Genomic DNA, 57,671 nt, shown 5'->3' on the forward strand with positions numbered 1-57,671 from the left:
CATAAGCAAACTCGCACTTTTTAGCAGAGATAAGCAAACTCGCACTTTTTATCAGACATAAGCAAACTCGTATCAAATATGCGGCTAATAATTAACCTGCTACTGCCTTTGTTGCGTATAACTTTAAAAAAAGTTCAATAATTATCGTAATAAGTGTAAATCCGTCAGTTAATTGATGAATTTTTTTGCTACAATTGTCTGGCAAGTAATGTGAGTGAGTTCAACAGCACCATGTGCAGTTAATCTGCTTCCTTTTAGTGAGGTTGATCTTGGTCAGTATATTGTTTTTGTAAAAGTCATATCATAAAACGGCTCTATGCTCGAGCTAACTTAGTCAATTAGTTGATAAAGTCGGGATTATTCGAGCATGAGGCTGTTAATAACCTTGTTTTAATCAAGGGTTTTAATTATGATCGCTTCTATTTTAAAATTTCGAAAAATTAACCTGCTGTAACTGATGTTCTCAATATAGCAAGTGTTGAGAATCATAGTGGAGATAAGTGGATGAGCAATGCGCCTGTAGACAATGGCCGACGTCGCTTTTTAACCATAGCTACCTCTGTTGTAGGTGGTGTTGGTGCGGCTGGGGCTGCTGTTCCTTTTATTGCGTCTTGGAATCCAAGTGAGCGAGCTAAATCTGCGGGTGCGCCTGTAGAAGTAGATATCAGCAAACTTGAGCCGGGACAATTAATACGTGTCGAGTGGCGTGGTAAACCTGTATGGGTTGTATCACGGACCCCTAAAATGCTTGAGCAGATGAAAGAACACGAAGGTCAACTTCGTGATCCGCAATCGCAAGAGCCACAACAATTAGAATCATCAACAAATGATTACCGTTCATTACGCCCTGAGATATTTCTCGCGGTAGGTATTTGTACGCATTTAGGGTGTTCACCTGGCTTTTTCCAAGGTAATTTTGGTGAAAAGGTTGAGGGAACAGATGATGGTTTCTACTGTCCATGTCACGGTTCTAAATTTGATATGGCTGGCCGTGTATTTAAATCGGTACCTGCCCCGTTAAACTTAGAAATACCACCTTACACATTTCTTGATGAAACCACTATATTAGTGGGCGAAGAAAAAGGGGTAGCCTAATGTTCGGTAAAATTATTGGTTGGATAGACGACCGTATCCCAATGACACGTGTTTGGAACATGCATATTGCACAGTATCCAGCACCGAAAAACTTTAACTTCTGGTATTTCTTTGGCTCATTGGCCATGTTAGTACTAGTAAACCAAATTCTTACCGGGATTTGGTTAACGATGAACTTTGTTCCGTCTTCTGAGGGCGCATTCGCTTCAGTAGAATACATCATGCGTGATGTAGAATACGGCTGGTTACTACGTTATTTGCACTCAACAGGTGCATCAGCGTTTTTCATCGTTGTATATATGCATATGTTCCGTGGCATGATCTACGGTTCTTACCAAAAACCACGTGAATTACTGTGGTTATTCGGTATGTTTATCTTCTTAGCGTTAATGGCTGAAGCATTCATGGGTTACTTATTACCATGGGGTCAAATGTCATTCTGGGGTGCACAGGTAATCATTTCACTATTCGGGGCTATTCCGGTTATTGGTGATGACTTAACACTTTGGATCCGTGGTGATTATGTAATATCAGGTGCAACGCTTAACCGCTTCTTTGCATTACATGTTATTGCTTTACCATTGGTTATCGTAATTTTAGTATTCTTACACATTGTGGCACTGCACGAAGTGGGTTCAAACAACCCTGACGGCGTTGAGATCAAGCGTAAGAAAGGCTCTGTTGCTGAAGAAGATAAGCCTAAATTTAAATTCCATGAGTATTACACTGACAAGAAAGATATTGTTGATGCGATTCCGTTCCATCCTTATTACACAGTAAAAGATATTGTGGGTGTGGTTGGTTTCTTAATCTTGTTCTGTTGGGTGGTGTTCTTTATGCCTGCGATGAATGGTTTCTTCCTTGAAGGACCAAACTTTGAAGCGGCAAATCCACTTAAAACACCAGCACATATTTTCCCAGTTTGGTACTTTACGCCATTCTATGCAATCTTACGTGCAATCCCAGATAAACTAATTGGTGTTGCTGCGATGGGTGCATCGATTGTAGTGCTGGCGTTATTACCTTGGCTTGACCGTGGTACGGTTAAATCGGTTCGCTACCGTTGTGGCTTCCATAAATGGAACATTGCAGGGTTTGTTGTTACTTTCGTACTACTTGGTTGGGTGGGTGCAACTCCACAAACTGACTTTAAAACGATTGTCTCGCAAATCTGTACTGTGACTTACTTTATGTTCTTCGTACTGTTGTTTGTATACAGTAAGAATGAAAAAACTAAGCCATTGCCTGAGAGGTTAACGAAATGATGAAAAAGCTTATTATCGGTTTATTTGCTTTATCAATAAACGTATTGCCGGCAATGGCGGCAGGTCCATCGGTTCCATTAATGGAAGCCGGTAATGACCTAACTGATCAGCCTTCGTTGCAACGTGGTGCAAAGTTGTTCATGAACTACTGTCTTGGTTGTCACCAAATGCAGTATCAGCGTTATGAGCGTACTTTCCGTGATATCGGTATTCCAACAGCCGTTGGCCTTGAACAGTTAATTTTTGACGGTTCAAAAGTTGGTAGCCATATCACTAACGCAATTACTAAAGATGATGCAGCAAAATGGTTTGGTGCGGCTCCGCCGGATCTAACTCTAATTGCACGTGTAAAATCTCCGGATTATATTTACACGTACTTAAAGTCATTTTATAAAGATGAATCTCGTCCGTTTGGGGTAAACAATATTGTTTTCCCACTGGTAGGTATGCCTCACGTTCTGCAAGAACTACAAGGTTTACCAACACCTATTACTGAAGAAGTCGAAGAACATGGTCACACTGTGACTAAAGTTATTGGTACTGAAACAGATGGAACAGGCGAAATGAGTGTAGACGAGTACGATCAAGCGGCTCGTGACTTAACTAACTTCCTTGAGTACGTGGGTGAACCTTCACGTCTTGAATCAGAAGCGTTAGGTATCAAGGTTATCGGATTCTTAGTTATCCTATTTATCTTGGCATTCATGCTGAAGAAAGAATACTGGAGAGATGTTCATTAATTTTGAACATATTTAAAGGTAATTTTGCAATAGGGGCTTAAGCCCCTTTTGCTGTTTTTGTTATTTAATGGAGGTAGGCATGGCCGTAGCTGCCAATAAGCGCCCTGTAATGACCCTTTTTTCTGGTGCTAACTGTATGTATAGCCATCAAGTACGCATTGTACTTGCTGAAAAAGGCGTAAGTGTAGATATTCATCTGGCTGAAAAGGACAACCTGCCAGAAGCACTTCATGAAATTAACCCTTACGGTACAGTGCCAACACTGATTGACCGTGAGCTTGGTTTATATCAGGCAAACATCATCATGGAATACCTTGATGAACGTTTTCCTCACCCTCCACTAATGCCTGTTTATCCGGTAATGCGTGGCCGCAGCCGTTTAATGATGCATCGCATCGACACAGATTGGTACAGCCTTGCTGCTAAAATTTATGCTAATGGTGCAGAGTCTGCACAAGCGCGTAAAGAACTAACAGAAGCTTTACTTGCTGTTTCAGCAATCTTTACTGAAGCTCCTTACTTTATGAGTGAAGAGTTTAGTTTAGTTGATTGTTACTTAGCACCATTACTATGGCGTTTACCAGAGCTTGGTATTGAGCTAACTGGTGCAGGTTCTAAAGAGATGAAAGAATATATGATCCGTTTATTTGAGCGTGAATCATTCCAAGCTTCTCTTACTGAAACTGAGCGCGAGATCCGTTTGTAATGACGCCTAATCGTCCTTATTTACTTCGTGCTTTCTTTGATTGGATTGTTGATAATCAGTGTACACCGCATTTAGTGGTTAATGCTGATTTTCCAGCCGTGCAAATACCAACACAGTTTGTTCAAGATGGACAAATTGTGTTGAATATTAGCCCATCAGCTGTCACACAATTCTCAATGGATAATCAGCAGTTAAGCTTTAGTGCCCGCTTTGGTGGTCAGCCAATGCAAGTATACGTGCCAATTGGTGCCGTGCTTGCGATCTATGCCCGCGAAAACGGTGAAGGCACTGTGTTTACTGCAGATGAGTTTTTAGAAGATGAAGACGAGTTTGCAGCTGAGTTAGAAAGTGTTGATATCGCAGATGAATTATTACCTGACGAGCCAGCTCCTTCTAAGCCTGAAAAGAAAAAAGGCTCACACTTACGTGTTATTAAGTAATATGTAATTGTTTGATAAAAACCGCTGATTAAGCGGTTTTTTTATGCGCGCAATAAGCACGCATATTAATGGTATGCAGGGAGCAAATACGTGGTTTAAATTTGTATTAGCAACGTTAATTTGACCACCTAATTAGATATTTTTATGAGGTTCTGCTGTAAAACAAGCAGCACTGTGAACTGATACATTATTTAACTTGAGCCTAAGTGGCATCACACGATATAAAATAATTATAAAGTAAAAATGCAACAACTAGCTTTAATTAAAAGTGTACCGATTAATTATTCAGCTTGCTCTTGTGTTTTCTATAATTCAGTATTATTTCCTAGTGCTTATTTTATTATTAGTATAATATTATGATAATTTCATAATCTTCCACAATCCTTTGTAATCTTTCACAATTCTTTATAATTCCAACAATTTTAATAATTAGGTATATACGATGCGTAGTAACCTGCCTGTTACGACTAAAGAAAAAACATTCAATAATAATATTAAGTTAATTACAGTAACAGATACTCAAGGCAACATTCTTGAATGTAATGAAGCTTTTATTGAAATCAGCGGGTTTAAAAAAGCAGAGTTAATAGGTCAGCCTCATAACATAGTAAGGCATCCTGATATGCCTTCAGAAGCATTTAAAACAATGTGGTCTTATCTAAAATTGGGTAAACCATGGATGGGGCTTGTAAAAAACCGCTGTAAAAATGGCGATTATTATTGGGTCGATGCTTATGTTACACCCATAACACAAGACAATAAGATTGTTGGCTATGAGTCAGTTCGTTCTTGTCCATCACGACAGGCGGTTGCTCGGGCTACGCAGCTTTATCGTGATATCAACAAAGGTAAAAGCCAGAAAATGCATTTACCAGTGTCTTTAGAAAATTTATTGCTAACTTTTTCAATTATTATTTGCGCAATATTATTTTTAGCTGGTTATGCAAGATTGTCCGAAGGTATTTTGTTTACATCAGTTGTTATTTTTGCCATTTGGGTTTCTATAGTTAAAAAGAAAACTCTCAATGCGCTTAATAATATGCTTTCTCACTCATTTTCGGATCCTCTTGCAGTCAAAAGCTATACCGATGATGCTGGTGATTTAGGAAAGCTTAAAGTTGCTATTTTAAGTCAACTTGCTCATTTAGGGACGATTATAACTCGTATCGAAAGTTCTGCGCTGGTTGTTGCTAAGGAATCTGAGAAAGGTGCTGAGCTGACTGATAAAACAAGAAGAGATATTGAAAGTCAGCAGTTAGAAACTATGCAAGTTGCTACAGCAATGAATGAAATGTCTACCGCTATTGCTGAAGTATCGAAACATGTGAGTGATACTGCATCACAAGCTGACAAAGCCAATGAGCTGACTTTAAAAGGCTCTGAAATAGCCAATATTACCCATAATTCTATTCAAAAACTGCAGCTTACGGTTGAGCAAATTAGTAGTTCAGTACGAGGTGTTTCAGAACAAACAGCACGAATAGCTAATGCGGCTCAAATAATTGAACAAATTGCTGATCAAACTAACCTACTAGCTTTGAATGCTGCAATTGAAGCCGCTCGTGCGGGTGAACAAGGCCGTGGTTTTGCTGTCGTAGCAGACGAAGTTAGAAGTCTAGCTCAGCGTACCCAAGAATCAACTAAAGAAATCTACGGTATTGTTAGCGAATTAACGCAGCGTGCAAGTGACGCGGTAGAAATAGCTGATGCAGGGGCTATTGATGCAAAAGATGGTCTTTCTCATGTTATTGAGAGCAGTAAAATGCTAAATGGTGTAACCGAGTCTGTAGGTCAAATTGCTTCTATGTCTACTCAAATGGCTGCAGCAGTTGAAGAGCAATCCCATGTTGCTGAAGATATCAATCGTCAAATTGTAAATATTTCTGCACTTGCAGATACGAGTACTGAAAGCTCCAACAAGTTATCAGAAACTATTATCTATCTTAATAAGATAGCTGATGAGCTGCATGAACTCGTTGTTCGCTTCAAACAATAAAGTAAAAAATTTATCAAAAGCCATTTCTTAATTATGTATGTTGATATTGATATGAAACTAATGAGTAAAAAACTTGGAGAAGTAAATGAGCGCACCTGATTACCCCGCTGATGAATCTGCTCGCTTAAATGCTTTAAAACACACAGGTTTACTTGATTCGCTTGCTGAGGAGCGATTTGATCGTATCACGCGATTAACTGCACATTTTTTTAATGTAAAAATATGCTTAGTTTCTTTGGTCGATAGTGACAGGCAGTGGTTTAAATCAAAGGTTGGATTGGATGTTTGTCAAACTGGGCGTGAAATCTCTTTTTGCGGGCATGCAATTTTACAGCCGGATGTTTTTGTTGTTACAGATACAATAAAAGATTCTCGTTTTTCGACAAATCAGCTAGTAACACATGAACCTCATATTCGTTTTTATGCAGGCGCACCAGTACGCGAGTCCAGCGGGCAACCAATAGGTACGTTATGCATTATTGATGTTGTGCCCCGTGATTTTTCAAGTGATGAAAAGCAAATGCTACGTGAATTCGCTGATATGGTGGAGCATGAAATTACTCGGCTAGACCAAGAGGTTTTTAAGCAACAATTACATTCTACTATGAAAAAAAAGGCATCAATTTTAGCTACGTTGCCAGATATGGTGTTTGTGATTGACCGAGAATACCGTTTTATATCATGTAATGAACACCCTGATTTACCGATACCTCAGCATGAAATTATTGGCCACACTATTAATGATCTAATGCCTAATGAGCTAGGCTGTCAACTTATAAGCAAAGTTGAACAGGCTTTTAATGCAGATGATGCTATTCATCAAAATAATACATTTACTACTAAGTCAAACCGGTCGTTTGAAGTTCGTTACAAAAAGATTGATAAAAATGAGGTATTACTCGTTATTCGTAATATCACAGAACAATTACTCGCAAGCGAAGAGTTACGACGCCTTTCAGAGGTTGTCAGACAAACAACAAACGGAGTTATAATCACCGATAAAAGTGGTTTAGTTGTTTGGATAAATGAAGCTTTTACTGCTATTTCGGGTTTCAAATTAGATGATATCTCAGGAAAAAAACCAGGTGAGTTGTTGCAAGGGCTAGATACAGATCCTGAGACAATAAATGAAATGAGACATGCTATTAGCGCAGTCAAGGGGTTTAACGTCGATGTGCTAAATTACTCCAAAAATAAAAAGCCTTATTGGATAAGAATAGCATGTAATCCACTGTTAGATAATGAGGGCAGGCATTCAGGTTATATTGCAATACAGACTGACATAACAAAAGAAAAGCTAGATGAACAGGTTATTCATAACAGTCAAAATTTACTTAAAACGGTTATTGATGCAAACAAGATTGGTACATGGCATTTAAATATTCAAACTAGCGAGTTACTCATTAATGACAATTGGGCTGATTTATTAGGTTATAAGCTTGCTGAGTTGCTTCCATTAAGTCGTTTTAGCTGGGAGAAGCTAACTCATCCTGATGACCTTCATTATTGTTTATTTCAACTTGAAAAACATGTTTCTGGTCAGCTCCCGAGCTATGAAGCTAACATGCGGATGAAGCACAAAAATGGTGATTGGATTTGGATCAATACCCGTGGAAAGATATCCTCTCGCACTGATGATGGTAAAGCAGAGTGGTTGCTAGGTACGCACTTTGATATTAATGATCAAATCAAAGCTGAAAGCTCTCTCGATGAAAAATCAAAACAAATGGTCGCCGTCGTAGAAAGTATGCTTGATGGTGTTATTACTATCGATAGTATGGGGGTAGTGCTCACATTTAACCAAGCCGCAAAGGAAATTTTTGGTTATAGTGATAATGAAGTTATAGGTAACAATATTAGCATGCTAATGGGTTCACCGCACTGCGAGCACCATAATCACTATTTAAAAAAATATATAAACAATGGGAATAGTGATATTACTGGGCGCATTCGAGAGCTTGATGCATTGCACAAAAACGGCGCTACCTTTCCTATTGAGCTAGGTGTTGTCGAGGTGAAAAATGCTGGTGAGATCAACTTTATTGGTATTATTCGCGACATTACTCAACGTAAAAAACGTGAACAGGAAATACATAAGCTAGCGTTTTATGATTCACTTACTATGTTACCAAACCGTCGTTTGTTACTTGATAGATTGCAAAATACTATTTCCCATTGTGCTCGAAGCTGCAATTTCGCTGCAGTCTTATTTTTAGATTTAGACAACTTTAAAAATTTAAACGACAGTGCTGGACATAATAAAGGGGATTTATTGTTATGTAAGGTGGCTAATCGATTAGTTAAAGCAATAAACCATGGGGATACTGTGTCTCGGCTCGGTGGTGATGAATTTGTTATTATTGCTGCTGATCTGGGGGATGATGAAAAAGAGGCTGCTAATCAAGCTGAATCGATTGCTCAAAAAATTATGACCCGCTTAGCGCAAGAGTTTAATCTTGATGGTTTAACATATAATAGTTCAGCAAGTATTGGTGTAACTATGTTTAATAAAGCAAACACATCAACAGAGGAGCTACTCAAGCAAGCAGACTTAGCTATGTATAAGGCAAAAGATGCTGGTCGTAATGGGGTGCAATTCTTTGACCCTCAGATGCAGATTGCTGTTAGCTCAAGACTTACTCTTATCGGTGACTTACACGAAGCGGTAAATCAACAGCAATTCACTTTGTTTTACCAAAAGCAGATTAACCAATACCAACAAGTTGTTGGTGTTGAAGCACTATTGCGTTGGGTTCATCCTATAAAAGGCATTATTTCACCTGCGGACTTTATTCCATTGGCAGAGGATACTGGGCTTATAGTGCCTATAGGTGAGTGGGTATTGCAACAAGCATGTGAAACATTAGCAAAATGGGCAAAAACTCCTGCTAAAGCTAGTTTTACCGTTGCAGTTAATATTAGTGTTGTACAGTTTAGTAAAAAAGACTTTGTTCAGGTAGTTCTCAAGGCACTTAATAGCTCAAAAGCTAATCCAGAGCGTCTAAAGTTAGAAATCACAGAATCTCTCTTAGCAAATAATATATCCGATGTTAAAGCTAAGATGCGAGAGCTAAAGCAGCATGGGATTACATTTTCAATTGATGACTTTGGTACGGGTTATTCGTCTTTGTCTTACCTAAAGAAACTGCCTTTGGATCAGTTGAAAATAGATCAGAGTTTTGTCCGTGATATTATTAATAGTCTTAATGATAAAGCGATTGCTCAGGCTGTTATAACACTAGCTAGTTCAATGGATTTAGAAGTAATAGCTGAAGGGGTTGAAACAGAAGCACAACGGTTATTATTACAGAGCATGGGCTGCAATGCCTATCAGGGTTATCTGTTTGGTAAACCATGTATATTTGAAGAAATACAATTTTAATATTTTATTGTAGCAATAATGCGACTTAAATAGAGGGCATCGCGTTGTGGGCTCTTTTAGTAAAACCAAGGGCAAGCGATTTTATACGATATTTATTTGTGACGAAGGCTGAGTTAAGTTTCAGCTACGGATGATTAAAATGGAGAGACCGTGTTAACCTAATGGCAAACACGGCTGAAAATTCTTTATCTTTATAAGTACTCAAATACCTTAATAACGCGTTCTACACCCGAAACATTACGTGCAACGCTTACAGCGGTGTTTGCTTCTGCATCTGATACTAAGCCCATTAAAAATACTTCGCCATTCTCAGTTACTACTTTGATGTTGTTGCTACTGATGTTGTCGGTGGTAAGTAATTGTGTTTTTACTTTCGACGTTAACCAAGAATCATGGGTCTGGGTGCTCATGCTAATGTTAGAGCCAATACGAATTTGGTTATGTATTTTGCGTATAGCAGGTAAGCCCTCAATCGTATGCTGAGCCTCGTCTTTCATTTCTTGAGTTGCAACCTGGCCTATTAACAATACAATGCCGTTAACGCTAATCACGCTGATGTTGGCATGATCAGCAAGGCGAGGTACATCGTTTATTGCGACCCCAGCTTTGATTTCGATATTACTATCATCGATTTGCGAACCAAGAGTACGACGATCGTTGGCTGCGGTAACGGCACCAGCGGTACCTGCAACAACTGCAGCAGCGCAGCCTTGTAATAATAGTACTGTACTAATAACAATTAGAGATTGTTTCAACATTAGCTTTCTTCCTGTGGGAATAGGGTCAAGTCGACGAGTTCACTCAAACAGTGAAGATTAACCAAGTGAGATTCTATGATGCGGCTCGGACGTTTTGACGGAACACGAATTTCGACATCATTGGCGCCGAGTAAACCTACTAGCTCACCGCCATCATCACCAACCATAACAATAACTTTCATATCTTTGGTGAGTGCGGCTTCGACTGCCGATATGATGTTTTTTTCGTTGCCATTAATTGCTAAGACCAATAGTAAATCGCCTTGTTGAGCAAACGCTCGTATTTGCCGCGCAAAAGTTTCTTGGTCGTCACTTTGGGTGCTTTGACCAAGATTGATATGTTCTTGTGACAGCGCGATTGCCGGTAAACAAGGACGTTCTGTTTCGTAGTAGTTGATCAATATACCGGCCATATGCTGAGCAAGCATATGACAGCTCGCAGTACCGCAACAAATCAATTTATTACCATTGATTAGGCTTTGCGCTATGGTAAATGCAGCGGCTTCTAGGGCGCTTGGGAGTACTTCGCCGGCGGCTATTTGCACCTGAATGCTTTCAGTAAAAATCTCTTTTATAGTATCTTGCATATTAAAATACGTTTTTTATCCAATTAAGTTGTTGCGATGTGCCGCCTGTTATTGCGACAAAGTCGATTCTTATTGCTTGATCACTAAGCTTTTTGGTTGCTAAATAATGGTAAATAGAGCGCTTTAAACGTTCTTGCTTTTGTTTACCTAAAGCGTGGATTGCTCCACCCTTAACATAGCTACTGCGAAATTTCACTTCCACAAACACTAGCGTGTTGCCATCGCGCATTATTACATCTAGCTCCCCGTAGGGGCAGTTATAGTTTCGCTCTAACGGGATCAGCCCTTGCGTTACTAAGTATTTTTGCGCTTGTAGCTCGTAATACTGGCCTTTCTCTCGGCTATTTTGCCACAGTTGTTTAAACCACGACATCACAACATCCTTGTTTTATATTGCTTTTAGCTACTCACTGTTTGACCGGCTGGTAGCTGATTGCATAAATAACGGTAACGGTGCTGATGTTGCTAGCTGCACCGCCTGGATTTGTCTATTTTTGTATTGCGCCCAATTAAGTTGGCGATTTATTTGCCCATCACTGGTAATGCTTAATTGACCGGTTAAGCCATTAAACCGCTTACCGGGCAGCATACTCAATTGTGTGATACTACTTAACATAGCAACCGAATCATAGGCCATCGCAAATAAACGCTGACTTATATCAGCCTGTTCTGGCCACAGCGAGTTATATTGCTGACGCAAGGCATGATCTTTGACTTGTCCACTGAGCATCCATGGTAACTCGGTAAAATACAAACCATCGAGATCGCCTTTATCGGTGCTATCGATTTGCTTGCTATGACTTTTTGAGCTGGCATACAGAGGAATGCGATCAGCAAAGGTACTCACATTTACATCTAAATAAGGTTTAATCAAGCGAGTTTCGATAGCATCACCGAGAATATAAATAACATCAATATCACGACGAGAGCGGGTTTCGCTTTCTACTTCTTGTTTAAATAATGACTTAACGGTCGCAATACGTTCTTTTGATTTATCAACTTCTAACAGGTTAATAATGGTGGTTGGCATATCTTTTTTATCATTATAAAGACCAACTTCTGGTGTGGTTTCACTATAGCGTTGCCATTGTCGGTTGAATAAATCCACTAAGCGCTGGCCTGAACTATTATTTGGCGCAAGCAGCATAGGTTTTTGATAACCAACCGTTAAAAAGTGCTCAAGTGCTTGCTGTATTTCGTGTTCAGGATTAAGCGCAAAGAAGTAATGCTGTGGAGACTGGCGCTCACCATCAAAGGTATTTAAGTGCAAAACTGGGTAATCTTGTAATGCTTTGCTTGCAACTAGCTTATCAATGTTCGCTTTGAGTAACGGCCCAATTATAAAGTTTGGTTTAATTTCGAGTAATTTTGCAGAAAGCTCAGCAGAGCTAAGCATTTCATCAATAAAAATGGTTTCATCAATAGATGAGTTATCTAGTGCTGCTAACACGCCAGCTTTTAAGGCATCACCTAGGCGTTCATTAGCACCTGATTGGGGTAATAAAACAACTAAACGTTCAATATTCAGTGGCTCAGCAGTAATTAGATCCGCAGCCTTTTTTGGTAATACCGCGATTGCCGGATGGCCTGAATAACGGCGCTGCCAATTATTAATTGCTTGGTCAAGTTCTACAGGGGCACCTAAGTAAACTTTATGATATAAAGCTAAATTTACCCAACCTTGCTGTATCACTGAGCCGCGGTTAAAGCGTTCAAGGGCATAAGATGAAAGCTGCTGAAGGTTCTGCCATAACGCACTATTTAATTGTGGGATCGTTAAGTTCTTTTTACTTGCGGTTTCAGAAGCGCGAAAAAAATATGGCATCGCTTGTTTTGGTAAATTTTGTGATGCGTAAATACTGGCGGTTAAATATTGATGCCAAGCAAAATGCTCCGGTTGAGTCAATTGGCTGTCTAAACTGGCTAGCATCTCAAGTGCGAGGGTATTCTTGTTTTGTTGCATTTGCGCAAAAGCGGTATAGAGTTTATTTTGCACTTGGTCTACGCTAGGTGTGCGTTCTAATTCAGTACTAATTTGCTCTAACAGTGGCCATTGTTGCTCTACAATCGCAGCATCACGCGCACTATAAAGAAGTTGGATTTTGTCAGCGCCTAGGCGATTTAAGGCTAGTTGGTACATAGATTGTGCGTCAGTCGCTTGAATTTGTGATGCGCTATTAGCTGAACTGAGGTTTTCACTGGTTTTAGTCGGTTTTTCGGTTGTACTACAGGCCGATAACCCTGACAATATGATTAATAGACTAACAAGTTTAAGTCGCACAATGATTTCCCAATACGTTAACGCGATTTGCTTATATTACTGACTGACGCAGGAGACCTCAATGTTAAATGAGGAGAATTCACAGAAAATCGGCACTCTTTACATTGTAGCCACCCCAATCGGCAATTATGACGACTTAAGTCAGCGTGCAATCGCGACTTTATCGCAAGTTGACTTAATCGCTGCTGAAGACACGCGCCATACCGGTAAGTTGCTTAGTCACTTTGGTATTAAAGCTAAAACCTTTGCTTTGCACGACCATAATGAAAAGCAAAAAGCGCAACAAATTATTGATCAACTTAATCAAGGTTTAAATATAGCATTAGTTTCGGATGCAGGCACACCGCTAATTAGTGACCCTGGTTATGCGGTTGTTAATTTATGCCGAGAGCAGGGCGCACATGTCACACCCATACCAGGAGCATGCGCCGCCATAACAGCTGTATGTTGTTCAGGTTTACCAACAGATCGTTTTCAGTTTATTGGTTTTACCCCAGCAAAAAGCAAAGCTCGCCAAGACTTTTTTATTGAAGCGGTTAATTCCAATATAACCAGCATTATGTACGAAAGTACTCATCGCATCATGGCAAGTTTAGATGACTTGGAGATAGCGCTTGGTAGTGAGCAACAAGTGGTGTTTGCTAAAGAGTTGACCAAAACCTTTGAAACATTTTTTAATGGCACAGTAAGTGAACTTAAACAGTTTTTAACCGACGATCCAACCAAACAGCGCGGCGAAATAGTGCTAATGTTGCCTGGTAATCCAAAGCAGGTTGATGATATTCCGCCAGAAGCACGTAAAATGTTGGCGTTACTTGAGAATGAAATGCCAATGAAAAAAGCCTGCGGTATAGTGGCCGATTATTTTGGCATGAAGAAAAATGCCCTTTATAAAACAATTATTGACGAAAAAGGCTAAATCTTTACTGCACATACAATCCAGCTCAGGTATACTGCGCGCCGAGTCAGCCAAGATGATCGCTGCCTGCAACGAAAATGCGCAGGGGGAGGAAAGTCCGGGCTCCATAGGGCAGGGTGCCAGCTAACGGCTGGGGGGCGTGAGCCTACGACAAGTGCAGCAGAGAGGAGACCGCCAATCTTCGGATTGGTAAGGGTGAAAGGGTGCGGTAAGAGCGCACCGGGCCACTAGCAATAGTTGGTTGCAAGGTAAACTCCACCCGGAGCAAGACCAAATAGGGTTCCTTATGGCGTGGCCCACGTTGGAACCGGGTAGGTTGCTTGAGCCATAGAGCGATTTATGGCCTAGACGAATGATTATCACTTTCTTCGGAAAGGACAGAACCCGGCTTATACGGCTGACTCACTCATTCAATAAAAAAGCCCGCAGTTAACGCTGCGGGCTTTTTTGTGCTTGAAACAAGCTATCAGATCAGAGGAAGTGATCTTTCAATTAAGTCGATTAACACATCATTTCCTAGCACTTAAAATCAAACACAACGACTTAAAATTAAGAACGCAAATGTTTAATTTAGCTTGGCTTTTTAGGGTAAGCAGAATAAGTCCAAAACATATTTTATATGAAATAACAGCGGCCGAGAGTATCACTAGTTGGTTTGGTTGTAGGGGTCAATAAAATTTGGCCACAGCTTTAGAATCTTGGTATCTAACCTCAGATTCATTTGGCGCTAAACCTGCATTATAATGTTGTTATGGGCAAAGTAATTAAACACCTGACTCAGGCGTTTAAAACTTATAAGAAAGTACGAGCACCTAATTTTAAAAAAGCTGTAATGACAATACACGCTGCTAAGGGACTTGAGTGCCTAGTAGGGTATGTTATTGATCCTAGGTTCTGGAATTCGAAGCTAGATACTAAAGATGATCACTTACGGTTGATGTACGTTGCACTCACTAGAGCCAGTGATAAGCTTATTATTTGTAAGTCACTTTCTGGAAAAATAATATACAGTGATGCTCCAACGAGAGACTATTTACTTGACGAGTTATGTAACCAGGAAGGTTTGTTCAAGGTTGTTAGTGATAGCTAATATATATTCCTACCCTTAAAGATATCTTTACCTTTGGCATGCTTATCTTTATAAATTGAAATCATTTAGCCCCTACCCATATTCTCATGATTTTATATATTTAGAATGTGGGCTCGTATTAGAGAGCATCAATAAGGCTATTAAAAATGCTGATGTTAAATTTAAGCGCTTAGCTGTTTAAGTTAATGAAAAGTAAATTTAAAGGTTTTTTGGTATTGACTTGTTAGTATTTTCCATCTTTAATGGGTGATAAATAAACAGGGGTTTTTGTAAATATACATAGGGATAAATGAAATGATCAAAGTATTTTCTATTCTACTACTAATGACTTTTAGTATCTTTGCTAATGCCTCAGATAAAGCTGATTTGACTGGCTTGGGTTTAGCATGTCCGGATGCAGAGAGAAGCAAAAAATTTTTTCCAGTCTTACTTCAGTTAGTTGTTGAGGGTAACTCAGAAAAGTTAGACATGAGTGCAACTGTGCTCAAAGAAAATTATGGTTGCCATCTCATGAATAATATGACAAATAAAATGTCAATGAAGGTGAACATACATAAAAAGGTTAAGGATGGGGAATATGATTTTTACCAGTTTAGTATTTATGAAATAAATGGTAAGCGATTTGAAGAGCAGAAAAAGTATTGGATATGGGACTTCAAGCTAGAAGGTTTTCCATTGTTTAATATTAAGTAAATACAATGAGAGTATTTTCCCTTTTATTTCTTTTTTTTATATCGTTCGACTCGTTTTGTTATGAAAGAAAAGCTTTAAATACAGTGCACCCAACATTGGAGCTGATAGATAAAGAAGGGTTTTCTATTTACTACAATAAACTCCAAGAATGCACATTACTTTTCAATAGCATATCTCCAGCAGATTTTGAAAATAAATTTGTTAACGATAATGATAAGATATACTGGCTACTTACTGAAACCATATATGAGATTTTGAAAAAACATGCTATACAAGGCGGTAACGCGGTATGTTTAGCAATATGGCATGAAGGAATTTATAAAAATATACTTTTAAAATTATCCAGTAGTGATTTATACAAGCTGAATACTAGAAAGTTCAACAAAAAAGACTTTGATTTCCATTCTCTGCTACCGGTTAGAAAAATACTTTCAAAAGCTCAAATTCTCAAATTTGATATAAATGGTTCTAAGTTACGTGTTAGCCAAAGCTTGACAGAGCAATACAAAAACTTCCTTTCTGACTACTCTTTTTCAAACCGACACGAACGTACCGTTGAGATTAATCATAGAAAGTATCTAGCGTCTTACGAGGGGGTTTTTTATCATATTCAAAATGGTAACTTAGATAAAGTTAAACAATATGTTGAGTACAACTTTGATGTAAATAGGAAAGATAACGAAAATCAGCAAACTTTATTACAATATGCAGCAGTTCATGGCCATTTTAATATTGTAAAACTATTACTAAATAATGGAGCTGACCCTAACATACGTGAGACTAATTCTGAAAATGCTTATTTAGCAGCAAAAAGAATGGGGTACAGTCAAGTAGTAGAACTGTTAGAGCCTATTACAAAAGTCAAGACGCGTTCTTCAAAAAGTAACTCAAGTTCAAACCTGAGCGATAAATGTTCAAATTTATCAGGTGAATTTGGAGCTTGGAGTGCTTGTATGAAAAATGAAGATACAGTTTTTGCAATGGGTAAAAAAGGCTTAAATGCTTATTACGCCATTAATAGGCAATGCGACAATTTAGCAGGGAATGACAATACTGGTTTATCATATCTTTGTGAAGAAGAGAGTAGAAATGGTTGTGTAGGTTTAAAGGCACCACAAAATGTTATCGATGCCTGCTATCAATGTAATGGGAGTAACCTATGGCTTAGAGTTTTTGCAATGGGCAAGGTACTTCAATGCTATTAGCGCATAACAAAAGCCATGGTTCAGTTTTGTTGTTCTAAATAACAACCAAACTGCATTGTAATAAAGTAATTTGTTTATCTGTATTAAAACTTTTTATGGTGCTCATAAAGATTGCAGTGAACTGAAAAAATTATCATTTTATTGTTTACACGATAAGTTGGAGATAGTTCAAGCTGAAATAGTTGAAACATTATTATTTTTACTTACTGATTTGATATTTTTTGAAAATATTTTTAGAGGCAGGATTTATGAAATTTAAGTTATCATTGTTTTGCATTGTTCTTTTAGGATGTTCACCTGTAGGTTTAGCACCAAGTGGAATAAAGTTAGAAAGTGTTGCAAATAGAATGAATGAAATTTTTGAACATGAATCATTCTCTACAGCCCAAAAAGCGGTTTTTGATGGAACAGCTTGTAATGCAGTTGTTTATGAATATTTAGGGATGGGGATTAGAGAAGACATTAGAGAAGACCTTATGCTCAAAAAACATTCAATACAAACTGAAATTAACTTATATAAAGCGAATTTTACATTAGACCCCGATGATGAATCATTTCCAAATACCCTGTTAGTAAGGTGTAAAGAAAATAACTGCTTAACTTCAACAAGCACTCCTTATCACGAAAACTACGATAAGGATTGGAAGCATCATTTAGAAGACCTCAGGTTGCAGGTTAATAACAAGAAAACAGCAGACGAATTACTACTTTTAATAGATGCTTACATGGCCATTTGTAAATCAGAAAATGTTTCAAAGAAAGAAGTTGTAAAATTACTTATCTCCGAAAAAAAAGGGGGGGATGAGCAATTATATAAAGCCGTCGGATTAGGGGATATAGAAGAATCAAAAAAATTACTGTTAAATGGCGCCAATATAAATTACGTACCTAATTCTGGGGAAGGATTACTTCATTTAGCTTATGGCAATTATAGTATGACTAAGTTCTTACTTAAAAATGGTATTAACGTCAACCAGCAGACAGTTGCGAAAGGTATAACAGCATTACACCTTTCTATGATGGATGAATCAAGTGGACTCAAGTTCGCAAAGCTTTATCTGTCCTACAATGCTAATCCAAATATAAAAAATATATACGGCAAAAGTTCAGTTGACTTTGCGAAAATGTACAAAAATAATGCATCTCGGTATTTGTTAGAAAGTTCAAATACTAACAATAGTAAGTTAATTAGAAAATGGAATACAGGGAGCGTAGGAAATTATGAGTTTAGTTGTAAACATGGAAGGAACGTATATATAAGAGCTGAGGAATATGACTTTTCCATAACTAACTACACCAATGGATTTGGCTATACTTCTACAGATATAAATGATGCAGTTAAAAATGCGTGCAATAATTGATTTGATTCTGCACAACTGAGATGTACAAAATTACAAGCTGAAAATGAAGTTTTGAATCAAGGTTTAGTCTTATTTAATATGAAGAAGCTAGAAGAAGTTTATATTTTTACTGGAACTGTGCCAAAAAGTGTGCGAAATTGGTACTTAATCAAAATCGAATGATTTTATAACATATTGTTTTATATGTAAAACCCTGTTTTTATCTTGCAGCTTATAGGCTGACTCACTCATTCAATAAAAAAGCCCGCAGTTAACGCTGCGGGCTTTTTTGTGCTTGAAATATACGCTCTAAATCCAAACTAGGCACAAATGCTATAAGCCATTTTCTTAGTCGTAATAAGAAAAACGATGATATTAACCTCTTTCATTAGCGCCTAACCTATTGCTTTATTGCTAGTTTAGGGAATTAGAATGAGCGTGATCGAGGGCAGTACAAGGGAGTTTGGCAATACAACGGTGCTATTACATAGCTTAGGTTCATCATGCTACCGCATCGAGTGGTATAGCAAGATGACTGGGGCATCAACCAGCTTGACGCGGATCAAACTAGGAAAATATTTAGTGCTCCGTAAATGGGCATCAGCGCTTAATATACAGGATGTGTCCAGTGAGTTTGATCGGCGTAATAGTGCACTTATTCACTTTTTGAATAATGTCGATATTGTGAAGTCTAAAGACGATTTGATACTTGCGGCAAAACAGCACTGCGTTAATCTTTTCACTAATTATGAAGGCTTAAAGCCAATCAATAAAGTCACTTTTCCTAAGCCTCGGCTGCAAGGTGCTATTGGCAAAAAAGTGGTTATAAAATCAAAAGTCGGGGATAAGGAAATTGCTCAAGGATTGCTATTACAGTTAGTCGGTAATCAAGCTGAAGTGCAAGTACCTGCTAACGATAATGAGGCGATACAGGTAAGGAAAAAGTTTTATTCCAAGCAAGTTTATATTCGCTAGCGGACTTGTTCATCAGCTGATATGGGGAATGTTGCATTAATGGTGAAGCCTTGCTCGTTTGAGAATGAGCATTGGCCGCCAAGAGCAGTCACGCGTTCATCAATGAAAGCGAGACCATAACCACCAGAATGTGAGGCGGTTGTCGCGACATTACCATTATCCTGAATAATTAACGTGATCAGATCTGAGTTGGAATCTAAACTAATTACCAACTCAGATGCGCAGCTGTGCTTGATGCAATTGGTGATTGCTTCTTGGCAAATTCGATAGATCGCAATTTGATGTTCATCTCTAATTGCTTCGTTTAAGCATAAATGTGTTATATACCTAACTTTTTCTTTATGCATCAAGCTTTTAAACTTCCCTTGTGAAAGTGCTTTTGCTAAGCCTAATTCATCAAGCTCACGCGGACGCAGATAATGCATCAGGTGATAGACTGAATCATACATTGAATTAGCATTTTGTTTTAACGTAGTCACAATCGCGCTGACGCTTTGATCCGTCATACTGGTTAAAACGGCAAGATCGGTTTTAAATGCAGTCAGGTTTTGCCCTAATTCATCATGAAGCTCTTGTGATAAATGCTTCCTCTCACTTTCTTGTACATTCACCATTTTGATAGCCAGTTGTTGGTTTTTTTCTAATTGCGCCCTAAGTTCAATGTTTGTCAGTGTTAGCATATTATTTTTTTGTCGCAGCTCTGCTGCTGCCGCACCGAGTAATAAACTCGTTGCGGCATTGGTCAGAATAAACAATTGGCTAATATAAGTATTAGTTGCATCTTGTGTGATGCTTGCTTCTAATATTATTAAGCCATTTGCTGCTGCTGCGCCAAATATAGCGCCTGTAATACCAAAGTGATATGAAAACCAAATAATTGGTAGTAGGGAAGCCAAGCGTAATAGTGAGTAGATATCAGGGCGAAGCAGATAAATCGACAGCATTAATAGGGTAAAAACAGTGACTGTGATAATTAGTTTAACTCCACCCTCTAGGCTAAAGGCTCGGTGATAACTGTTAGCACACAAAATAATAAAAGGTGTGATAAACAAGCTGCCAGTCAAATCACCTAAAGTCATATTTAACTGATATTGCAGTAGTTGTTTACCTTCTAACCAAGTTGTGAACTCAAAAGAGCTGGCAAACAAAAACCATTTTGATGCTGCCGCTAAGCTTGCTAGTAAAATAAGCGAAAGCACACCTTTACTATCTTTTATCGTTGGTGGCCAACGGCTATGCTTAAAAGCGAAGACAATGGCTAAATAGATAGCCTCTTGCCACGCACCATGTAATAAATTTAAATGCCATTGCTGGGTATAAAAAGAACCTAAATACGCTGCATAGAGTCGTGATGCTAACCATATTATTGGCCAATAGCGTGTTGGGAACATAATAACAAAAGCCAGTTTAATACCTGCAGGGAGAAATATAGCACTACTTTGTGGGACGGTTTCTAGATGGTTACTAACCCATGTAGAGGCACACAGCGCGATTAAGTAAGCAACGCAAACCGCGCATTGCTTAGCTGCCCCTAGTACTATGTTTGTAGTGGAAGGTGTGGCAGTGATAAGCCTAGGCCAACTCATTAAGTTGAATAACCCCGATATCAATGGCAACTTTTAATAGTTCAAATGAAGTTGTTGCGTTTAGTTTATTACAAATATTTGTTTTATGTACGTGAGCGGTTTTCGGCATCATGCCGAGCTGTTGAGCAACCTGTTTGGCATTTAAGCCTTTGGCAAAAAGTGGTAGAGCCTCTATTTCTCTATTTGTTAAAAGGTCTTTTTTATCAGAAACACAGGTGTAGTTGAAGTTAACGTCTTCACTGATGTAGCGATGGCCGCGCATTACTGTTTTTACCGCATCAATCATAGCGTCTGAAGCTGAGCGCTTTGACACATAACCAAGCGCCCCAAGTTGTATTGCATTGCTGACGTACGGTTCATGGTCATGCATAGAAGCTACAATGGTTTTTATTTCTGGGTAATGCTCATTTAAGTATGATAGAAAAGTCAGGCCAGTCTCACCTTCGTGCATTGAAATATCAACGATAAAGACATCTGGCTGGTCAATATTTACTGCTAACTTTGCTTCGTTCACTGAGCAAGCTTCAATTGTTACTTGCCAGTTTAACTCGAGCTCAAGTAGTTTTTTAAAACTATCTCGAACTAACTGATGATCTTCAATGATTCCAATCCGCATAAATCCCTCCATTTTCAGGAATTATACATCTAAATCAATTTATTATGTCTAAGAATTATTCCTAGTGAAATTACCTGTCGATTCTTAAGATGAACGTTAATGTAGGTTTGTAGCAATGATGTATTGCAAAAGAGGTGTTAACCGTGCAAAGGGCTAAGTTTTGTTACTATTAATCGCTTTAAACACTGAGTAGCTAACGGCTAATACTAGACAGATGGTGGCGGGGATAAAGAGGGCATTAAATTTATAAAACTGGAATGCATAAGCACCTAATGTGCCACCGCAAATGAATCCTGAGATGATCAGTAAAAACAACAGTGCTTTGCGTTTATCAAAGGGTTCGCCTCTTAATTTAGCGCCAAGCATTAGCCCTAGATCAGTAAAGATACCGGTAACATGGGTGGTGCGAATAACTGCGCCGCTGTAAGTGGTGGCTAACGCGTTTTGTAAGCCGCAGGCTGCAGATGCTAAATAGTGCCCGTTTACAGAGTCATTCGATAAAAAATACACTGAGCTTGCTAACAGAATGGCTTCAAATAACAGCAAGCTGCTGTAGTTATGGCCGAGTTTTAATGCACCACTTTGCAAAAAAGCGCCGGAGATCGCCGCACCAGCTAAAAAACTCAGTAGGATAAGAGCTAGGTGTAATACATCAGTAACGTGGGAGGTAACAAGGCTTGTGCCAAGGAGTGTTGCAGTGCCTGATAGATGTGAAATTGATTGATGTTTGAAGCCTAGTAACCCTATCGAATTAACAAGCCCAGCAACAAGCGCAAGTAAAAACGATCCATATTCTACCCAACGAGGCAATTTTGAAATCACGGCTAACAGTTAATTTAATAAAATCTGTTTGGTAACCTATCAGTTCGTTATTTATTAAACAATAGCTAGCTAAGTTTTCTGTGCATAGTTTGTGCTGGATCAGCAATATTTAGGTAGCTGTTGTGGATTGGTTGCTTACCAGTGCTAAAAATTCCTGTTCGGGTAATGGCTTTGCAAACAAATAGCCTTGGCCATAATCACACCCTATACCAAGTAATAATTGCTGCTGCTCTGGTGTTTCAATGCCTTCGGCAATCACTTTTAAACCAAATTGATGTGCCATAGTGATAATTGCTTTGCATAACGCGAGATCTTGATTGTCGGCTTGAATGTTATCAACAAAACATTTATCAATTTTTAAATAATCTGCGTCCATTTGTTGCAAGTAGGCAAGCGATGAATAGCCGGTGCCAAAGTCATCTAAAGCGAGTTCCATACCGGATTTTACCAGCGCTTTCAGACGTTGTTGAGTGAGTTGCTCTGGTGCGATCATTAACCCTTCGGTGATCTCGCTAACAATTGCACTCGGTGGTAAATTGGCGGCTTTTAGTAAGGCTGGCCACAGATCAATACCGCTATCAAGGCAGCTAAATTGTACCGGCGAGACATTAATACTAAGTTGAAAGTTGGCATCAACCTGCGCTCGTAAAATCGTTAGCGTTTGTAATGCGCGAGTAAATACAAATTGTCCTAATGGATTGATATATCTAGACTCTTCGGCCAGAGGTATAAACTCTGCGGGACTAATTACGCCGCGTGTCGGGTGGCGCCAGCGCAATAGTGCTTCTGCTTTATGAATGTGCCCAGAATCTAGGTTAACGATTGCTTGGTAATAAAGATCAAATTGTTTTTGTTCAATGCCATAGCGCATGTTTTTGAGTAAATCCATACGCGCTTGTGCTTGCTCACGTAAGTTGTGATTGAAAAACTCAAAACAGTTACGACCATTTTGTTTGGCTTTATACATGGCTTGGTCGGCGGCTTTTAATAACAGCTCTGAGCTATCGCCATCGATTGGTGCAATAGCGATGCCGATGCTGGTTGCTATGTGTAGTTCTTCGCCTTCGAGTATAAATGCTTTTGTCATGGCATTGAGGATATCGTTGGCTACTTTTTTAATGTGTTCTTCAGTGACTAGCTTGGCATGCACAATGACAAATTCGTCGCCACCAATACGTGCAATAAACTCAATATCAACAATTTCTTGTTGCAAACGAATTGCGATCAACTTAAGTAATTCGTCACCATAAAAATGGCCTAAGGTGTCATTTATGTCTTTGAAATGATCAAGATCAAGTAGCATGATCACCAGTGGCTCATTAGGATTTAAGCTGTTGTTGAGGCGCTGATTTAAGCGTTCTTTAAGCTCAATTCGATTAGGTAGATTGGTTAAATGATCATAGTGAGTTTGATGCCATATCAGATCTTCTGCTGCTTTTTTAGCAGTAATATCGGTAAAGATCGCGACTCTGCGCTGCGCTTCAGAATGTTCATTGTATACAGTATCGATAGTAAGCCATTCAGTGAATAACTCGCCATCTTTACGACGGTTAATTATTTCACCTTGCCAACGACCCGTTTTTTGTAACTGTAGCCACATTTCATGATAAAACGCTTTGCTGTGTTTGCCTGAAGCTAAGATAGCGGTGGTATTGCCCAGTATTTCTTTTTTACTGTATTGAGTTACTTCACAAAAAGCTGGGTTAACATCTAAGATAACGCCGTTTGGATCGGTAATAGCCATTCCTTCACTGCTATTTGAGTAGACCAATGAGGCCAGATGAGAGGCTTTTTCAGCGTTCTTTCGCTGGCTAATATCTTGCAATACGATGGTGTACTCGTTGCTATTAAGCTTGGCACTGATCCGCGCTTCAAATACTTGCTCGACTTCGCTGTTATTGATTATTAACTCAAATTGACTAGTTTTATTTTTACAGGGTAAATTCCTAAGTAACTGTTTACTTTTTTCTTCACCAAGTAGCTCGCGAAGATGTAACTTTGAACGCGTACACACTGGTAAATTTAACTGTGAAATTTGTCCGCCTAAGTTCAGTACATCACCGTGAACATTGATCCGAATATAGGTATCAGGCAAGGCGTTTAATAAACTACTTAGTTCGTCATGTTGGCGTTTGACACTCGCTTCTGCCGTCAGACGTGTTTGCGCCATCGCTTTAAAATGTTGATAGAGAGTATTCAGCTCTGGGCTATTTAAAGAAAACTGTTTTGGTAATAACCCTTGCGCAAGCTCTTTAATCGTCAGTGTGAGTTGCGCTATGGGCGTTAATACGTTGCGCTTTAATTGGCTATGAGCAAATATAGACAGGCCAATAATCATCAATGTGAATGCAGCTAATGTGATAAAAAATAGTTGGTTGGCAGCTTGAATTGCGTTATTAAATGGCATGACAACATAGACGTTCAGGCTATTTTTAGTTTCATCGGTATACATGGTTTTACTGTGTAAAATGTGATTAATACCTTGCAATTCAATTGTGCTATTGAGCATAGGTAGTTCAGAGCTAAATCCATAGGCGTTAATATTTTCGCCAAACAGCGATGGATCGTTAGGGTAATTTGCAATAATGCGACCGTTGTTGTCGGTTATAACAGCAATGGCATCTTCGGGTAAATGAGAGTTGGCAAGTATCTGGCTCCACCAATCTAATGTGACAACCGTTACTACCGCCCCATATACTTGTTGCTGTTGATCAATAAGTGGATAAGCAAAATTGAAACTGAAGGTATTGATACTGCGATCTTTTTGAAAATAGCCAATGGCAAAACTTTTAGTTGCCAAAGCATTTTTAAAGTATTCACGATCGGCAATATTAATATTTTCTTTGCGTCCTTGTAATATACACACTGCGTCGCCTTGCATATTGACGATGCCAATATTCGCAATTTCAGGTTGAAGTTCTTGTATTTTAGTTAGGTAATAAGGGCAGCCGGTTTGTAGTGGCGCGGCAAAGTCTTTTAAATCCGCAAGCTGAATAGTAAATGTTTTAATTTTTTTGAGTAGCTCAGTTTGCTGATCCATAAGCTGTTCGGCAACAGTTAAAGCCTGCAGCCGACTCTCTTGGCGCGCAGTTTCTTTGGCATGCCAAAGGCTAAATAAGATCACCAAAATACCTGGTAAGCTCAGTAAGATAAATAAACGATAAAGTCGGTGTTGTAACGATGAGGAAAAAATAACAATACTCTTCATACTGGGCTTTGGCATAAAATTGTAGCCAATTAAGTTGAAAATAACCATATATAATAAAAGGTTATTTATACTTTCTCTAATAAATAATAGAGCAACTACGCAAAAGAGTATGATTGCGCTACGTAAACCTCATTATTATAGTAAACGTAATAACCAGCTAAATTGACTTAGCTTTATTTTTTTGGATGAATTTTGGTTATGACTATTTAGCGCTTGAAAGCCTGCACCTGCCGTAAAGGCACTGGCAATACCGACATTCGATACTGCAAAGCGTTTAAGTCGGTAATTGAAAGCTTGATGATGTTGCTGTTTTAACGCATTGATGCTATTCATTTTTTGACTTAAGTGACGAACTTTATGATTTGGTTTCTTAATAAAATAATCAATTAGCATTATTCACCCCTATTTATATTGAGTAATTGTTTAATGCTGTGCGCAGTTTTATCAAAGCTAATTTTACTGCTTATATAACCAATATTTTTCCACAGCCACATCAAACAAAGCAATTGTAAGCCAATTAGACACACAGCACTGAACCATATTGATTGACTAAAGGCAAAAATCGCAAAGCCAAGTGTGATCAGCAAACCGGCCCACAACAATACTAAGCCACCGGCAAAACTTACCAGTAAAATAATAGTCAATGCCAAAGAGCGGGTTGATAGTCGCCACTCGGCACTCGCTAATTCTTTACAAATACCTGCCTGTTGGCGATAGTCCTGATAAAGCTGTTCACCGTATTGAGACAATTTAGCAAGATGATCTTGCCACTGATCAGCACTTTGCGGTGCAGGATCAGCGGCTTGATGCTGTTTATCTTTAGGATCGGTATGTGGTTGCATAATCGCTTACTTGCTACGGCGAAATAGTGCAGTTACTAGCATACCGGCTGCAAACGCAATACCAGCTGTAGCAAGCGGATTTTCAGCGGCTAATTGACGAGTTTTACCACTGTATTCAGACAGTTTTTCACGCGCAATTTTTTGCTTTTCAGTCAGAGTTTCAGCTGAGCTTGAAGCACCATGGCGAATATTTTGCTCTGCTGTTGCAGCCTTAGAAGACAGCGAATCAACAGCAAGATGAGCCGCTGAGGTTGCTTTATCTGTTAATGGCGATTCAGTGTGAGCAGCGATGTCATCAACTTTTTTACTGGTTTTTGCAGCTGAATTAGAACTCGATGTTGAAGTAGTCATAGTAATCGTTCCTTAAATATTAAAACTAAATTGTGTAATACTTGTTGCAGCCTTCGTACCACTTCTACAATCTTATTTAATTACTTATAAATCAATGTTTTACTTTTTATTTTTCGAATTGGTTTGTTTGAAATAACAGCGTTTTAAGTAACTATTGCAAAAAGATCGCGTAAATTTTACAAGATCTATTAAGCAGTAATTCGCTACTAATATTTTGTAACTGTTCATTGATTATTCATTAATCATTTAAGTCTGTTTATTTTGTTTTATCTCAGAATAAAATATTTTTTTTGTAGTTATCCACTTTTTCCCACGTAATTCAGTAGCTTTGCGCTAGGCCTTATTTTTTCTGGCTTTAACACGCCATTATAGGTTTTTGCTGACTTGACAAAATAGCTTGTCAAGCCCTAAACTGGAGCACTGTGGTAAAAAGTGGTATTTAGTGGATCAAATTGGATCAAATTAATCAAAACAGATTAATTACAAACTTTTAGAGTAGGCTTTTTATGTTCCGTGGTGCGAGTTCACTGAGTTTGGATGATAAAGGACGATTTGCGGTACCTACTAAGTACCGAGACTCGTTGTTGTCTGAAGATCAGGGGACGGTGATCTGTACTGTCGCACTGAACGAGCCTTGCTTGTGGTTATATCCATTGGCGCAATGGCAGGATATAGAAGATCGCTTAGCTAAAATTTCCAATATGAATCCACGCGCTCGACGCATGCAAAGGATGTTGTTAGGTAATGCAACAGAATACCAATTAGATAAAAATGGTCGAATATTGCTGGCACCGTCGTTACGGTCTCATGCTGATTTAGGCAAAAAAATCATGTTGGTCGGTTTGATGAATAAATTTGAGATCTGGGATGAAGAGCGTTGGCATGAACAAATGCGCCAAGACACCGAAATTGAACGACTCGGTGAGTTTGAATCGACCCCAGACTTAGATAATTTTTCGCTCTGATCACACAATAAAAAGGCAAACAATAGCTAATGACAGCGCAATTTGAACATATTTCCGTACTAATGGACGAAACCATCGAAGGTCTAGCAATTAAGCCAGACGGTATTTATATGGATGGTACATTTGGCCGAGGCGGACATTCTGGACAAATCTTGGCGCGCCTTGGTGAACATGGTCGATTACAAGCTATTGACCAAGATCCACAAGCGATCAAGTCTGCCGAAAAGTTTGCCGATGATAGTCGTTTTGCCATTGCCCATACTCGCTTTTCTAATCTATACGAAGTGGCAGAGCAAAACGATCTATTAGGAAAAGTAGATGGCATTTTATTAGATATCGGTGTGTCATCACCACAACTAGATGATGCCGAGCGTGGTTTTAGCTTTATGAAAGATGGCCCGCTTGATATGCGCATGGATCCTACCAGCGGCCGCAGTGCTGCGCAGTGGTTAGCTGAAGCCGAGCTGGAGGAGATTGTTCATGTGATCAAAACTTATGGCGAAGAAAAATTTGGTCGTCGTATTGCACATAAAGTGCTTGAAGTGCGAGCACATACGCCGATTACAACAACTAAGCAACTAGCTGATTTAGTTGACGAAGCAGTGCCAGTAAAAGACAAATTCAAACATCCTGCGACGCGTACTTTCCAAGCTATTCGTATTTATATCAACAGTGAATTGGAAGAGATTCAAACGGCATTACAAGCTGCGCTGGGTGTACTAAAGCCCGGTGGTCGGTTAGTGGTGATTTCGTTTCATTCACTAGAAGATCGTATTGTTAAACAGTTTATTAAAAAACAGAGTAAGGGAGTGGCATTACCCAGAGGTCTGCCTTTAACTGATGCACAAATAAATAAAAATCTGACGTTAAAGGCAGTGGGTAAAGCTATTAAGCCAAGCCAAGCTGAAGTTGACCGCAACCCACGTTCACGCAGTTCAGTACTTAGGGTGGCACAGAGGTTGGGATGAAGCCTAAAGCGAATCATCGACAACCCAATTTATTTTTAGAAATAATCAAAGGCCTAGGAGCTAATAAGCTAACCTCGGCCTTGTTGGTTGTGATATTCGCATCAAGTTTGAGTGTGGTGCAGGTCACTCACTTTGCTCGCCAAGAGCTGATTGAGCAAGATCAGTTGTTACAACAGCGAGATGAACTCGATTTAGAATGGCGTTACCTATTAGTTGAAGAAGAGTTTTATTCGCAACATGCACGCATTGAAGAAATTGCTATCGAGCAACTTCAGATGAAACGGTCCACAAGCCAAGACGAACAGGTGATAGTACTACCATGAGAAGTAGAGGGAAAAAACCAGTTAATAGTTTGATCACATGGCGTTTTATGCTGGTGTGCTCTGTGGTGCTGCTGGTTTTTGTTACTTTAGTTTCTCGTGCTGCTTATTTACAAGTTATCGAGCCTGATAAAGCCCGTTCAGAAAGTAATAAACGTACTGTGCGCGTGGAAAAGTTGCATGTGCAACGCGGGATGATTTTTGACCGTCATGGTAAAGAACTTGCAGTTAGTGTGCCTGTGGTAAGCGTGTATGCGGATCCTAAAGCATTGCATAAATCATTGCGTGCTAAAGTGCTCAAGCAAGCGCGTAAAAATGGCGAAGATGAGAATGCTCTTGCAGAAAATACCGCGCTACTTGAACAGCGTATTGCGTTGTACTACAAAAATGATTTGCGTTGGCGTGAACTTGCCGACGTACTGCGTATTGAACCGAAAACAATCAATGGTCGCTTGCGGGATGATGCCAGTCGCCGCTTTGTTTATTTAAAACGCCAAGTAACCCCTGCCGTTGCCAATTATATTGGCGACTTACGTCTGCCTGGTATTCATCTATTAGATGAATCAAAACGCTATTATCCTGCCGGAGAAGTTACCGCACATGTGCTTGGTTTTACTAATATTGATGGCAAAGGTATCGAAGGCATAGAGAAGCTTTACGAAAACGCATTAACTGGCGTTGAAGGTCGTCGCACAATTCGCAAAGATGCACAGGGTCGTGAAGTTGAAGTGCTTGATGAACGTGAACGGATCGAGCCTGAAAGTATTCATTTAAGTATTGATCAACGCATTCAAGCGATTGCTTATAAAGCAGTAAAATCAGCAGTTCTAACCTACAAAGCAACGTCTGGCTCTGCGATGGTGGTCGATGTGAAAACTGGTGAAGTGTTAGCGATGGTTAACAGCCCGTCTTTTAATCCAAATAATTTAAATGATGCAGCCCCGCATAAACGCCGAAATCGAGCGATCACGGATTTGTTCGAACCAGGTTCAACCGTTAAGCCTCTAGCCATATTAGCTGGGTTAGACTACGGCTCAATCCAACCGGATGATAAAATTGATACTTACCCAGGCTGGATGCGCATTGGTGGTACGTTAGTTACAGACTCGCGTAACCATGGTGAAATGACCTTACGTGAGATTTTAAAGTACTCCAGTAACATGGGGGTGACAAAAATAACGCAAGATGTACCGAAGGATTACTTTGTTGGCTTGTTCCAAAAGGTTGGCTTTGGTTCAGATACAGGCACCGGCATGGTTGGTGAAAGTAGTGGCTTGTTTTATCCGAATCGACGTTGGTCTGACCATGAAATTGCAGCACTTTCTTTTGGTTATAACGTTGCTGTAAGCACCGCACAAATGGCGCGTTTTTATGCCATGTTAGGTGCCGGCGGGATCAATAGACCATTGACCATCCTCAAGCAAGATTCAATCCCTGAAGGCGAGCGTGTTTTTCAACAAAAAGATGTTGAAGCGGTTGTGCATATGATGGAAAGCGTTTTTGAAGAAGGTGGTACAGCGAGCCGGGTAAAAGTTGATGGTTATCGTGCTGCGGGTAAAACGGGTACCTCTAAAAAAGCTGCCGCAGGTGGTTATGGTGATGAGTATGTAGGTTACTTTACTGGTATAGCACCTGCGAGTAATCCACGTTTAGCTGTTGTTGTAATGATCAATGAGCCCGGTGGAGATGTTTATTATGGCGGTGCAACTGCAGGACCAGTGTTTGCAGAAATAATCTCCAATGCGTTAAGAATTTTAAACGTGGCACCAGACAAAGGCTCGGTTGCCTACGTGAAGGGCATAGATGATGATGCGTGATTTAAAAATAATTTTACAACAAATAGAAGTAGCAGCAACAAGCTTATTAGTAAGGCACTTACGTTTAGATAGTCGAGATGTAACCCCTGGGGATGTCTTTGTAGCAATTAAAGGTCATCAATTAGATGGCGGACAATTTATAGATAAAGCGATTGCAAATGGTGCTGTCGCAGTAATTGCAGATCGTTTATGTGAGTTTGAATGTGATTTTGAGCCGCTTTATTTAATTTCCGATTTGAATAAGAAATTGCCCGCATTAGCGAGTCATTTTTATCAGCAACCAAGTAAACAATTAGATGTGGTGGGTGTTACTGGCACCAATGGTAAATCAACTACCACTGCGATGATTGCTCATTTAGCTAAGTTTTGCGACACCCAATCAGCGATTATCGGTACGCTTGGGTATGGGCAACCAGAAAGTTTAACTGAGTTAATCAATACCACACCGTCTTGTGTTGATTTACAAAGAATATTAGCGCAACTTGCCACTGACAATAACAAACTGGTGGCGATGGAAGTGTCATCACATGGTTTGGTACAGCAGCGTGTTGCGAAAACGCACTTTAAAGCTGCTGTGTTTACCAATTTATCGCGCGATCATTTAGATTACCACGGTGATATGGCCAGTTATGCCGATGCAAAGTTAATGCTAATGCGAGATTTTGACGCGCAGCTGGTGGTACTAAATCAAGATGATAACCAAGTAGAGCAATGGTTAGAACAATACGATTTTAATAACTTAGTGTGTTATGGCCATAAAAACTTGCAGCCAAAAGGTGCTAAGTTTGTGTACTTTACTGATGTTTCTTACCATAAAACCGGTATATCGGCACAGTTGACTACAAGTTGGGGTGATATTGCTATTACCTGTCCGCTGTTTGGCGAATTTAATTTATATAATTTAGCGGCTGCAATCGCAACTTTACTTGGTTTAGGTTACCCATTAGATCAACTGGCAGCCGGTTGTGCAAGCTTGCAACCAGTTGCTGGACGCATGCAAGCATTTAGCGCGCCAAACCAACCAACCTGTATTGTTGATTATGCTCACACGCCAGATGCGTTAGCTTTAGCATTGCAAGCATTGCAACAACATGTGCCCGGTGGCGTAAATTGTGTATTTGGTTGCGGCGGAGACCGTGATAAAGGCAAGCGACCAATGATGGCCCAAGCGGCTGAGCAAAATGCTGATAAAGTAATTATTACCAGTGATAACCCGCGTAGCGAAGAGCCATGGCAGATCATTAAAGATGTTGCTGCTGGTTTAAGCCAGCCTGACCGTGCGCACTTAGAAGCTGACCGTGCTCATGCTATTGCCTTTGCAATAGATAACGCAAATGCCAATGACGTAGTGCTTATTGCAGGTAAAGGCCATGAAGATTATCAAATAATTGGTACGCAACGGATAGATTTTTGCGATCGTAAATTTGTCCAGCAGCACTTACAACAAAAGCAAAAGCTAGACCCACAAGAACAACAAATAAGAGGATCGCAGTTATGATCCCAATGGATTTTGATTGGCTAGCAAATGTGCTAGCAACTGATTATCAAGGTGATAATCAAACAGTAAAAAATATTAATACCGATACTCGCACCGTATGCGAAGGAGAAGTATTTTTAGCCCTACAAGGCCCTAATTTTGATGGCCATCAGTTTTTACAACAAGCGAAAGACAAAGGCGCAATAGCCGCTATTGTTAGTCAAAAAGTTGCCGTTGATATTCCACAGTTTTTAGTTACTGATACGCGTATTGCGCTAGGTGAAATTGGTGCTGCGGTAATGGCCAGTGTGGCACCAAAAACTATCGCAATTACAGGTAGTGTCGGTAAAACCACAGTAAAAGAAATGTGCGCAGCTATTTTAGCTCCTCACGGTGAAGTACTGTCTACCAAAGGTAATTTTAATAATGATATTGGCGTGCCATTAACCTTGTTACGCCTAGAACCGCAGCACAAATATGCGGTCATTGAGCTTGGCGCTAACCATATTGGTGAAATTGCCTATACCACGGCGATGACTAAGCCCGATGTTGCCGTTGTTTGTAATGTGGCAGCTGCACATATTGAGGGTTTTGGCTCTCTTGCGGGTGTAGCAACGGCTAAAAGTGAAATTTACGATGGTTTGAAAGAGCATGGCATTGCGCTAGTTAACTGTGACAGCGAATTCAGTGATGGTTGGCTTACTAAGTTACAAGGGCGCAGTGTAAAACGTTTTTCAAGCACTGAACAACTAGATATTTGGGCAGAAGAAGTCAGTCTCGATGAGCAAGCTCATGCTTCTTTTTATATTTGTACCAAGCAGCAGCGAGTACCCGTTAAGCTTGCATTACCTGGTCGTCACAATGTTACAAACGCCCTTATAGCAGCTGCATTAACCTGTGAATTTGGCGTTAGTCTTGAGGCGGTGGCAACGGCACTAGCAACCATGGCTGAAGTAAAAGGCCGAGTAAACATTATTCAAGTCAATGAAACACTAACCGTGATTGATGACACTTATAATGCCAATGTGCAATCGGTTAAAGCCGCGATTGATTTACTTAGTGATATACAAGGTCAGCGTATTTTAGCGTTAGGTGATATGGGAGAACTTGGTGAAGAAGCTGCGCTTTATCACCAACAAGTTGGTACCTATGCCAAACAACAAGGTATTGATGAGTTGTATAGCTTAGGTGTATTGAGTCAATACGCCAGTGATGAATTTGCTAAACCACAGCGGCATTTTTCAAGCCGCGAGGAACTGTTGCAACAATTACAAGCACAGTTAACTGACTCAGCACAAAAAACCACCATAGTCGTGAAGGGATCACGCAGTTCTCGCATGGAATTATTAGTACAAGATTTAGTTAACAGCCAGCAAACTGGCCGCAATGGAGTATCTCAATGTTAGTTTGGCTGGCTGAGTATTTAACACAATATTACAGTGCATTTAATGTGTTCTCGTATTTAACCGTTCGCGCTGTATTTGGTATTTTAACGGCATTATTAATTTCATTGTATTTTGGGCCTAAGTTGATCCGTGCTTTGCAAAGAATGCAAATTGGTCAAGTGGTTCGTAACGATGGCCCGGAGTCGCATCTATCGAAAAAAGGCACCCCAACCATGGGAGGCTTGTTAATTTTAGCGTCTATTTTTACCAGTACTTTGCTGTGGGCTGATTTAGCGAATAAATATGTATGGGCTACCTTGTTTGTGATCGGCTCATTGGGAATTGTGGGCTTTGTTGATGATTACCGTAAAGTGATCCGCAAAGATCCAAAAGGGTTAATTGCTAAATGGAAGTATTTTTGGCAGTCAGTGATTGCCTTAGTGGTTGCCTGCGCATTATTTTTTACTGCTAATCATGCCAACGAAACATCATTAGTAGTGCCGTTTTTTAAAGATGTATTACCGCAGCTAGGTTTGTTTTACATAGTTATGACTTACTTTGTAGTGGTGGGTACGTCAAATGCTGTGAATCTGACCGATGGCTTGGATGGTCTGGCCATTGTACCGACTATTTTAGTGGCAGCAGCACTGGCTATTATCGCTTACTTAACAGGTAACGTGAATTTCTCAGCTTACTTGCATATTCCACATTTACCATTGGCCAGTGAGTTGGTTGTGGTATGTACCGCCATTGTTGGTGCCGGATTAGGCTTTTTATGGTTTAACACTTACCCAGCACAAGTATTTATGGGTGATGTTGGTTCATTAGCGCTTGGTGGAGCATTGGGTATTATTGCTGTATTAGTTCGCCAAGAGTTAATTTTAATCATTATGGGCGGTGTATTTGTGATGGAAGCACTGTCGGTTATCTTGCAAGTTGGCTCTTATAAATTACGTGGCCAACGGATTTTTAGAATGGCACCAATCCATCATCATTACGAATTAAAAGGCTGGCCTGAGCCACGAGTTATCGTGCGTTTTTGGATAATTTCTATCGTGCTAGTGTTAGCTGGCCTAGTAACATTAAAGATCAGGTAAATGACGTATTTAAACGAGATGAAAAACAAACATATTACAGTGCTCGGACTCGGTGTAACCGGTCTGGGCATTGTGCGTTTTTTATTATCTCAAGGTTTAACGCCTAATGTAGTTGATAGTCGCCAATCACCGCCCGGTTGTGATTGGTTACAACAACATGCGCCAAATTTAACGACGCAGTTTGGTAATTTGGCAACTGCACAGCTTGAAAGCGCTGATATGATCATCATCAGCCCCGGTTTAAGTTTAACACTTCCAGCAGTTGCACAAGCAATGCAAGCGGGTGTTGAAGTGATTGGTGATATTGAGTTATTTGCTCGTTTAACAGACAAGCCGGTGGTGGCTGTAACAGGCTCTAACGGTAAATCGACTGTCGTTACGTTGGCTTATGAAGTATTGAAAACGGCTGGCTATAAAGTCGGACTTGGCGGAAATATTGGTACTGCCGCACTGGATTTATTAGCTGATGATTTTGATGTTTACGTATTAGAGCTATCGAGTTTTCAGCTCGATACGATGCACAGCTTAAAACCGGTTAGCGCTACGGTACTTAATGTGTCGGAAGATCATTTAGACCGTTACCCGAGCTACCAAGCCTATATTGATTCAAAACAAACGATTTATGCTAATGCCGCGCTGGCTGTAGTAAATAAGACTGACCCAGCAACGTATACACAAACAATGCCGCAATTAAGCTTTGGCTTAGAAAATGCGGATTATTGTTTAATGACGTATCAAGGTGACAGTTACTTTAGTTATCAAGGCAAAGCTCTATTGCCTGTTAGTAGCTTGGCCGTAGTTGGTCGTCATAATCAGCTAAATGCGTTAGCGGTTATGGCATTATTGAGCCCATTTGATATCAGTGCTAGTCAGTTTGCACAAGCTTTTAGCCAATTTACTGGCTTGGCGCATCGTTGTCAGTTTGTTGCCGAGCAAGCGGGGGTTAAATATTTTAATGACTCTAAAGCTACGAATGTCGGGGCCACCATTGCGGCGATAGAAAGTTTAGCCGATCAGGCCAAGCAACTAGTGGTGATTGCCGGAGGCGATGCCAAAGGCGCCGATCTCGATAGCTTAAAGCCGTATTTACAACAGCAAGTTAAAGCGCTTATTTGTTTTGGTAAAGATGCCAAAGCACTGGTTGCGTTGACTGACAAAGGCCACTTAACAGAAAATATGCAGCAAGCGGTGATGCTTGCCAAGCAACTTGCCACTGCGGGCGATATTGTGTTGCTTGCACCTGCATGTGCCAGTATAGATATGTATAACAATTATATGCAACGTGGTGAGCACTTTAGTCAATGCGTATTAGCGGAGGCAGTATGATTGCTTTAGCTAATATTCGTGACACCCTGACTCCTAAGCCTTCGGCGCAGTTATACGATGTGCCACTGTTATATTGTGTGATCATGCTAATTGGCTTGGGGTTTGTGATGGTGACGAGTGCGTCGATGCCGACCGCTGATCGCTTATTTAACAATCCCTATCATATTATTATTCGCCACAGCATGTTTTTGGCGATGGGCTTTGTGCTGTTTTGGATCACCTGCTGTGTACCAATGACTTGGTGGAAACGCTCGAATCCTTACTTATTACTGTTTGGCATGGCGCTACTGATAGTGGTGTTAATCGTTGGGCGTGAAGTGAATGGCGCAAAACGTTGGATCCCAGTAGGTCCGGTGGGCTTTCAGGTTGCTGAAGCGGCTAAATTATTCTTTTTCAGTTATATCGCCGGTTACTTAGTGCGTAAACGCGAGGAAGTTCAAGAAAATATCAAAGGCTTTGCTAAGCCAATCGCGGTGTTTGCAGTTTACGCATTGTTGATTTTATTACAGCCCGATTTAGGCACTGTGGTGGTGATGTTTGTAACTACCGTAGGCTTATTGTTCTTAGCTGGGGCTAAGTTATGGCAGTTTTTTGCCTTGATATTAACAGGCGTAGGCTTAGTCGTATTGCTCATTATTGTTGAGCCATATCGGATGGCGCGGGTAGTCGGTTTTCTAGAGCCATGGGATGACCCATTTGGTAAAGGCTACCAGTTAGTACAATCGCTGATGGCATATAGCCAAGGTGGTTGGTTTGGCCAAGGTTTAGGTAATAGTGTGCAAAAATTGCAATATTTACCTGAGGCCCATAATGACTTTATTTTTGCGGTGATTGGCGAAGAGTTAGGTTTTATCGGTATCGTCAGTATTTTAATGGTGTTTGGTACTTTGGTGTTTAGAGCACTGTTAATTGGTCAGCAAGCACTTAAATGTGGCAAAGAATATGAAGGTTACTTTGCATTCGCAATAGGTATTTGGTTTGCATTTCAAACCATGGTTAATGTGGGAGCGAGTGCCGGTATTTTGCCAACCAAAGGTTTAACCTTGCCGTTTGTATCTTATGGTGGCTCAAGTTTACTTATCATGACTATTGCGGCAGGTATTTTATTACGCGTGGATTTTGAAACCAAAATGGCCACTAAACAAGCAACATCCGGTGGAGGCAAGCGATGAATAAAAAATTAGTCGTTGTTGCTGGCGGTACTGGCGGGCATATTTTTCCCGGCATAGCTGTGGCTGATCACTTAAGGCAACAAGGTTGGCAAGTGAGTTGGATTGGCACTGCTGATCGAATGGAAGCGCAGGTTGTACCAAAGCATAATATTGAGATTGATTTTATTAATGTTAAAGGTGTACGTGGCAATGGCCTTGCACGTTTAGTAAAAGCCCCTTTTATGGTGATTAATGCCATATTACAAGCACGCAAAGTATTGAAAAAACAACAACCTGATGTTGTGTTAGCAATGGGCGGCTATGTTACTGGGCCGACTGGCATTGCCGCAAAAAGCTTAGGTATACCACTGGTGATCCATGAGCAAAATGCAGTTGCCGGTATGAGTAATAAGTACTTAGCCAAGTTTGCCAATAAAGTGTTGGCTGCATTTCCGCAAGCATTTGCCTCTGGATACAGTGACGTGGTTGGTAATCCGGTACGAGCCAGCGTAGCAAATGTGGCAATGCGGGAAGTATCAAGTCCGGTTAATGTGTTGGTCGTTGGTGGCTCGTTAGGTGCGCAGGTGCTAAACCAAACTTTGCCAGCAGCATTTAAACAGCTCAGTGAAGAGTTTCAGATCAATACATGGCATCAAACCGGTAAAGGTCATTTAGGCTCAGTAACACAGGCATATCAGCAGCAAGGTTTTAGTGCTGAACAAGCTAAGGTGGCTGAGTTTATTGATGATATGGATACCGCTTATAGCTGGGCAGATATTGTAATTTGCCGCGCGGGGGCGTTAACCGTAAGTGAGATAGCTGCTGCAGGAAAAATGGCCGTGTTTGTGCCGTTTCCGCATGCGGTTGACGATCATCAAACTGCGAATGCAAAATTTTTAGTTGATGGCAATGCGGCATTATTAATGCCACAGGGGCAGTTCAATCAACACAGTATTGTTGAACTATTACGCCCGTATTTAGCCAAACCAGCATTAATCAGTGAACTTGCAGGCAATGCTAAGCAATTGGCGACACTAGAAGCTACTGCCAATGTCGCATGGCATTGTATGGATGCCGCAGGTGTCCCCTTGTCAGCGCTGCAAGTAACAGAAAAAAGAGATAATTAAGTGAAACAAATGTCAACACACAAGAGCACTCGCCCGGCAATGCGCCGAATTAGCACTATCCACTTTATTGGTATTGGTGGCGCAGGAATGGGCGGTATTGCCGAAGTACTCGCATTTGAAGGATATCGTATTACTGGCTCTGATATTGCCCATAGTGCAATGACCGAACGTTTGATCCAAGCTGGCGCTGAAGTGTTTATTGGCCATCATCAAAGTAATGTTAAAGATGCCAATGTAGTGGTGGTTTCAAGTGCAATTGATGAAACTAATCCTGAGATTATTGCTGCTAAGGCGGCACGTATTCCGGTTGTGCGTCGTGCAGAGATGTTGGCCGAGCTAATGCGCTTTCGCCACGGCATTGCTATCGCGGGTACTCATGGTAAAACCACCACCACTAGTTTGATCGCGAGTATTTATGCTCAAGCTGGGCTGGATCCAACCTTTATTATTGGTGGTTTACTTAATAGTGCGGGTAGTAACGCAAAGGTCGGTAAAAGTGATTTTTTAATTGCTGAAGCTGATGAGAGTGATGCGTCATTCTTGCATTTGCAACCTATGGTATCGGTGATCACTAATATTGAAGAAGATCACATGGATACCTACGGCGGTAGCTTAGAAAAAATGAAAGACACTTATGTGGATTTCATTCATAACCTGCCTTTTTATGGCCTTGCTGTGGTGTGTATCGATTCAGAAGTGGCAGCTGAGCTTATTCCGCGATTTGGCCGTCCTGTGATCACTTATGGTGAATCGGGCGACGCCGATTACCGCATGACTGATTTTAGCCAAACGGCAAATACCAGTCAGTTTAAAGTGCGCACTAAGCAAGGTGATGAATTAACTGTGCATTTAAATATGCCAGGTAAACATAATGCATTGAACGCCACTGCAGCGATTGCTGTTGCAAAAGATCAACAAATAGCTGATCACGCGATTTTAGAAGCATTGCAACAGTTTGAAGGTATCGGACGTCGTTTTCAGCATTATGGCGATTTTGAAAACGAACGTGGCAAAGTAATGCTGGTGGATGATTATGGTCATCACCCTTCAGAAGTTGCAGCGACTATAGCGGCAATTCGCCAAGGCTGGCCTGATAAACGCTTAGTAATGATTTATCAACCACATCGCTTTACTCGTACTCGTGATTTATATGAAGACTTTGTAAAAGTGTTAGCCGATGTTGATCAGTTATTATTGCTTGATGTATACGGCGCTGGTGAAGAGCCAATTATTGGCGCAGACAGTAAAAGTTTATGTCGTAGCTTACGTCAACGCGGTAAAGAACCACTGCATGTTGCAAGTAGCTCTGAACTAGCTGGAGTATTAGCTGATACGTTACAAGATAATGATTTAGTTATAACCCAAGGTGCTGGTAATATTGGTCAATTAGTAAAAACACTCGCGGCGACATCGCTGTCGATTGAGCAACTTAAGCAGGTAAAGGTATGACGCAATTAAACACACAGTTTGGCAAAGTGGCAGTGTTGTTTGGTGGACACTCAGCTGAGCGCGAAGTATCACTAAAATCAGGCCAAGCGGTATTGAACGCATTACAAAATGCGGGCGTTGATGCAATTGGCTTTGATCCAAAAGAGCAACCGTTATGGCAATTAAAAGAACTCGGCATTGAACGAGTATTTATCGCCCTGCATGGTCGCGGTGGTGAAGACGGTACTATTCAAGGTGCACTTGAGTTTATGGGGTTGCCATACACTGGCAGTAACGTATTAGGCTCAGCATTGGCGATGGATAAAATACGTTGTAAGCATTTATTTAAATCTGCGGGCTTGAGCACTGCGCCTTATGCGGTGGTGGATAGCAAACGTGGTTTTGATGCTACAGCGATAATGAATGAACTGAAAAAAGTGATGGTAAAACCGTCGCACGAAGGTTCTAGCATTGGTATGGCGCAAGCAAATAATGCGCAAGAGCTTGAAGCTGCTTTAGCCGAAGCGTTTAAGTTTGACAGCCAAGTGCTGGTTGAGCAGTGGATAACAGGGCGCGAATTTACAATCACTGTACTAGGCGATGAGGTACAGCCAGTAATTGAAATGACCACCCCGAATGGTTTTTATGATTACCAAGCAAAGTATCAGTCAAATACCACGCAATATCATTGCCCAGCAGACTTATCAGCTGGCGATACCACGCATTTACAAGCAATGGCTTTAGCGGCATTTGATCTGGTGGGTGCCAGTGGTTGGGGTCGTGTTGATGCAATGCAAGATGCAGACGGTAACTTTTATTTGTTAGAAGTAAACACAGTACCAGGAATGACTGAAAAATCGTTAGTGCCAATGGCTGCTAAAGCAAATGGTGCAAGCTTTGAGCAATTAGTTGTTCGCATTTTGGAGCAAACGCTTTAATATGCATCCCTTTTTGGAAAAAGCGCAACAATTAAAACAGCAACTCAATTGGTCGTTAATCTTTGGTGTGAGCTTTTTCCTTATTGTAGTTTTTAGCTTAGTACAAATAACCAGCGGCGTTAGACAGTGGTTGGTGGAAAATAAAGATGCGCAGATAAAGCATTTAGCGGTGTTGGGGAAACCTCAATATACGGACGAAAAAGCGATTATTGGCGCGATTAAAAAAGCTGACTTATCGAGTTTTTTTGATTTAGATGTTAAACATGTTCAACATTTGGTTCAAGAGCTGCCATGGGTTGCTACTGCATCGGTACGCAAGCAGTGGCCAGATACATTACAAGTGTATGTGGTAGAGCATCAGGCCGTCGCAGTGTGGAACAGTGATTTATTACTTAACCAAAGCGGTGAAGTGTTTCAAGCTAGCAGTGCGAAGCTCAGTGACGAGCTGCCACAACTTTATGGCCCTGAGGGCAGTGAGTTTGAAGCTTGGGGAGCTTTCAAGCAGCTTGATGAAATGCTTAAGGTCAATAGTTTTAAGTTAACCAGTCTTGCATTGTCAGAGCGATTTTCATGGCAGTTATGGCTCGATAACGGTATTCGCCTTAAATTAGGGCGTAAAGAAAAAGCTAAACGGGTACAGCGGTTTATAGATGTTTACCCGCGGATGGAAAAACGTGCAGATGCACAAGTAGATGTAGTGGATTTACGGTATGATACCGGCCTTGCAGTGAGCTGGAAGCTCCTGGAAGAAGCGCAATTACAAAATAAGAGTAAGGCATGACTAAGTCAGCAGAAAGAAACCTAGTGATTGGATTAGACGTTGGCACCTCAAAAGTGGTGGCCACGGTTGGTGAAATCACCGCAGATAACAAACTCAGCATTGTTGGGGTTGGCAGCCAAGTGTCCCATGGTATGGATAAAGGCGGCGTAAACGACCTTAACTTGGTGTCGGAGTCTATTCGTCGTGCAATCGATGAAGCTGAACTTATGGCTGATTGCCGTATTAGCTCCGTGTATTTGGGGATCTCAGGTAAACATATTCAGTGCCAAAACGAAAGTGGTGTTGTGGCAATTAATAACACTGAAGTGACTGATGAAGACATTGAAAATGTTATTCATATTGCGCGCTCTGTGCCTATTTCAGCCGAACGTAAAATGCTGCATGCGCTGCCGCAAGAATATAGTATCGATATGCAAGAAGGGATTAAAAACCCGCGTGGTATGAGTGGTGTACGAATGGAAGCCCGTGCTCACATCATAACTTGCTCAAACGATATGGCGAAAAATATTGAAAAATGTGTTGAGCGTTGTGGTCTTGAAGTTGACCAACTGATTTTCACCGCATTAGCGTCGTGTTATTCGGTATTAACCGATGACGAAAAAGAGCTTGGTGTTGCGGTACTTGATATCGGTGGCGGTACGATGGATATCACTATTTATATCAATGGTGCGTTGCGCCACTCTGCAGTTATTCCTGTAGCGGGTAACCAAGTTACTGGCGATATTGCAAAAATATTTCGTACACCGATATCCCATGCTGAATCACTCAAGGTACAATATGCCTGTGCAAGTAGCCAAATGGCCAGCAGCGAAGAAACTATTGAAGTGCCTAGTGTAGGCGGGCGACCAGCGCGGTTAATGTCGCGTCATACCTTATCTGAGGTGGTTGAGCCACGTTTTAGAGAATTATTTGAATTAGCGATGGAAGAAATTCATCGTTCAGGATTAGCAGACCAAATTGCAGCAGGACTCGTCATTACTGGCGGTAGTGCTAAAATGGCTGGCGCGATGGAAGTGGCTGAAGACATTTTCCAGATGCCAGTGAGAATAGGCAAACCTATAGGGATAGTTGGTTTGACAGATTATGTAGATGACCCTTCATATGCAACGGCGGTTGGCTTATTACAATATGGCCGCACAATGCAATCGATGAATGCACAAAAATCGAAACCTGAAGGCGATAATAATTGGTGGAACCGCATAACGAAGTGGTTTCAAGGCGAGTTTTAATACTCAAGTCGGAGAGTAAACATGTTTGATATAATGGAACAACACAGCGAAGAAGCTGTTATAAAAGTAATAGGCGTGGGCGGCGGCGGCGGTAACGCTGTTGAGCACATGGTTAAGCAACAAATTGAAGGCGTGCGTTTTATTGCCGCTAATACGGATGCTCAGGCATTACGTAACTCATCAGCAGATATTACGGTGCAACTAGGTACTCAGATCACGTCTGGGCTAGGTGCGGGTGCAAACCCTGATGTAGGTCGTAAATCAGCAGAAGAAGACGCCGATACTATTCGTGCCAGCCTTGAAGGTGCTGATATGGTATTTATCGCAGCGGGTATGGGCGGTGGTACTGGCACAGGTGCTGCGCCTGTGGTTGCCAAAATTGCTAAAGAGTTAGGTATTTTAACGGTTGCTGTAGTGACACGTCCGTTTGACTTTGAAGGTAAAAAGCGCGCAGCAGCGGCTGAACAAGGTATTAACGAATTGTCAGAAATTGTAGATTCACTTATTACAATTCCTAACAATAAATTGCTTAAAGTTTTAGGCAAAGGGACTACACTATTAGACGCATTCGCTAAAGCTAATGATGTATTATTTGGTGCCGTGCAAGGTATTGCGGAACTAATTACTCGTTCTGGTTTGATTAACGTGGATTTCGCCGACGTACGTACAGTAATGTCAGCCATGGGTACTGCGATGATGGGCACAGCGTCTGCATCGGGTCCTGATCGTGCGCAAGAAGCTGCAGAAGCTGCAATCTCAAGCCCACTACTTGAAGACGTTGATTTAACTGGCGCGAAAGGCATCCTAGTTAACATCACTGCAGGTATGGATATCGCAATTGAAGAGTTTGAAATTGTTGGTAATCACGTTAAAGCATTAGCATCTGAAAATGCGACTGTGGTGGTTGGTGCGGTTATTGACCCTGAAATGACTGATGAACTACGTGTAACTGTAGTCGCTACAGGTTTAGGCGGCGATCGTCGTCCACAGTTTGGTATTGTCGATAACGGCTTTAAAAAAGCGTCAGGTTCTGATGTTAGCAGTTCAACAAACCAAACTAGCAGTATGTATGTACCAAGCTTTGCAAGCCAAGGTAGTGGCGATGAAATGACTGCTGCTCCAGCGATTGAAAAGCATGAATCGAGCAAGACAACGCAAAGCAATAGTGGTTTATCTAAAACTAATGATAGCGGTAAAAAGTCTAATAAATCAGAAGGTGGCGATTATTTCGACATCCCTGCATTTTTAAGAAAACAAGCAGATTAAGCAAAAAGGTAATTGTTTTTGTTTGAAAAGCGAACGAATTTGGCAGCTGGTCGTATATGTGATATAATCGGCGGTCTAACTGTAACTATAAGTGAGCGAAGCTATGATTAAACAGCGTACCATTGCAGAGATAGTCAAAGCCATAGGAATTGGACTTCACAAAGGTGAGAAGGTCACTATTACTCTCCGACCTGCGAGCGCAAATACTGGGATAGTATTTCGTCGTGTCGACCTTGATCCGGTTGTTGATTTTGAAACAACACCTGAAGCCGTTGGCGATACGCAATTATGTACCTGTTTAACTAATAAAGATGGCGTTCGCTTATCTACGACTGAGCACCTTATTGCTGCGGTAGCGGCAATGGGTATCGATAATTTGATCGTTGAATTAGATAGCTCAGAAGTACCAATAATGGATGGTAGTGCATTACCATTCATTTATTTGTTACAAAAAGGCGGCATTGCAGAGCAGAATGCGGCTAAGCGCTTTATTCGTATTAAAGAAAAAGTACGTATTGAAGAAGGTGATAAATGGGCCGAGATTGAACCATATGATGGTTTTCATATCGACTTTGAAATTGCTTTCGATCATCCGGCAATCAATGAAAGCCGCCAACGTATCGGTTTAGATATTACGGCACAAAGCTTTACGGAAGAAATCAGCCGCGCACGTACTTTTGGCTTTATGAAAGACATTGAATATATGCATGCTAATAACCTAGCTTTAGGTGGCAGCATGGATAACGCCGTGGTATTGGATGAGTTTAAAGTACTTAATCCTAACGGTCTGCGTTATAGCGATGAGTTTGTTAAGCATAAGATTCTAGACTGTGTTGGTGACATGTTTATGACAGGCCACAACATTTTAGGAAAAATTACAGCTTATAAATCAGGCCATGACCTGAACAATAAGTTACTTCGTAAAATTATGGCGACTGAGTCAGCATGGGAATGGGCAACATTTGATACCCCAGTATACATGCCAGCACCAGGTTTAGAAGTAGCCACAGCTTAATCGCAAACGCTTAAAACAGTTATAAAAAATGACGCTATCTAGCGTCATTTTTTTGTTTAAATATTGCGGTTTAGTTTTTTAATGTTATACCAATCGTGTTAAGTTACTGACCATTTATAGCGACAGATAAATGGAGTGATAACAAGGCGTAAATTTTGACATGTAGTTGTTCTACTTAAAAAATTATAACGCAGTTAGCGCTTTATTTAGCTCGCTAGAATGGTTAAATATTTAAGTCGATTGGTATTAAACCTTTTTACAATCCTAACAGCTGTTGTAACTGTACCAGCTCAGTCACTTGGTATGTTGGTTCAATGCCTTCTGGCAGAACTGTGTTGGGATGCTGTAGCCAGCAGGTATCAATCCCGGCATTTTGGCCACCTAAGATATCACTGCTTGCGGTATCACCGACCATTAAGATCTGTTCTTTTGGTGGATTACCTAACAGTTCAAAAGTGTGATAAAAAATTTCTGCGGCTGGTTTTGCAATTCCCACTTGCTCAGAGATAACTAAACAATCAAACATCTCTTTTAATCCGGTATGCTCTAAGCGGCGTGCTTGTAGCTGGGTAAAACCATTAGTGATAATGCCTAATTTAGCATGCGGTTTTAGTTTATTTAGCAGTTCAATAGCGCCAGGTAATGGTTCGCAGATCTCAGCCATGGCAGTTAAAAAATTATCATTAAGCTGTTGAGCTGGAACATTGAGCTTATTAGCCCACTCACTAAATCGAGTAACTTGTAGGTGAGTAGCGGAAATAGTATTGTTTTGATACTCAAGCCACAACGGTTTATTTGTTGCTTGATAATGACTGTAATCAGCGTCATTAAAATCTACGCCATAAACTGCAAACATTCTTTTTAAGCCTGCATAGGCATTAAAGCTAAATAAGGTTTCGTCGGCATCAAATAAAACATGGGTGTACTTCATTAAACTTCCTTAGAGTAAAGCGCGGGGTGAAGAAAAGGCGCCATAGCGAGTGTCAGCGCTTGCGTATAGGTACTTTCTCGGGTGGCATGATGATTAGTTAATAAACCAATAGCACCGCCTTGCTGTTTGATATTGGTAGTATTAAATGCGTTATCCATTACATCGCCAAGTTCTTTGCCTTGCAATAACGCATTATACAGGCTTGGGGGTAAAGGAAGGTTACTACTACGACCGATAGCACGTTGTTGGTTATCAGCAACGACTACAAATGCAAAGGTAGCGGGGCCGTAGCTAAATTGCTCAGCACCACCTTCCATTGCAACATAAAAATCAGCTTGGTAATGCTGTTGGCAATACAAGACACGATTTTGTGCGCCTATTCGTGTTTCATCTTCACCTATTGGCTGATCAGGTACTTGTGAAGGTGCATCAACTCCTTGACAATCAATCGTCATATCAGGGTAATAGAGAGAGAAAATACTGCGGGCAGCATTTATTTTTACCGGATTTTTGGAACCGACGAGAATGCGTAATGGCTCTGTCATGCTGACATCTCCTTTTATGATGAAGTCAGCAGTTTACATAAGCTATGTATTTCAGCAAGCGTATTTCTTAAATAGGCAAATCAACGGGGGCTAATTCGGCAAGCGCACGCTTTTTAAGGATAATATCTTTGATAAGTGGGGTTAATACTAACTCCATAGCGAGTCCCATTTTTCCGCCAGGGACCACTAAGGTGTTGATCCTCGACATAAAGCTGCCTTCGATCATACGTAGGTAATACGGAAAATCGACGTCATCTATGCCACGAAAACGAATAACCACAAAGCTTTCATCAAGGGACGGAATATCTTTTGCGCTAAATGGGTTTGAGGTGTCAACGGTTGGCACGCGCTGAAAGTTTATGTGAGTACGTGAGAACTGTGGCGTAATGTGATTAATGTAATCATCCATACTGCGGACAATTGAGCCCATAACAGCTTCGCGAGAGTGACCACGTTCAGAGGTGTCGCGGATTAACTTTTGGATCCACTCAAGGTTAATGATAGGCACCATACCAATTAGTAAATCAACATGCTTAGCTACATCATGATCTTCATCGACAACACCGCCATGCAGTCCTTCGTAGAATAAAATATCGGTACTGCTTTCCAGTTCTTGCCACGGAGTAAAGGTACCTGGTAGTTGATTGTATGGCACGGCTTCGTCAAAGGTATGCAAATAACGACGTAATTTACCTGCTCCAGTATCGCCATAGGTGCTGAACAAACCTTCAAGGGCTGCAAAGTCATTAGCTTCACGACCAAAGTAACTAATGTGTTTACCTTCTTGCTGCGCTTCGCGAACTTTTTTATCCATCTCAGGACGAGTATAGCGATGAAAACTGTCGCCCTCTATAAATGCGGCCTCAATATTAAGACTACGAAATATATGCTTAATAGCACTTGTCGTGGTGGTAGTACCCGCACCAGATGAACCAGTGATCGCAATAATAGGATGTTTAGCTGACATAATTTTTCTCGTTTTAAGTAGCTCTGTAGTTATAAGGCGTAGTAAGGGGGTAGGTCAAGTGACATATCAATAACAGACTTGGGAATAACTATAAAATAGCGCTATTATAAGGGCGATAAAAATAATTAGAGAATGATATGAAATTGACTTTACCTTGGCTAAGTTTTGTTGCCACCCTTGCAGTTACCCCTAATAGCGTTTTAGCTGCGATGCCGAAAAGCGAAATTTTACTTGCTAAACTTAACACAGAATATGGGTTACAAGTAAGCCGTATCACTAATAATGATGTTTATAATAATCAGCCTTTACTTACCAAAGGTGGTATTTATTTTACCCAAGAAGTGCAAAGTGATGGGCAAAGTCAAACAGATCTAGCTTTTTATGATTTTACCAATAAGCAAGTAACTAATTTAACAAATACTGCTGTGAGTGAATACTCGCCGACTTTAACACCTAATGGTAAGGCACTGTCAGCTATCGTAGTTGAGGCGGATGGTAAGCAAAAGTTATGGCAATATCCGTTTGACGATAATGTTAAACCAAGTCGTATTTTTGAGTGGATAGAACCAGTTGGTTATCATGCCTGGGGCGCCAAAAATGATATGGTGATGTTTATTTTAGGCGAACCACATACTTTACAATATACTCAGGTTGCTGCAGCGAAGCCAAAAGTGGTTGCTGAGCATATTGGCCGTACGTTGACATTTAACCATGCATTAGCTGCCTATACATTTAGTTATAGCAAAGCGCAGCAGCACTGGTTAGCAAGTTATGATCCGCAAGAAAATACCGTCACTGACCTCTTTCGTTTACCGCAGACGGTACAAGATTACGCATTTAAAGACGCTAATACGGTCATTTATGCGGTCGATAATCGTGTTTACCAGCGCCAGCTAAATAGCCCTGAACAGGTCTCGCTATGGCTTGATTTAACGCCTTTCTGTGACACCAATATTACCCGTATGAGCTACTTAAATGATCAACTCGCTTTTGTCTGCGTTAAATAACTATAATATAAAACTTTGCAGGTTCTTGGCTGTGCTGTAGTTTACAGCTAAGAGCTTAATGAAAATCAAGGATATCCATGTCAGCTAGTCCAGAGCAAATCAACGAGCAACTTATTGCATTAGATTGCCGTAGTAATTTTAGAATTAAGAATATCACTGAATATATGTTACCTAAGTCCAAAGAAGCAATTTATCTGCATATAGAAGGTGGCCAAGCTAAGCTTGTGCTTCGTCCTGCACTGGAAGTCTTTAGTGATGATTTTAATAAAATAGCAGGCGTTAACCGCATTAGCGGTTTTTTTCATAGTAGTGAAATGACACGGTTTCCAACGCGTATTTTTAAAAGCACGAATCCAATACATTATGGAATAGGTTTTAAAATGACCAGCGTTGAAGGAGCAAAAGAGTTTATTTCTCAGCTAGTAAAAATTATCAATGGATAAATAACGCTGTTGATAAAAAACGGCAAGCCAATGGCTTGCCGTTTTTGTAGATATATACCCAAGCCACCTCAAGATGCGAGTTTCAGTTGGAATTAAAAGCGATTTAGGCAAGGCATTGATTGCAAAGAATGGTGATTCCCTTGTTAAAATCAATAACGCAGTATAAATCGCTTTTAAACCAACCCCTTGGGCGTTTCACAGGCACTTACTCTCATCGTTGTTCCTTCTTAAAAGGGACTGTCTTGCAAAGTAACGCCTTGATATTAAGCACCTGTGAAACGCTGAATTCTGCATCTTGAGATGGTTTGGGTATAAATTAACGTTTTAAGAAACTATTAACTGAAGCTAGTTCACGTTCTTTAAGTGCAATACAATTATTTACGCTTTCTTCAAGCTTGCTTAAGGTACGGGCATAACCTGGCTCATCAGCAATTTTGCTCATAAAGAAAGTTTGCGTTTTTGCTAAGCTGCTGGCGCTACAACCTGAGGTGGTAAAGTTAGGCAGGTTAGGTACGAAGAAAGGTGGCAAGTTTGCAACTACCTTATCGTAATTCGCGTATATCCATTCAATAAACAAAGCTTCACGGGCTTTCGTGTAAGCCTGTCCTGACATAATCGTACGCATGTCAGATGCAGTGACATCGTCAGTTAAGCTGTAATTTAATACCTTAGTTTGTAGCTCTGGCGTGCCAAAGTAACTCATAGCCGCTAGCATTTTTGTACGCACTTGCGGATCTTTGGTAGTTTTAAAGGTATTTATATATGCATCGAGTAGGTTTTTATCACCATGGAATGCGGCTAAGTTTAAGTAGATTGACGCAAGGTACGGATCAACTTTTTCTGGGTTATTTAAGTAAACACGGGCTTGTGCCTTGGCGGTATTGATCACACTTTGATCTTCACCATCAAAACCTAAACGCGCAACTACTTGAGTACGTAATTGCGAGATTGCAGCATCTTCTTTAACTTTTGCAGTTAAACCATACTGTTTAGCTGCAGGCATGATGCTTTTACGAATAAATTCAGGCCACAGGTCTTGGTTGCTTTCATCTTCAAAGGTACGCTTTTGTGCGGCTAAATAACCCAAAGCGGTATTAGCAACGCGTGGGTGTTTGTCGCTTACAAAAACTTCTAGTGTTTGCATTAAATGTGCAGCAGAAATAACACCAGCATCTAGTAATGCATCAGCGGCAGACAATAACGCTAAACGTTCTCGTACTGTCAATGACTGTGCGGCGTTATCAATCAATGCAGCAAATTGTTTGTCATCCATCACCCAGCGGTAATAACCTAAAGCGCCTTGATCTGGATAAATCCACTCAGGTTCAAATTCAAGTTCAACAGTTTGATTGGCTTTAGTTAGTAATACATTGGCAGTTTTAACTTTATCGCCAGCACCGTATTTTATTGCAACTGGCACATTCCAAAGCTGTGCAGGAGCATCAACGCCCGCGTTAGTAAAGCGGCTTTGATTAATGGTAATCGTTTTACCTTGCTGAGTTACTTTGATCAGTGGGAATGAAGATTGTTCGATAAACGATTTTAAAACCGCTGCCACATCTTTATTTGATGCTTTACCAAGGGCTTGCCATAAGTCGGCTGCTTCGGCGTTTTTATACGAGAACTCTTTTAAATAAGCACGAATACCCTGCTGGAAAGCCTCTTCGCCAATCCAGTTTTCAACCATAGCTAATACCGAGCTGCCTTTGCTATAAGCTAAGCCTAGGCCGTCCATAATATCGGCTTCGGTTTTGATTGGTTTACGAATTGGCTTAGTACTTAAACGAGCATCTAACGCCATAACGTTATTTTGCGGCAGGTCTAAATGTGATTCAAATTCAGGGTTAAGCTGGGCTGTGATTTTAGCAGCCATCCAGCTTGCAAACGCTTCATTTAGCCATAAGTCATTCCACCATTTCATGGTTACTAAGTTACCGTACCACTGGTGAGCAAGTTCATGAGCGATGATAGATACATTACGTTGTTTTTTATTGCGAGTCGCTGTAGCCAAATCAAGCAGCAAAATATCTTCACGGTAGGTAACTAAGCCTGCGTTTTCCATGGCACCGAATGGAAACTCTGGAACAGCGACTGAATCTAGTTTTTTATAAACGTAAGGAATACCAAAGTAGCCTTCAAGCGCGGCCAATACTTTTGGCATTGCTTGCTCGGCATATTCACCTAAGTGAATTTTACCTTGTGGCGTGATCACACGACCTGGAATTGGCATGCCTTTGACTTCACGCTCCTCAAATGGACCGACAGCCATGGCCACTAAGTATGAAGGAATTGGCGGTGTTTTATCAAAAAAGTGAGTGGTCATATCGCCATTAACGGTCGTTTTTAACTCAGGTGTATTGGCATACACTTTTTGAGAGCTAGGTGCTGTAATCGTTAATTGGAATGGAATTTTATAACTTGGTTCATCAAATACAGGGAATGCGCGGCGGGCATCGCTCATTTCAAATTGGGTAAATAAATACGGCACACCCTGATCTAAGGTTTTATACAGGCCAACACTTTGGCGATTATAGGGGGCAGTGAAGTCGACTTTAAGCGTGTATTTACCTGGTTGAATTTGCTCATCGCAGCTAAATTTTACTTTACCTGTTTTTAGCATTTCAGCACTTAAGTCACAGTTTTCTGCCCCAAGCAGTTTTGCCATTTGCGTTGCGTAAGCAACACCATTTAGCTCGATATAGTTAGTTGGCTTAAGTACTTCAAGGGCGATTTCGGTCATACCGCTAAAGGTTTCTTGAGCTGGATCAAGCGTTAGAGATACGTGTTGAGAACTTGGTTTTGCGAGCTTTTCTAGGACAAACTCATTAGCATGAGCTGAACTTACTGCAACGGCCACACTGAGTGTGAGTAGGCTTTTAATAAACATAGATATCCCTGATATTTTCTTGTTAGAGTTTTGTGCTCAGTTATCGTAACAGTTTTTAAGCAGTGAGTAATGAGCTAGTTGGTAACAAAGTTTGTCAAATGGTGTGGCGCTGATTAAAGCGGTGCCAATCAATGTGCTGGTTGATCACGCGTATTTGTTGGCAGATCTGATTAAGGGTGATTACATCGCTAAATTCAGTCAATTCATATTCATTAAAACCCAGCAGATAATTAAAAGCATCTTTATTGCCTGCTTGAATTGCATAAATGCGGATTTGCTGCTCAAAATTGAGCCTGAGACTGCTGACAGCGGTTTTCATACCAAGTTGATCGATATTGGGAATATCACACTTTTGTAAGTAGCCGGCACGCTCTCCTTCACCAGAGAACCAAATGCGAACTTTCTCGCTATAGCGACCTGACTTAGATGGTAAGTCAAACAATAGGCGATTGTATCCTTGTTGTTTAACTGCTGCGATATACTCGTTTAAGCCAGCATCAAAAAGTGCTTGATGGATAGGCACAATACGGGCTTTTATTTTACCGTGGGTATGGAAATGAAAACAAAGGATCTGTTGATGTTCAACAATATCGCACAGTTGTAAATGGCCAATTTCATCACTGTAAGCTCCGCTGTAATAAGCGATTAAAGGGAGCCAAAAATGCCAGTGTTTCGGCTGTTCGCGAGGTAAGCGTTGATCACCATATATATAGCCATGGTAAAGCGTATGTAATTCCATAGCGGAAAAAGGGCGGCGACCAAGATGGGACTTCAACGTAATACCCTGAAAGTAAAGATTTGCGCTAGTTTATAGCAAATAAACCAGCGCAGTAAAGCAATGTTAAATAATGCTTATTCGCTTAGTGCGCGTGCTAATCCAACCGGCTCGATTTCAACACATACTTGGTCGTCATTCCAGTTTAGGCCAACCAGTGCGTCATCTTCTTTTAGATCTTCAACCCAGTCATCTAAAAACTCATCCAAGGTGATTTGCAGTGGGCTGTAATCGGCCCATTCTTCTTTACACTGGGCTTTTGCTGTTGCTTCACTTTCCCACAATAGTAGTACATCGGTGTTTTCAAATTGGTTAGAGTCACAAACCACAAAACCGCCATCTTCAGCACCTAGCGCCCAGATTTGTTCACTTTGACGTACTTTTTCAACAAAACTAACTAGTTCTGATTCAATTTCGATATCACTCATGTGTTTACCCTTAAATGTTAATTACGTGGATCGGTTTGCTGCACTGCCTGTTGCTGATCAAATGAATAATAGAAATTCATTAACTCGGTATGTGCCGTTAGATCCGTTAACTCGCGGAAGCAAATCCAATCAAGTAAGCAGTATAAACTGATGCACAGGTATTCACAGCTTTTAAATTCTGCATCTGCAAAATGGTTATTTAAATAGCTTAATGTTTCAGCAATGCGTTCATTTTGTAGATTAAAAAATAATTTATCATCCTGTGTATCGAATCCTGAACGCTGACAAAGTAATAGCTCAACCAGCGAATCATTGCATGCATTAATGATTGTTAGTAGGTGCTCTTGTTGCCAATTCAGACGAGTTTGACTGTGTTGTTCGAGCAAAAAGCGGATGATGTTATTTGAATCAGCTAAAGTTTGCTGCTTAGTGATTAGCACTGGAATTTTTCGGGCTGGATTATTTTGTATCATCAGCTGACGATCAGTGTCTGAAAAAATATCTAAGTTGATAAACTCAAGACTACATTGATTTAACAGTGCCCAAATACGAATGCGGCGTACAAATGGCGAGGTTGTTGAGCCTAATAGTTGCATGTGCTTTCCTTAGGATAAAAAGAAAGCCGCAGAGGCGGCTTTCTTTTAGGTTAGTAATAAAACCAACGTTATTCTGTACGACTAGTCACTTCAAGTAAGTGGTAGCCAAACTGAGTTTGCACAGGACCTTGTACTTGATTAATCGGTGCTGAAAATACCACTTTATCAAATTCAGGAACCATCATACCAGGACCAAACTCACCTAATGCACCGCCATCCTGACCTGAAGGGCAGTTTGAATGTGCCTTAGCTAACTCAGCAAAATCTTCGCCTTGTTCAATCTTGGTTTTTAAATCTAAGCACTGCGCTTCGCTGTCTACTAATATGTGTCTTGCACTTGCCACTGTCATAAAATCTCCCGTTTCAAGGTGGTGTTTTTTTAATCAAACCTTACGTTATTCTAGTTCAATAATAACTACTTGTACCAGTATAAAATTAAATATCTGAAATTGCTTGTTCTATTGCTTTAACTAACTTGTCTGAATCAGGCTTGGTTTTGCTATTAAAACGTTCAACCTGTTTGCGATCTGCAGATACAAGATATTTATAAAAGTTCCAATTTGGCGAACTCGTTTGGGCATTTAAATGTTTAAATATAGCATTAGCATCACTGCCTCTGACTTCGCTGGTGGCAAACATCGGGAAAGTTACGCCGTAATTTACAAAGCAAACTTTAGCGGTGTCTTTTTCGTCATCTTCTTCTTGGAAAAAATCATCAGAAGGAAATCCCAGTATCACTAAACCTTGATCTTGGTATTTTTGATATAGCGCTTCTAGACCTTCAAATTGTGGCGTAAAACCGCAGTTGCTTGCCGTATTGACTATTAATAAGGGTTTATTCTTGAATTGACATAAATTAATGCTCTCTTTAGAGCGAAGTTTGCGCATAGTAACATTAGTGAAGTCATCACATGATGTAGCCTCAACCTGCTGTTGGCTTGTTTGCTCTGGCTGTGCATAAACACTACAACTGAGTATTGCGCAGCATAATAATAATTTTTTAAACATACCGATTCCTTAACTTGTTGTGGCTGATCACCCTAGATGGCAGTCTACCGTTTATTTTGCAGTAGTGTCAGTTTAACTCATACGTTACTATGCAATGAATTGATCAACAACCGCTAAAAACAAAATGACAATACGATTAGCAAATAGTAATGATTTAGCCGCTATAGTTGCAATTTATAATGAAACAATCGCAAGTAGAATGGTTACAGCCGACACCGAACAAGTAAGCATAGCAGACAAGCAAAGTTGGTTTAATAGCCATACCGAGCAGCGGCCTATTTACGTTTATGAGCAAGACTCGAAGGTGATAGCTTGGCTTAGTTATAAGTCATTTTATGGCCGTCCAGCCTATGATGGTACGGTAGAGGTCAGTATTTACATTACAGCCAATGCACAAGGTCAAGGGCTTGGTAAACGTTTACTTACTTTTGCCCAAGAGCAAGCTAAGCCATTAAATATTAAAGTACTACTGGCATTTATATTTAGTCATAATATACCGAGTGTTAAATTGTTTGAGCGTTTTGGTTATCAACGGTGGGGAGAGTTGCCTAATGTAGCAATTATGGATGGCAATCACTACAGCTTAACTATTTTAGGTAAGCACTTAGGGTAGCGGTACTCCCAAAAAATAACCTCTTTGATTATGTTAATGCAGAAAACTTAGGCTACGCTTTTACAATCTCAAGTTGATGAAAAGCGTGGTCAAAGCTGTGCGGAAAATATTGATAGTTGATAGCAGTAGCATTTTAGCGATGCGAATAAAAGTATTGCTCGAATTGATTGGCTGTGAAGTTGAGTTGATTCATTTTTCAATGCTACATGAGTGCACTGCGTTTAGTTGTTATGATTTAGTGGCTGTGGCTCATGGCGTTCCATTAGCTACCGCAAATTCTTTAGTAACGCAGATCAATCAAGATCGCTTTTTGCTTCTCGCCCCTAAAGTTGAAAACAATGAACAACTTTCTTCATTTAGTGATCTTAATCGGCTGGTGCCAAATGCTATTGTAATTTATCCATTTTTTGCGAATAAAGAAATCAGCACCTTGCTGGAGAGTGTTTTAGAGCTTGGCTCCGATAGTGTTTTAGTATTACCAACGGTATTGCTGGTTGATCATATCCCCCAGCGGCTTGAAAAAATAGCAAATAGCCTGTTAGGCGCCCATATTAAAACGATTACAGCTCATAGTATTAGCTCTGCGGTAACTCAAGCGCAAGGGCATGAAATTGATCTGTTATTGAGTGATTTTAGTCTGCCTGATGGCTCAGGTTTAGAAGTGTTCGCCGCTCTCAAAGTACTATATCCGCAATGTCGCTGTTTGTTATTTACCTCAAAACCAAATCAAGTGTCGATGATTGAAGCAATTCGTCAAGGGGTGGAAGACGTATTGGTTAAACCGATCAATGAAAATATGATACTGCAATCTGTGCATAAACTTTGGCAAACTGAGTTGCTAAGACGGCATAACACAGAGTTAGTTGAACGTCTGCAAGATACCGTTGATGCACTTATTGAAAAGGATAGCTTGTTACGCGTTATTTATAAGCACACACCTGATGCGATTATGTTATTTGAGCGCAATGGTGAAGTGATTGAAGCAAACGATGCTTGCTCTAAACTCTTTAATTTACCTGCAAAAATACTTAAAGGTAGCTCAGTTTTTACTTTATTAGATACGATGTCTGCTGAGCAAATTAAAGAAAAAATAGCGACGTTAAATAAAAATCGTCAATTTAGTTGTGATGTATATCTGCCAATGAAAGAGGGAGAGGCTATCCCATTAGTTGGTTCGTTTAATGAGATTGACCATCATGGTAATATTGCACTCGCGGTTATTTTTAAGAATGTTACTCATCTTAAACTTAAAGAGGAGCTGTTGCTCGAGGCAAAAGATATGCTTGAAGAGCAAGTACGTGCCCGAACATCGCAGCTTGAGCATGCTAAAAATGTCGCCGAGGCAGCAAATCACAGTAAATCAGAGTTTCTTGCTAATATGTCCCATGAATTACGTACTCCTATGCATTCAATATTAAGTTTTGCTCGCTTTGGTTTAGATAAACTCGGCAGAGGTGATATTTCAGTTGAAAAGCTACAGAAATATTTATCTCGCATAGAGTGTAGTGGCGAGCGGCTGCTCTCATTACTTAATAATTTACTCGACCTATCTAAACTCGATGTTGGTAAGTTCCCTTTTAATCCGCGCCCGCATAACCTGAGTAATATTATTAAAACCAGTATTGATGATGTGTCAGGTACCGCTATGGAAAAAGAGATTGAAGTACAGTATTTGCCACCAAAACCGCCTATTATAATTGACTGTGATGAAGAGCAAATAAATCAATTATTACGTAATATCCTCGGCAATGCGTTGAAATTTAGTGATCAGCATAGCCGTATTGAAGTCGTTTTAACTAATCAACAAGGGCAGGCAATTATTGAAGTGATTGATAGTGGTATAGGGATACCTGATGATGAACTTGAGTATGTTTTCTCAAAATTCGTGCAGAGTAGCACAACTAATAGCGGTGCTGGTGGAACAGGGCTTGGTTTAGCCTTATGCCGAGAGTTTGTCTCATTACATGAAGGAGTTATTTCTGCTCATAACAATAGCTCAGGAGGCACGACGATTCACATCGCTCTGCCTTTAGAAATAAAAAGTTTCAGCTAAGCAATAATAAATTACTTAGCCTTACTGGTAAGAGTTTTTTTTACGACTAAACTATTAATATGAATTATGAAATGGATGACAATTATGCCTGTAACGAGAATTCTAGCTGTTGATGATGAGCCCTTTAATTTAGAAATTATAGAAGAAATATTATTAGATCTTGATTTTGAATTAAAGATGGTTAGCAGTGGCCCTGAGTGCCTCAGTATCGTGGAAGAGTTTGCGCCACAA

Annotated in this window: 54 protein-coding genes and 1 other RNA gene (1 of these 55 running past the window's edge); 35 read left to right on the forward strand and 20 right to left on the reverse strand. The window is 40.4% G+C overall.

The genetic code is table 11. The annotated features are described in order from the left end of the window. Positions 1-504: 504 nt before the first annotated feature. The 7 genes from petA to H5162_RS11595 all read left to right on the forward strand — a co-directional run bounded on the left by petA (position 505) and on the right by H5162_RS11595 (position 9,624). Positions 505-1,095, forward strand: a complete 591-nt coding sequence (petA, locus tag H5162_RS11565; protein ID WP_145236799.1) for a ubiquinol-cytochrome c reductase iron-sulfur subunit — start codon at positions 505-507, stop codon at positions 1,093-1,095. Continuing rightward, positions 1,095-2,360 (forward strand): cytochrome b N-terminal domain-containing protein, encoded by a 1,266-nt coding sequence (locus tag H5162_RS11570; protein ID WP_145236803.1) that lies wholly within the window; start codon positions 1,095-1,097, stop codon positions 2,358-2,360. Before petA ends, H5162_RS11570 begins: the two co-directional genes overlap by 1 nt. After that, a complete protein-coding gene (locus tag H5162_RS11575; protein ID WP_145236807.1) occupies positions 2,357-3,100 on the forward strand; it encodes a cytochrome c1 in 744 nt (247 codons plus the stop codon). Before H5162_RS11570 ends, H5162_RS11575 begins: the two co-directional genes overlap by 4 nt. A gap of 79 nt (positions 3,101-3,179) precedes the next feature. Further along, positions 3,180-3,806, forward strand: a complete 627-nt coding sequence (sspA, locus tag H5162_RS11580; protein WP_064667929.1) for a stringent starvation protein SspA — start codon at positions 3,180-3,182, stop codon at positions 3,804-3,806. Further along, positions 3,806-4,246, forward strand: a complete 441-nt coding sequence (locus tag H5162_RS11585) for a ClpXP protease specificity-enhancing factor (protein WP_145236812.1) — start codon at positions 3,806-3,808, stop codon at positions 4,244-4,246. Before sspA ends, H5162_RS11585 begins: the two co-directional genes overlap by 1 nt. Positions 4,247-4,688: 442 nt before the next feature. Beyond that, positions 4,689-6,242 carry a PAS domain-containing methyl-accepting chemotaxis protein gene (locus tag H5162_RS11590; protein WP_145236816.1) on the forward strand — a complete coding sequence of 518 codons (1,554 nt, stop codon included), beginning with the start codon at positions 4,689-4,691 and terminating at the stop codon, positions 6,240-6,242. Positions 6,243-6,327: 85 nt separating this feature from the next. Beyond that, positions 6,328-9,624, forward strand: coding sequence for an EAL domain-containing protein (locus H5162_RS11595; RefSeq protein WP_182778575.1), 3,297 nt, complete (start codon positions 6,328-6,330; stop codon positions 9,622-9,624). A gap of 191 nt (positions 9,625-9,815) precedes the next feature. Here the strand turns inward: H5162_RS11595 and dolP are convergent, their stop codons facing one another. The 4 genes from dolP to H5162_RS11615 are packed head-to-tail and all read right to left on the reverse strand — an operon-like array spanning position 9,816 to position 13,250. Continuing rightward, positions 9,816-10,382 carry a division/outer membrane stress-associated lipid-binding lipoprotein gene (gene dolP / locus H5162_RS11600; protein WP_182778578.1) on the reverse strand — a complete coding sequence of 189 codons (567 nt, stop codon included), beginning with the start codon at positions 10,380-10,382 and terminating at the stop codon, positions 9,816-9,818. Continuing rightward, a complete protein-coding gene (locus H5162_RS11605; RefSeq protein WP_145236825.1) occupies positions 10,382-10,969 on the reverse strand; it encodes an SIS domain-containing protein in 588 nt (195 codons plus the stop codon). Before H5162_RS11605 ends, dolP begins: the two co-directional genes overlap by 1 nt. A gap of 1 nt (position 10,970) precedes the next feature. Next, positions 10,971-11,342 carry a YraN family protein gene (locus H5162_RS11610; protein ID WP_145236829.1) on the reverse strand — a complete coding sequence of 124 codons (372 nt, stop codon included), beginning with the start codon at positions 11,340-11,342 and terminating at the stop codon, positions 10,971-10,973. A gap of 30 nt (positions 11,343-11,372) precedes the next feature. Then, positions 11,373-13,250, reverse strand: a complete 1,878-nt coding sequence (locus H5162_RS11615; RefSeq protein ID WP_182731660.1) for a penicillin-binding protein activator — start codon at positions 13,248-13,250, stop codon at positions 11,373-11,375. 61 nt (positions 13,251-13,311) lie between these two features. On the opposite strand from H5162_RS11615, the gene rsmI reads away from it, so the two are divergent. The 7 genes from rsmI (at position 13,312) to H5162_RS11650 (ending at position 19,472) form a co-directional block, all read left to right on the forward strand. Continuing rightward, positions 13,312-14,169: a 16S rRNA (cytidine(1402)-2'-O)-methyltransferase gene (gene rsmI, locus H5162_RS11620; protein WP_149980608.1), complete on the forward strand. Its 858-nt coding sequence runs from the start codon at positions 13,312-13,314 to the stop codon at positions 14,167-14,169. A 43-nt stretch (positions 14,170-14,212) separates the two neighbouring features. Beyond that, positions 14,213-14,577: RNase P RNA component class A (rnpB, locus tag H5162_RS11625), an RNA gene on the forward strand. Between the two features lie 424 nt (positions 14,578-15,001). Beyond that, positions 15,002-15,259 (forward strand): ATP-binding domain-containing protein, encoded by a 258-nt coding sequence (locus tag H5162_RS21560; protein ID WP_409076814.1) that lies wholly within the window; start codon positions 15,002-15,004, stop codon positions 15,257-15,259. 294 nt (positions 15,260-15,553) lie between these two features. Then, positions 15,554-15,952: a hypothetical protein gene (locus H5162_RS11635; protein ID WP_182778582.1), complete on the forward strand. Its 399-nt coding sequence runs from the start codon at positions 15,554-15,556 to the stop codon at positions 15,950-15,952. 83 nt (positions 15,953-16,035) lie between these two features. Then, positions 16,036-17,157 carry an ankyrin repeat domain-containing protein gene (locus H5162_RS11640; protein ID WP_182778583.1) on the forward strand — a complete coding sequence of 374 codons (1,122 nt, stop codon included), beginning with the start codon at positions 16,036-16,038 and terminating at the stop codon, positions 17,155-17,157. Positions 17,158-17,405: 248 nt separating this feature from the next. Then, positions 17,406-18,518, forward strand: coding sequence for an ankyrin repeat domain-containing protein (locus H5162_RS11645; RefSeq protein ID WP_182778585.1), 1,113 nt, complete (start codon positions 17,406-17,408; stop codon positions 18,516-18,518). Positions 18,519-18,929: 411 nt separating this feature from the next. Beyond that, positions 18,930-19,472 carry a hypothetical protein gene (locus H5162_RS11650; RefSeq protein WP_182731654.1) on the forward strand — a complete coding sequence of 181 codons (543 nt, stop codon included), beginning with the start codon at positions 18,930-18,932 and terminating at the stop codon, positions 19,470-19,472. On the opposite strand, the gene H5162_RS11655 is transcribed toward H5162_RS11650, so the two are convergent. The 7 genes from H5162_RS11655 to H5162_RS11685 form a co-directional block, all read right to left on the reverse strand. After that, positions 19,469-21,058 carry an MASE1 domain-containing protein gene (locus H5162_RS11655; RefSeq protein WP_182778587.1) on the reverse strand — a complete coding sequence of 530 codons (1,590 nt, stop codon included), beginning with the start codon at positions 21,056-21,058 and terminating at the stop codon, positions 19,469-19,471. The genes H5162_RS11650 and H5162_RS11655 overlap by 4 nt on opposite strands. Then, on the reverse strand, positions 21,045-21,674 hold the full coding sequence (locus H5162_RS11660) for a response regulator transcription factor (RefSeq protein WP_149980610.1): 630 nt from the start codon (positions 21,672-21,674) through the stop codon (positions 21,045-21,047). Before H5162_RS11660 ends, H5162_RS11655 begins: the two co-directional genes overlap by 14 nt. 153 nt (positions 21,675-21,827) lie before the next feature. Then, on the reverse strand, positions 21,828-22,496 hold the full coding sequence (locus H5162_RS11665) for a YoaK family protein (RefSeq protein WP_182731652.1): 669 nt from the start codon (positions 22,494-22,496) through the stop codon (positions 21,828-21,830). Between the two features lie 109 nt (positions 22,497-22,605). Next, positions 22,606-25,719: an EAL domain-containing protein gene (locus tag H5162_RS11670; RefSeq protein WP_259398215.1), complete on the reverse strand. Its 3,114-nt coding sequence runs from the start codon at positions 25,717-25,719 to the stop codon at positions 22,606-22,608. Between the two features lie 120 nt (positions 25,720-25,839). After that, positions 25,840-26,097, reverse strand: a complete 258-nt coding sequence (locus tag H5162_RS11675) for a hypothetical protein (protein ID WP_182731650.1) — start codon at positions 26,095-26,097, stop codon at positions 25,840-25,842. Then, complete coding sequence (locus H5162_RS11680; RefSeq protein WP_182778589.1) at positions 26,097-26,546, reverse strand: hypothetical protein; 450 nt, start codon at positions 26,544-26,546, stop codon at positions 26,097-26,099. Before H5162_RS11680 ends, H5162_RS11675 begins: the two co-directional genes overlap by 1 nt. Positions 26,547-26,552: 6 nt before the next feature. Next, entirely contained in the window at positions 26,553-26,897 is a 345-nt protein-coding gene (locus H5162_RS11685; protein WP_182731648.1) for a DUF883 domain-containing protein, read from the reverse strand. Positions 26,898-27,403: 506 nt separating this feature from the next. Here H5162_RS11685 and mraZ point away from each other — a divergent pair. From mraZ to lpxC, 16 genes are all read left to right on the forward strand, one after another. Beyond that, entirely contained in the window at positions 27,404-27,862 is a 459-nt protein-coding gene (gene mraZ / locus H5162_RS11690; RefSeq protein ID WP_145236856.1) for a division/cell wall cluster transcriptional repressor MraZ, read from the forward strand. Positions 27,863-27,891: 29 nt separating this feature from the next. Next, on the forward strand, positions 27,892-28,830 hold the full coding sequence (gene rsmH, locus H5162_RS11695) for a 16S rRNA (cytosine(1402)-N(4))-methyltransferase RsmH (protein WP_182760322.1): 939 nt from the start codon (positions 27,892-27,894) through the stop codon (positions 28,828-28,830). Further along, the gene (gene ftsL / locus H5162_RS11700) at positions 28,827-29,153 is read left to right on the forward strand and encodes a cell division protein FtsL (RefSeq protein WP_145236863.1); all 327 of its coding nucleotides are present in this window, start codon (positions 28,827-28,829) and stop codon (positions 29,151-29,153) included. The genes rsmH and ftsL overlap by 4 nt, the downstream gene beginning before the upstream one ends. After that, positions 29,150-30,967: a penicillin-binding transpeptidase domain-containing protein gene (locus H5162_RS11705; protein ID WP_182731646.1), complete on the forward strand. Its 1,818-nt coding sequence runs from the start codon at positions 29,150-29,152 to the stop codon at positions 30,965-30,967. The genes ftsL and H5162_RS11705 overlap by 4 nt, the downstream gene beginning before the upstream one ends. Then, positions 30,960-32,465: a UDP-N-acetylmuramoyl-L-alanyl-D-glutamate--2,6-diaminopimelate ligase gene (murE, locus tag H5162_RS11710; protein WP_182778632.1), complete on the forward strand. Its 1,506-nt coding sequence runs from the start codon at positions 30,960-30,962 to the stop codon at positions 32,463-32,465. Before H5162_RS11705 ends, murE begins: the two co-directional genes overlap by 8 nt. After that, positions 32,462-33,850, forward strand: a complete 1,389-nt coding sequence (gene murF / locus H5162_RS11715) for a UDP-N-acetylmuramoyl-tripeptide--D-alanyl-D-alanine ligase (protein WP_182778591.1) — start codon at positions 32,462-32,464, stop codon at positions 33,848-33,850. The genes murE and murF overlap by 4 nt, the downstream gene beginning before the upstream one ends. Beyond that, a complete protein-coding gene (gene mraY / locus H5162_RS11720) occupies positions 33,844-34,926 on the forward strand; it encodes a phospho-N-acetylmuramoyl-pentapeptide-transferase (RefSeq protein ID WP_145236872.1) in 1,083 nt (360 codons plus the stop codon). Before murF ends, mraY begins: the two co-directional genes overlap by 7 nt. Then, a complete protein-coding gene (murD, locus tag H5162_RS11725; RefSeq protein WP_182778593.1) occupies positions 34,927-36,252 on the forward strand; it encodes a UDP-N-acetylmuramoyl-L-alanine--D-glutamate ligase in 1,326 nt (441 codons plus the stop codon). It abuts the gene before it with no gap. Continuing rightward, positions 36,249-37,424 carry a cell division protein FtsW gene (gene ftsW / locus H5162_RS11730; protein WP_182718050.1) on the forward strand — a complete coding sequence of 392 codons (1,176 nt, stop codon included), beginning with the start codon at positions 36,249-36,251 and terminating at the stop codon, positions 37,422-37,424. Before murD ends, ftsW begins: the two co-directional genes overlap by 4 nt. Beyond that, positions 37,421-38,530 carry an undecaprenyldiphospho-muramoylpentapeptide beta-N-acetylglucosaminyltransferase gene (murG, locus tag H5162_RS11735; protein WP_182778595.1) on the forward strand — a complete coding sequence of 370 codons (1,110 nt, stop codon included), beginning with the start codon at positions 37,421-37,423 and terminating at the stop codon, positions 38,528-38,530. The genes ftsW and murG overlap by 4 nt, the downstream gene beginning before the upstream one ends. A 9-nt stretch (positions 38,531-38,539) precedes the next feature. Then, positions 38,540-39,979 (forward strand): UDP-N-acetylmuramate--L-alanine ligase, encoded by a 1,440-nt coding sequence (gene murC, locus H5162_RS11740; RefSeq protein ID WP_259398216.1) that lies wholly within the window; start codon positions 38,540-38,542, stop codon positions 39,977-39,979. Continuing rightward, the gene (locus H5162_RS11745) at positions 39,976-40,896 is read left to right on the forward strand and encodes a D-alanine--D-alanine ligase (RefSeq protein WP_149980616.1); all 921 of its coding nucleotides are present in this window, start codon (positions 39,976-39,978) and stop codon (positions 40,894-40,896) included. Before murC ends, H5162_RS11745 begins: the two co-directional genes overlap by 4 nt. A 1-nt stretch (position 40,897) precedes the next feature. Further along, positions 40,898-41,677 carry a cell division protein FtsQ/DivIB gene (locus tag H5162_RS11750; protein ID WP_182735144.1) on the forward strand — a complete coding sequence of 260 codons (780 nt, stop codon included), beginning with the start codon at positions 40,898-40,900 and terminating at the stop codon, positions 41,675-41,677. Further along, a complete protein-coding gene (gene ftsA / locus H5162_RS11755) occupies positions 41,674-42,906 on the forward strand; it encodes a cell division protein FtsA (protein WP_145236894.1) in 1,233 nt (410 codons plus the stop codon). Before H5162_RS11750 ends, ftsA begins: the two co-directional genes overlap by 4 nt. Positions 42,907-42,927: 21 nt before the next feature. Then, positions 42,928-44,172 (forward strand): cell division protein FtsZ, encoded by a 1,245-nt coding sequence (gene ftsZ / locus H5162_RS11760; protein ID WP_182731641.1) that lies wholly within the window; start codon positions 42,928-42,930, stop codon positions 44,170-44,172. Between the two features lie 103 nt (positions 44,173-44,275). Then, positions 44,276-45,187: a UDP-3-O-acyl-N-acetylglucosamine deacetylase gene (gene lpxC, locus H5162_RS11765; protein WP_182718054.1), complete on the forward strand. Its 912-nt coding sequence runs from the start codon at positions 44,276-44,278 to the stop codon at positions 45,185-45,187. 256 nt (positions 45,188-45,443) lie between these two features. On the opposite strand, the gene yjjG is transcribed toward lpxC, so the two are convergent. The 3 genes from yjjG to H5162_RS11780 all read right to left on the reverse strand — a co-directional run bounded on the left by yjjG (position 45,444) and on the right by H5162_RS11780 (position 47,630). Further along, positions 45,444-46,118, reverse strand: coding sequence for a pyrimidine 5'-nucleotidase (yjjG, locus tag H5162_RS11770; protein WP_182778598.1), 675 nt, complete (start codon positions 46,116-46,118; stop codon positions 45,444-45,446). Next, the gene (gene yjjX / locus H5162_RS11775) at positions 46,118-46,663 is read right to left on the reverse strand and encodes an inosine/xanthosine triphosphatase (protein WP_182731640.1); all 546 of its coding nucleotides are present in this window, start codon (positions 46,661-46,663) and stop codon (positions 46,118-46,120) included. The genes yjjG and yjjX overlap by 1 nt, the downstream gene beginning before the upstream one ends. Before the next feature lie 67 nt (positions 46,664-46,730). Next, positions 46,731-47,630, reverse strand: a complete 900-nt coding sequence (locus tag H5162_RS11780; RefSeq protein ID WP_145236910.1) for a phosphoribulokinase — start codon at positions 47,628-47,630, stop codon at positions 46,731-46,733. A 137-nt stretch (positions 47,631-47,767) separates the two neighbouring features. On the opposite strand from H5162_RS11780, the gene H5162_RS11785 reads away from it, so the two are divergent. Further along, positions 47,768-48,637, forward strand: a complete 870-nt coding sequence (locus H5162_RS11785) for a hypothetical protein (RefSeq protein ID WP_182758747.1) — start codon at positions 47,768-47,770, stop codon at positions 48,635-48,637. A gap of 77 nt (positions 48,638-48,714) precedes the next feature. Further along, positions 48,715-49,080, forward strand: coding sequence for a hypothetical protein (locus H5162_RS11790; RefSeq protein ID WP_182778600.1), 366 nt, complete (start codon positions 48,715-48,717; stop codon positions 49,078-49,080). 316 nt (positions 49,081-49,396) lie between these two features. On the opposite strand, the gene H5162_RS11795 is transcribed toward H5162_RS11790, so the two are convergent. The 6 genes from H5162_RS11795 to H5162_RS11820 form a co-directional block, all read right to left on the reverse strand. Then, a complete protein-coding gene (locus H5162_RS11795) occupies positions 49,397-51,967 on the reverse strand; it encodes a M1 family metallopeptidase (protein WP_182731637.1) in 2,571 nt (856 codons plus the stop codon). 94 nt (positions 51,968-52,061) lie between these two features. Next, on the reverse strand, positions 52,062-52,742 hold the full coding sequence (locus H5162_RS11800) for a hypothetical protein (RefSeq protein WP_182778602.1): 681 nt from the start codon (positions 52,740-52,742) through the stop codon (positions 52,062-52,064). Positions 52,743-52,819: 77 nt separating this feature from the next. Beyond that, positions 52,820-53,170 (reverse strand): DUF2750 domain-containing protein, encoded by a 351-nt coding sequence (locus tag H5162_RS11805; protein WP_145236925.1) that lies wholly within the window; start codon positions 53,168-53,170, stop codon positions 52,820-52,822. 17 nt (positions 53,171-53,187) lie between these two features. After that, positions 53,188-53,766 carry a glutathione S-transferase family protein gene (locus H5162_RS11810; protein WP_182778604.1) on the reverse strand — a complete coding sequence of 193 codons (579 nt, stop codon included), beginning with the start codon at positions 53,764-53,766 and terminating at the stop codon, positions 53,188-53,190. 68 nt (positions 53,767-53,834) lie between these two features. Next, the gene (locus H5162_RS11815) at positions 53,835-54,116 is read right to left on the reverse strand and encodes a peptidylprolyl isomerase (RefSeq protein WP_145236931.1); all 282 of its coding nucleotides are present in this window, start codon (positions 54,114-54,116) and stop codon (positions 53,835-53,837) included. A gap of 85 nt (positions 54,117-54,201) precedes the next feature. Continuing rightward, entirely contained in the window at positions 54,202-54,774 is a 573-nt protein-coding gene (locus H5162_RS11820; RefSeq protein WP_182731635.1) for a glutathione peroxidase, read from the reverse strand. A gap of 124 nt (positions 54,775-54,898) precedes the next feature. On the opposite strand from H5162_RS11820, the gene H5162_RS11825 reads away from it, so the two are divergent. From H5162_RS11825 to H5162_RS11835, 3 genes are all read left to right on the forward strand, one after another. Further along, positions 54,899-55,387, forward strand: coding sequence for a GNAT family N-acetyltransferase (locus H5162_RS11825; protein ID WP_182731634.1), 489 nt, complete (start codon positions 54,899-54,901; stop codon positions 55,385-55,387). Positions 55,388-55,463: 76 nt separating this feature from the next. Then, positions 55,464-57,440 carry an ATP-binding protein gene (locus H5162_RS11830; RefSeq protein ID WP_182731633.1) on the forward strand — a complete coding sequence of 659 codons (1,977 nt, stop codon included), beginning with the start codon at positions 55,464-55,466 and terminating at the stop codon, positions 57,438-57,440. A gap of 84 nt (positions 57,441-57,524) precedes the next feature. After that, positions 57,525-57,671, forward strand: the beginning of a protein-coding gene (locus H5162_RS11835; RefSeq protein ID WP_182735139.1) for a PleD family two-component system response regulator. The gene runs 984 nt beyond the window's last position; the window shows 147 of its 1,131 coding nt (coding positions 1-147); the start codon lies at positions 57,525-57,527; its stop codon lies off the right edge, out of view.

Origin of the sequence: Pseudoalteromonas sp. SR41-8, assembly GCF_014163915.1 — a bacterium.
Taxonomy (GTDB): domain Bacteria; phylum Pseudomonadota; class Gammaproteobacteria; order Enterobacterales; family Alteromonadaceae; genus Pseudoalteromonas; species Pseudoalteromonas rhizosphaerae.

What these genes read in the sequence shown, in the direction of transcription:
- petA (WP_145236799.1), top strand. Translation starts at nt 505, where the DNA reads ATGAGCAATGCGCCTGTAGACAATGGCCGACGTCGCTTTTTAACCATA.
- H5162_RS11570 (WP_145236803.1), top strand. Translation starts at nt 1,095, where the DNA reads ATGTTCGGTAAAATTATTGGTTGGATAGACGACCGTATCCCAATGACA.
- H5162_RS11575 (WP_145236807.1), top strand. Translation starts at nt 2,357, where the DNA reads ATGATGAAAAAGCTTATTATCGGTTTATTTGCTTTATCAATAAACGTA.
- sspA (WP_064667929.1), top strand. Translation starts at nt 3,180, where the DNA reads ATGGCCGTAGCTGCCAATAAGCGCCCTGTAATGACCCTTTTTTCTGGT.
- H5162_RS11585 (WP_145236812.1), top strand. Translation starts at nt 3,806, where the DNA reads ATGACGCCTAATCGTCCTTATTTACTTCGTGCTTTCTTTGATTGGATT.
- H5162_RS11590 (WP_145236816.1), top strand. Translation starts at nt 4,689, where the DNA reads ATGCGTAGTAACCTGCCTGTTACGACTAAAGAAAAAACATTCAATAAT.
- H5162_RS11595 (WP_182778575.1), top strand. Translation starts at nt 6,328, where the DNA reads ATGAGCGCACCTGATTACCCCGCTGATGAATCTGCTCGCTTAAATGCT.
- dolP (WP_182778578.1), bottom strand. Translation starts at nt 10,382, where the DNA reads ATGTTGAAACAATCTCTAATTGTTATTAGTACAGTACTATTATTACAA.
- H5162_RS11605 (WP_145236825.1), bottom strand. Translation starts at nt 10,969, where the DNA reads ATGCAAGATACTATAAAAGAGATTTTTACTGAAAGCATTCAGGTGCAA.
- H5162_RS11610 (WP_145236829.1), bottom strand. Translation starts at nt 11,342, where the DNA reads ATGTCGTGGTTTAAACAACTGTGGCAAAATAGCCGAGAGAAAGGCCAG.
- rsmI (WP_149980608.1), top strand. Translation starts at nt 13,312, where the DNA reads ATGTTAAATGAGGAGAATTCACAGAAAATCGGCACTCTTTACATTGTA.
- H5162_RS21560 (WP_409076814.1), top strand. Translation starts at nt 15,002, where the DNA reads ATGACAATACACGCTGCTAAGGGACTTGAGTGCCTAGTAGGGTATGTT.
- H5162_RS11635 (WP_182778582.1), top strand. Translation starts at nt 15,554, where the DNA reads ATGATCAAAGTATTTTCTATTCTACTACTAATGACTTTTAGTATCTTT.
- H5162_RS11645 (WP_182778585.1), top strand. Translation starts at nt 17,406, where the DNA reads ATGAAATTTAAGTTATCATTGTTTTGCATTGTTCTTTTAGGATGTTCA.
- H5162_RS11650 (WP_182731654.1), top strand. Translation starts at nt 18,930, where the DNA reads ATGAGCGTGATCGAGGGCAGTACAAGGGAGTTTGGCAATACAACGGTG.
- H5162_RS11655 (WP_182778587.1), bottom strand. Translation starts at nt 21,058, where the DNA reads ATGAGTTGGCCTAGGCTTATCACTGCCACACCTTCCACTACAAACATA.
- H5162_RS11660 (WP_149980610.1), bottom strand. Translation starts at nt 21,674, where the DNA reads ATGCGGATTGGAATCATTGAAGATCATCAGTTAGTTCGAGATAGTTTT.
- H5162_RS11670 (WP_259398215.1), bottom strand. Translation starts at nt 25,719, where the DNA reads ATGCCAAAGCCCAGTATGAAGAGTATTGTTATTTTTTCCTCATCGTTA.
- H5162_RS11675 (WP_182731650.1), bottom strand. Translation starts at nt 26,097, where the DNA reads ATGCTAATTGATTATTTTATTAAGAAACCAAATCATAAAGTTCGTCAC.
- H5162_RS11680 (WP_182778589.1), bottom strand. Translation starts at nt 26,546, where the DNA reads ATGCAACCACATACCGATCCTAAAGATAAACAGCATCAAGCCGCTGAT.
- H5162_RS11685 (WP_182731648.1), bottom strand. Translation starts at nt 26,897, where the DNA reads ATGACTACTTCAACATCGAGTTCTAATTCAGCTGCAAAAACCAGTAAA.
- mraZ (WP_145236856.1), top strand. Translation starts at nt 27,404, where the DNA reads ATGTTCCGTGGTGCGAGTTCACTGAGTTTGGATGATAAAGGACGATTT.
- rsmH (WP_182760322.1), top strand. Translation starts at nt 27,892, where the DNA reads ATGACAGCGCAATTTGAACATATTTCCGTACTAATGGACGAAACCATC.
- ftsL (WP_145236863.1), top strand. Translation starts at nt 28,827, where the DNA reads ATGAAGCCTAAAGCGAATCATCGACAACCCAATTTATTTTTAGAAATA.
- H5162_RS11705 (WP_182731646.1), top strand. Translation starts at nt 29,150, where the DNA reads ATGAGAAGTAGAGGGAAAAAACCAGTTAATAGTTTGATCACATGGCGT.
- murE (WP_182778632.1), top strand. Translation starts at nt 30,960, where the DNA reads ATGCGTGATTTAAAAATAATTTTACAACAAATAGAAGTAGCAGCAACA.
- murF (WP_182778591.1), top strand. Translation starts at nt 32,462, where the DNA reads ATGATCCCAATGGATTTTGATTGGCTAGCAAATGTGCTAGCAACTGAT.
- mraY (WP_145236872.1), top strand. Translation starts at nt 33,844, where the DNA reads ATGTTAGTTTGGCTGGCTGAGTATTTAACACAATATTACAGTGCATTT.
- murD (WP_182778593.1), top strand. Translation starts at nt 34,927, where the DNA reads ATGACGTATTTAAACGAGATGAAAAACAAACATATTACAGTGCTCGGA.
- ftsW (WP_182718050.1), top strand. Translation starts at nt 36,249, where the DNA reads ATGATTGCTTTAGCTAATATTCGTGACACCCTGACTCCTAAGCCTTCG.
- murG (WP_182778595.1), top strand. Translation starts at nt 37,421, where the DNA reads ATGAATAAAAAATTAGTCGTTGTTGCTGGCGGTACTGGCGGGCATATT.
- murC (WP_259398216.1), top strand. Translation starts at nt 38,540, where the DNA reads ATGTCAACACACAAGAGCACTCGCCCGGCAATGCGCCGAATTAGCACT.
- H5162_RS11745 (WP_149980616.1), top strand. Translation starts at nt 39,976, where the DNA reads ATGACGCAATTAAACACACAGTTTGGCAAAGTGGCAGTGTTGTTTGGT.
- H5162_RS11750 (WP_182735144.1), top strand. Translation starts at nt 40,898, where the DNA reads ATGCATCCCTTTTTGGAAAAAGCGCAACAATTAAAACAGCAACTCAAT.
- ftsA (WP_145236894.1), top strand. Translation starts at nt 41,674, where the DNA reads ATGACTAAGTCAGCAGAAAGAAACCTAGTGATTGGATTAGACGTTGGC.
- ftsZ (WP_182731641.1), top strand. Translation starts at nt 42,928, where the DNA reads ATGTTTGATATAATGGAACAACACAGCGAAGAAGCTGTTATAAAAGTA.
- lpxC (WP_182718054.1), top strand. Translation starts at nt 44,276, where the DNA reads ATGATTAAACAGCGTACCATTGCAGAGATAGTCAAAGCCATAGGAATT.
- yjjG (WP_182778598.1), bottom strand. Translation starts at nt 46,118, where the DNA reads ATGAAGTACACCCATGTTTTATTTGATGCCGACGAAACCTTATTTAGC.
- yjjX (WP_182731640.1), bottom strand. Translation starts at nt 46,663, where the DNA reads ATGACAGAGCCATTACGCATTCTCGTCGGTTCCAAAAATCCGGTAAAA.
- H5162_RS11780 (WP_145236910.1), bottom strand. Translation starts at nt 47,630, where the DNA reads ATGTCAGCTAAACATCCTATTATTGCGATCACTGGTTCATCTGGTGCG.
- H5162_RS11785 (WP_182758747.1), top strand. Translation starts at nt 47,768, where the DNA reads ATGAAATTGACTTTACCTTGGCTAAGTTTTGTTGCCACCCTTGCAGTT.
- H5162_RS11790 (WP_182778600.1), top strand. Translation starts at nt 48,715, where the DNA reads ATGTCAGCTAGTCCAGAGCAAATCAACGAGCAACTTATTGCATTAGAT.
- H5162_RS11795 (WP_182731637.1), bottom strand. Translation starts at nt 51,967, where the DNA reads ATGTTTATTAAAAGCCTACTCACACTCAGTGTGGCCGTTGCAGTAAGT.
- H5162_RS11805 (WP_145236925.1), bottom strand. Translation starts at nt 53,170, where the DNA reads ATGAGTGATATCGAAATTGAATCAGAACTAGTTAGTTTTGTTGAAAAA.
- H5162_RS11810 (WP_182778604.1), bottom strand. Translation starts at nt 53,766, where the DNA reads ATGCAACTATTAGGCTCAACAACCTCGCCATTTGTACGCCGCATTCGT.
- H5162_RS11815 (WP_145236931.1), bottom strand. Translation starts at nt 54,116, where the DNA reads ATGACAGTGGCAAGTGCAAGACACATATTAGTAGACAGCGAAGCGCAG.
- H5162_RS11820 (WP_182731635.1), bottom strand. Translation starts at nt 54,774, where the DNA reads ATGTTTAAAAAATTATTATTATGCTGCGCAATACTCAGTTGTAGTGTT.
- H5162_RS11825 (WP_182731634.1), top strand. Translation starts at nt 54,899, where the DNA reads ATGACAATACGATTAGCAAATAGTAATGATTTAGCCGCTATAGTTGCA.
- H5162_RS11830 (WP_182731633.1), top strand. Translation starts at nt 55,464, where the DNA reads ATGAAAAGCGTGGTCAAAGCTGTGCGGAAAATATTGATAGTTGATAGC.